55 protein-coding genes and 3 pseudogenes (1 of these 58 running past the window's edge) are annotated in these 55,046 nt (G+C 57.9%); 27 read left to right on the top strand and 31 right to left on the bottom strand.

The genetic code is table 11. The features are described from left to right. On the bottom strand, positions 1 to 584 hold the 5' portion of the coding sequence (locus ACR0LF_RS18850) for an exodeoxyribonuclease III (protein ID WP_480582021.1). It extends 205 nt beyond the left edge of the window; only the first 584 of its 789 coding nucleotides appear in the window; it begins with the start codon at positions 582 to 584; its stop codon lies beyond the left edge, outside the window. 202 nt (positions 585 to 786) lie between these two features. On the opposite strand from ACR0LF_RS18850, the gene ACR0LF_RS18845 reads away from it, so the two are divergent. Continuing rightward, entirely contained in the window at positions 787 to 1,908 is a 1,122-nt protein-coding gene (locus ACR0LF_RS18845; protein WP_480582024.1) for a Hint domain-containing protein, read from the top strand. 141 nt (positions 1,909 to 2,049) lie between these two features. Here the strand turns inward: ACR0LF_RS18845 and ACR0LF_RS18840 are convergent, their stop codons facing one another. Then, positions 2,050 to 2,736 carry a response regulator transcription factor gene (locus tag ACR0LF_RS18840; RefSeq protein WP_117872957.1) on the bottom strand — a complete coding sequence of 229 codons (687 nt, stop codon included), beginning with the start codon at positions 2,734 to 2,736 and terminating at the stop codon, positions 2,050 to 2,052. A 162-nt stretch (positions 2,737 to 2,898) separates the two neighbouring features. On the opposite strand from ACR0LF_RS18840, the gene ribA reads away from it, so the two are divergent. Both ribA and ACR0LF_RS18830 read left to right on the top strand, forming a co-directional pair. Further along, a complete protein-coding gene (gene ribA / locus ACR0LF_RS18835; RefSeq protein WP_480582027.1) occupies positions 2,899 to 3,990 on the top strand; it encodes a GTP cyclohydrolase II in 1,092 nt (363 codons plus the stop codon). After that, entirely contained in the window at positions 3,987 to 4,487 is a 501-nt protein-coding gene (locus ACR0LF_RS18830) for a L,D-transpeptidase family protein (RefSeq protein WP_480582030.1), read from the top strand. The genes ribA and ACR0LF_RS18830 overlap by 4 nt, the downstream gene beginning before the upstream one ends. Here the strand turns inward: ACR0LF_RS18830 and ACR0LF_RS18825 are convergent. Together ACR0LF_RS18825 and ACR0LF_RS18820 are read right to left on the bottom strand one after the other, a co-directional pair. Beyond that, positions 4,471 to 5,130 carry a YggS family pyridoxal phosphate-dependent enzyme gene (locus ACR0LF_RS18825; protein ID WP_480582033.1) on the bottom strand — a complete coding sequence of 220 codons (660 nt, stop codon included), beginning with the start codon at positions 5,128 to 5,130 and terminating at the stop codon, positions 4,471 to 4,473. The genes ACR0LF_RS18830 and ACR0LF_RS18825 overlap by 17 nt on opposite strands. Positions 5,131 to 5,231: 101 nt before the next feature. Beyond that, a complete protein-coding gene (locus tag ACR0LF_RS18820) occupies positions 5,232 to 6,311 on the bottom strand; it encodes a porin (protein WP_480582036.1) in 1,080 nt (359 codons plus the stop codon). Between the two features lie 305 nt (positions 6,312 to 6,616). Between ACR0LF_RS18820 and ACR0LF_RS18815 the strand changes: the two genes are divergently transcribed. The 4 genes from ACR0LF_RS18815 (at position 6,617) to holA (ending at position 11,206) form a co-directional block, all read left to right on the top strand. Next, positions 6,617 to 7,078, top strand: a complete 462-nt coding sequence (locus tag ACR0LF_RS18815; RefSeq protein ID WP_480856452.1) for a DUF3576 domain-containing protein — start codon at positions 6,617 to 6,619, stop codon at positions 7,076 to 7,078. 72 nt (positions 7,079 to 7,150) lie between these two features. Beyond that, positions 7,151 to 9,703, top strand: coding sequence for a leucine--tRNA ligase (gene leuS / locus ACR0LF_RS18810; protein ID WP_480582039.1), 2,553 nt, complete (start codon positions 7,151 to 7,153; stop codon positions 9,701 to 9,703). Next, positions 9,690 to 10,181, top strand: coding sequence for an LPS assembly lipoprotein LptE (gene lptE / locus ACR0LF_RS18805; RefSeq protein WP_480582042.1), 492 nt, complete (start codon positions 9,690 to 9,692; stop codon positions 10,179 to 10,181). The genes leuS and lptE overlap by 14 nt, the downstream gene beginning before the upstream one ends. Further along, positions 10,178 to 11,206, top strand: coding sequence for a DNA polymerase III subunit delta (holA, locus tag ACR0LF_RS18800; RefSeq protein WP_480582045.1), 1,029 nt, complete (start codon positions 10,178 to 10,180; stop codon positions 11,204 to 11,206). Before lptE ends, holA begins: the two co-directional genes overlap by 4 nt. Position 11,207: 1 nt before the next feature. On the opposite strand, the gene ACR0LF_RS18795 is transcribed toward holA, so the two are convergent. Continuing rightward, a complete protein-coding gene (locus ACR0LF_RS18795; RefSeq protein ID WP_480582047.1) occupies positions 11,208 to 12,392 on the bottom strand; it encodes a TIGR03862 family flavoprotein in 1,185 nt (394 codons plus the stop codon). A gap of 48 nt (positions 12,393 to 12,440) precedes the next feature. Here ACR0LF_RS18795 and ACR0LF_RS18790 point away from each other — a divergent pair, with 48 nt between their 5' ends. Then, a complete protein-coding gene (locus ACR0LF_RS18790; protein ID WP_480582050.1) occupies positions 12,441 to 12,737 on the top strand; it encodes an HNH endonuclease in 297 nt (98 codons plus the stop codon). Here ACR0LF_RS18790 and ACR0LF_RS18785 read toward each other — a convergent pair whose 3' ends face one another. Genes ACR0LF_RS18785 through ACR0LF_RS18775 form a run of 3 tightly spaced genes read right to left on the bottom strand, consistent with a single transcriptional unit; the run spans position 12,738 to position 14,820 of the window. Further along, positions 12,738 to 13,475, bottom strand: a complete 738-nt coding sequence (locus tag ACR0LF_RS18785) for a VOC family protein (protein ID WP_480582052.1) — start codon at positions 13,473 to 13,475, stop codon at positions 12,738 to 12,740. Continuing rightward, complete coding sequence (locus ACR0LF_RS18780) at positions 13,472 to 14,080, bottom strand: enoyl-CoA hydratase/isomerase family protein (RefSeq protein WP_480582055.1); 609 nt, start codon at positions 14,078 to 14,080, stop codon at positions 13,472 to 13,474. The genes ACR0LF_RS18785 and ACR0LF_RS18780 overlap by 4 nt, the downstream gene beginning before the upstream one ends. Next, entirely contained in the window at positions 14,077 to 14,820 is a 744-nt protein-coding gene (locus ACR0LF_RS18775) for an SDR family oxidoreductase (RefSeq protein WP_480582058.1), read from the bottom strand. The genes ACR0LF_RS18780 and ACR0LF_RS18775 overlap by 4 nt, the downstream gene beginning before the upstream one ends. 140 nt (positions 14,821 to 14,960) lie before the next feature. On the opposite strand from ACR0LF_RS18775, the gene ACR0LF_RS18770 reads away from it, so the two are divergent. The 5 genes from ACR0LF_RS18770 to lpxK all read left to right on the top strand — a co-directional run bounded on the left by ACR0LF_RS18770 (position 14,961) and on the right by lpxK (position 21,001). Continuing rightward, the gene (locus ACR0LF_RS18770) at positions 14,961 to 16,475 is read left to right on the top strand and encodes a DUF2125 domain-containing protein (RefSeq protein ID WP_480627549.1); all 1,515 of its coding nucleotides are present in this window, start codon (positions 14,961 to 14,963) and stop codon (positions 16,473 to 16,475) included. A gap of 172 nt (positions 16,476 to 16,647) precedes the next feature. Beyond that, positions 16,648 to 17,994, top strand: coding sequence for a TldD/PmbA family protein (locus tag ACR0LF_RS18765; RefSeq protein ID WP_480582064.1), 1,347 nt, complete (start codon positions 16,648 to 16,650; stop codon positions 17,992 to 17,994). Then, positions 17,981 to 18,781 carry an inositol monophosphatase family protein gene (locus ACR0LF_RS18760; protein ID WP_480582067.1) on the top strand — a complete coding sequence of 267 codons (801 nt, stop codon included), beginning with the start codon at positions 17,981 to 17,983 and terminating at the stop codon, positions 18,779 to 18,781. The genes ACR0LF_RS18765 and ACR0LF_RS18760 overlap by 14 nt, the downstream gene beginning before the upstream one ends. Next, positions 18,778 to 20,016, top strand: a complete 1,239-nt coding sequence (locus tag ACR0LF_RS18755; RefSeq protein WP_480582070.1) for a 3-deoxy-D-manno-octulosonic acid transferase — start codon at positions 18,778 to 18,780, stop codon at positions 20,014 to 20,016. Before ACR0LF_RS18760 ends, ACR0LF_RS18755 begins: the two co-directional genes overlap by 4 nt. Beyond that, positions 20,003 to 21,001 (top strand): tetraacyldisaccharide 4'-kinase, encoded by a 999-nt coding sequence (gene lpxK / locus ACR0LF_RS18750; protein WP_480582072.1) that lies wholly within the window; start codon positions 20,003 to 20,005, stop codon positions 20,999 to 21,001. The genes ACR0LF_RS18755 and lpxK overlap by 14 nt, the downstream gene beginning before the upstream one ends. 42 nt (positions 21,002 to 21,043) lie before the next feature. Here lpxK and ACR0LF_RS18745 read toward each other — a convergent pair whose 3' ends face one another. Together ACR0LF_RS18745 and ACR0LF_RS18740 are read right to left on the bottom strand one after the other, a co-directional pair. Beyond that, complete coding sequence (locus tag ACR0LF_RS18745; protein ID WP_480582075.1) at positions 21,044 to 21,706, bottom strand: DsbA family protein; 663 nt, start codon at positions 21,704 to 21,706, stop codon at positions 21,044 to 21,046. 13 nt (positions 21,707 to 21,719) lie between these two features. Next, positions 21,720 to 22,226, bottom strand: coding sequence for a DUF721 domain-containing protein (locus ACR0LF_RS18740; RefSeq protein ID WP_480582077.1), 507 nt, complete (start codon positions 22,224 to 22,226; stop codon positions 21,720 to 21,722). An 81-nt stretch (positions 22,227 to 22,307) separates the two neighbouring features. Between ACR0LF_RS18740 and mutY the strand changes: the two genes are divergently transcribed. Together mutY and ACR0LF_RS18730 are read left to right on the top strand one after the other, a co-directional pair. Beyond that, on the top strand, positions 22,308 to 23,363 hold the full coding sequence (gene mutY, locus ACR0LF_RS18735; RefSeq protein WP_480582080.1) for an A/G-specific adenine glycosylase: 1,056 nt from the start codon (positions 22,308 to 22,310) through the stop codon (positions 23,361 to 23,363). Positions 23,364 to 23,423: 60 nt separating this feature from the next. Further along, entirely contained in the window at positions 23,424 to 24,560 is a 1,137-nt protein-coding gene (locus tag ACR0LF_RS18730) for an alkane 1-monooxygenase (protein WP_480582082.1), read from the top strand. Positions 24,561 to 24,639: 79 nt separating this feature from the next. Here the strand turns inward: ACR0LF_RS18730 and ACR0LF_RS18725 are convergent, their stop codons facing one another. The 4 genes from ACR0LF_RS18725 to ACR0LF_RS18710 form a co-directional block, all read right to left on the bottom strand. After that, complete coding sequence (locus ACR0LF_RS18725) at positions 24,640 to 26,022, bottom strand: adenylate/guanylate cyclase domain-containing protein (RefSeq protein ID WP_480582085.1); 1,383 nt, start codon at positions 26,020 to 26,022, stop codon at positions 24,640 to 24,642. 140 nt (positions 26,023 to 26,162) lie between these two features. Then, positions 26,163 to 27,266, bottom strand: a complete 1,104-nt coding sequence (locus ACR0LF_RS18720; protein ID WP_480582088.1) for a DNA methyltransferase — start codon at positions 27,264 to 27,266, stop codon at positions 26,163 to 26,165. A 107-nt stretch (positions 27,267 to 27,373) separates the two neighbouring features. Continuing rightward, positions 27,374 to 27,991, bottom strand: coding sequence for a ribonuclease HII (locus tag ACR0LF_RS18715; protein ID WP_480582090.1), 618 nt, complete (start codon positions 27,989 to 27,991; stop codon positions 27,374 to 27,376). Between the two features lie 109 nt (positions 27,992 to 28,100). Next, positions 28,101 to 28,559 (bottom strand): hypothetical protein, encoded by a 459-nt coding sequence (locus tag ACR0LF_RS18710; RefSeq protein WP_480582093.1) that lies wholly within the window; start codon positions 28,557 to 28,559, stop codon positions 28,101 to 28,103. Between the two features lie 176 nt (positions 28,560 to 28,735). Here ACR0LF_RS18710 and ACR0LF_RS18705 point away from each other — a divergent pair, with 176 nt between their 5' ends. The 3 genes from ACR0LF_RS18705 to ACR0LF_RS18695 all read left to right on the top strand — a co-directional run bounded on the left by ACR0LF_RS18705 (position 28,736) and on the right by ACR0LF_RS18695 (position 31,375). Continuing rightward, a complete protein-coding gene (locus ACR0LF_RS18705) occupies positions 28,736 to 29,023 on the top strand; it encodes a hypothetical protein (protein WP_224858813.1) in 288 nt (95 codons plus the stop codon). Further along, positions 28,995 to 29,696, top strand: coding sequence for a winged helix-turn-helix domain-containing protein (locus ACR0LF_RS18700; protein ID WP_480582097.1), 702 nt, complete (start codon positions 28,995 to 28,997; stop codon positions 29,694 to 29,696). The genes ACR0LF_RS18705 and ACR0LF_RS18700 overlap by 29 nt, the downstream gene beginning before the upstream one ends. A 104-nt stretch (positions 29,697 to 29,800) precedes the next feature. Continuing rightward, positions 29,801 to 31,375, top strand: coding sequence for a DUF427 domain-containing protein (locus tag ACR0LF_RS18695; protein WP_480582100.1), 1,575 nt, complete (start codon positions 29,801 to 29,803; stop codon positions 31,373 to 31,375). 89 nt (positions 31,376 to 31,464) lie between these two features. Here the strand turns inward: ACR0LF_RS18695 and ACR0LF_RS18690 are convergent, their stop codons facing one another. The 6 genes from ACR0LF_RS18690 to ACR0LF_RS18665 form a co-directional block, all read right to left on the bottom strand. Further along, the gene (locus ACR0LF_RS18690; RefSeq protein WP_480582103.1) at positions 31,465 to 32,259 is read right to left on the bottom strand and encodes a DUF1217 domain-containing protein; all 795 of its coding nucleotides are present in this window, start codon (positions 32,257 to 32,259) and stop codon (positions 31,465 to 31,467) included. Further along, positions 32,256 to 32,657: a flagellar biosynthesis repressor FlbT gene (gene flbT, locus ACR0LF_RS18685; RefSeq protein WP_480582105.1), complete on the bottom strand. Its 402-nt coding sequence runs from the start codon at positions 32,655 to 32,657 to the stop codon at positions 32,256 to 32,258. The genes ACR0LF_RS18690 and flbT overlap by 4 nt, the downstream gene beginning before the upstream one ends. Beyond that, positions 32,657 to 33,031: a flagellar biosynthesis regulator FlaF gene (gene flaF / locus ACR0LF_RS18680; protein WP_480582106.1), complete on the bottom strand. Its 375-nt coding sequence runs from the start codon at positions 33,029 to 33,031 to the stop codon at positions 32,657 to 32,659. Before flaF ends, flbT begins: the two co-directional genes overlap by 1 nt. Positions 33,032 to 33,108: 77 nt before the next feature. Next, a complete protein-coding gene (locus tag ACR0LF_RS18675) occupies positions 33,109 to 34,320 on the bottom strand; it encodes a flagellin N-terminal helical domain-containing protein (protein ID WP_480582108.1) in 1,212 nt (403 codons plus the stop codon). Between the two features lie 210 nt (positions 34,321 to 34,530). Then, positions 34,531 to 34,890 carry a flagellar biosynthesis protein FlgN gene (locus ACR0LF_RS18670; RefSeq protein WP_480582110.1) on the bottom strand — a complete coding sequence of 120 codons (360 nt, stop codon included), beginning with the start codon at positions 34,888 to 34,890 and terminating at the stop codon, positions 34,531 to 34,533. Beyond that, a complete protein-coding gene (locus ACR0LF_RS18665; protein ID WP_480582112.1) occupies positions 34,880 to 35,155 on the bottom strand; it encodes a rod-binding protein in 276 nt (91 codons plus the stop codon). The genes ACR0LF_RS18670 and ACR0LF_RS18665 overlap by 11 nt, the downstream gene beginning before the upstream one ends. A 111-nt stretch (positions 35,156 to 35,266) precedes the next feature. Here ACR0LF_RS18665 and ACR0LF_RS18660 point away from each other — a divergent pair, with 111 nt between their 5' ends. From ACR0LF_RS18660 to ACR0LF_RS18650, 3 genes are read left to right on the top strand one after another with little or no spacing between them, the layout of a single operon-like run. After that, entirely contained in the window at positions 35,267 to 36,523 is a 1,257-nt protein-coding gene (locus ACR0LF_RS18660) for a flagellar hook-length control protein FliK (RefSeq protein ID WP_480582113.1), read from the top strand. A 3-nt stretch (positions 36,524 to 36,526) separates the two neighbouring features. Continuing rightward, a complete protein-coding gene (locus ACR0LF_RS18655; RefSeq protein WP_480582115.1) occupies positions 36,527 to 37,189 on the top strand; it encodes a flagellar hook capping FlgD N-terminal domain-containing protein in 663 nt (220 codons plus the stop codon). Positions 37,190 to 37,214: 25 nt separating this feature from the next. Beyond that, positions 37,215 to 38,108 (top strand): phosphotransferase, encoded by an 894-nt coding sequence (locus ACR0LF_RS18650; RefSeq protein ID WP_480582117.1) that lies wholly within the window; start codon positions 37,215 to 37,217, stop codon positions 38,106 to 38,108. Between the two features lie 9 nt (positions 38,109 to 38,117). On the opposite strand, the pseudogene ACR0LF_RS18645 reads toward ACR0LF_RS18650, so the two are convergent. The 5 genes and pseudogenes from ACR0LF_RS18645 to ACR0LF_RS18625 all read right to left on the bottom strand — a co-directional run bounded on the left by ACR0LF_RS18645 (position 38,118) and on the right by ACR0LF_RS18625 (position 43,138). Beyond that, a pseudogene (locus ACR0LF_RS18645) lies at positions 38,118 to 39,149 on the bottom strand (NAD(P)/FAD-dependent oxidoreductase). Further along, positions 39,146 to 39,962, bottom strand: a pseudogene (locus ACR0LF_RS18640) (ABC transporter permease). Before ACR0LF_RS18640 ends, ACR0LF_RS18645 begins: the two co-directional pseudogenes overlap by 4 nt. Further along, positions 39,959 to 40,809: pseudogene (locus tag ACR0LF_RS18635) on the bottom strand (ABC transporter permease subunit). Before ACR0LF_RS18635 ends, ACR0LF_RS18640 begins: the two co-directional pseudogenes overlap by 4 nt. A gap of 38 nt (positions 40,810 to 40,847) precedes the next feature. Next, positions 40,848 to 41,975 (bottom strand): ABC transporter ATP-binding protein, encoded by a 1,128-nt coding sequence (locus ACR0LF_RS18630; RefSeq protein ID WP_480582118.1) that lies wholly within the window; start codon positions 41,973 to 41,975, stop codon positions 40,848 to 40,850. Between the two features lie 77 nt (positions 41,976 to 42,052). Then, positions 42,053 to 43,138, bottom strand: coding sequence for a polyamine ABC transporter substrate-binding protein (locus ACR0LF_RS18625; protein WP_480582120.1), 1,086 nt, complete (start codon positions 43,136 to 43,138; stop codon positions 42,053 to 42,055). 173 nt (positions 43,139 to 43,311) lie between these two features. Between ACR0LF_RS18625 and ACR0LF_RS18620 the strand changes: the two genes are divergently transcribed. Beyond that, a complete protein-coding gene (locus ACR0LF_RS18620) occupies positions 43,312 to 43,995 on the top strand; it encodes a GntR family transcriptional regulator (protein WP_480582122.1) in 684 nt (227 codons plus the stop codon). A 75-nt stretch (positions 43,996 to 44,070) separates the two neighbouring features. Then, positions 44,071 to 45,468, top strand: coding sequence for an aspartate aminotransferase family protein (locus tag ACR0LF_RS18615; protein ID WP_480582125.1), 1,398 nt, complete (start codon positions 44,071 to 44,073; stop codon positions 45,466 to 45,468). Between the two features lie 48 nt (positions 45,469 to 45,516). Here ACR0LF_RS18615 and ACR0LF_RS18610 read toward each other — a convergent pair whose 3' ends face one another. Together ACR0LF_RS18610 and ACR0LF_RS18605 are read right to left on the bottom strand one after the other, a co-directional pair. Beyond that, complete coding sequence (locus ACR0LF_RS18610; protein WP_480627547.1) at positions 45,517 to 46,809, bottom strand: lytic murein transglycosylase; 1,293 nt, start codon at positions 46,807 to 46,809, stop codon at positions 45,517 to 45,519. 87 nt (positions 46,810 to 46,896) lie between these two features. After that, positions 46,897 to 47,610, bottom strand: coding sequence for a helix-turn-helix transcriptional regulator (locus ACR0LF_RS18605; RefSeq protein ID WP_480582128.1), 714 nt, complete (start codon positions 47,608 to 47,610; stop codon positions 46,897 to 46,899). 85 nt (positions 47,611 to 47,695) lie between these two features. Here ACR0LF_RS18605 and ACR0LF_RS18600 point away from each other — a divergent pair, with 85 nt between their 5' ends. Together ACR0LF_RS18600 and ACR0LF_RS18595 are read left to right on the top strand one after the other, a co-directional pair. Then, positions 47,696 to 48,394 (top strand): glutathione S-transferase family protein, encoded by a 699-nt coding sequence (locus ACR0LF_RS18600; protein WP_480582130.1) that lies wholly within the window; start codon positions 47,696 to 47,698, stop codon positions 48,392 to 48,394. Beyond that, positions 48,391 to 48,777: a DUF1801 domain-containing protein gene (locus ACR0LF_RS18595; RefSeq protein WP_480582131.1), complete on the top strand. Its 387-nt coding sequence runs from the start codon at positions 48,391 to 48,393 to the stop codon at positions 48,775 to 48,777. The genes ACR0LF_RS18600 and ACR0LF_RS18595 overlap by 4 nt, the downstream gene beginning before the upstream one ends. Here ACR0LF_RS18595 and rnr read toward each other — a convergent pair. From rnr to dapE, 3 genes are read right to left on the bottom strand one after another with little or no spacing between them, the layout of a single operon-like run. Further along, a complete protein-coding gene (rnr, locus tag ACR0LF_RS18590; RefSeq protein WP_480582133.1) occupies positions 48,768 to 51,026 on the bottom strand; it encodes a ribonuclease R in 2,259 nt (752 codons plus the stop codon). The two genes, ACR0LF_RS18595 and rnr, sit on opposite strands and share 10 nt — an antisense overlap. A gap of 47 nt (positions 51,027 to 51,073) precedes the next feature. Beyond that, on the bottom strand, positions 51,074 to 51,649 hold the full coding sequence (locus tag ACR0LF_RS18585; protein ID WP_480582135.1) for a TIGR04282 family arsenosugar biosynthesis glycosyltransferase: 576 nt from the start codon (positions 51,647 to 51,649) through the stop codon (positions 51,074 to 51,076). Between the two features lie 3 nt (positions 51,650 to 51,652). Beyond that, entirely contained in the window at positions 51,653 to 52,792 is a 1,140-nt protein-coding gene (dapE, locus tag ACR0LF_RS18580) for a succinyl-diaminopimelate desuccinylase (protein ID WP_480582137.1), read from the bottom strand. Positions 52,793 to 53,002: 210 nt separating this feature from the next. Here dapE and ACR0LF_RS18575 point away from each other — a divergent pair, with 210 nt between their 5' ends. Then, entirely contained in the window at positions 53,003 to 54,061 is a 1,059-nt protein-coding gene (locus ACR0LF_RS18575; RefSeq protein ID WP_480582139.1) for a transporter substrate-binding domain-containing protein, read from the top strand. Here ACR0LF_RS18575 and ACR0LF_RS18570 read toward each other — a convergent pair. After that, positions 54,058 to 54,402: a hypothetical protein gene (locus ACR0LF_RS18570; protein WP_480582141.1), complete on the bottom strand. Its 345-nt coding sequence runs from the start codon at positions 54,400 to 54,402 to the stop codon at positions 54,058 to 54,060. The two genes, ACR0LF_RS18575 and ACR0LF_RS18570, sit on opposite strands and share 4 nt — an antisense overlap. A gap of 350 nt (positions 54,403 to 54,752) precedes the next feature. Here ACR0LF_RS18570 and ACR0LF_RS18565 point away from each other — a divergent pair. Next, the coding region (locus ACR0LF_RS18565) for a hypothetical protein (protein WP_480856451.1) at positions 54,753 to 55,046 on the top strand (294 nt) is incomplete at its 3' end.

The raw sequence follows: 55,046 nt of genomic DNA, 5'->3' as shown, positions 1-55,046 counted from the left end.
TGCCGGGTGATATCGACCCAACCGCCTGCATCCTGTGTTTCGGCCAGATGCTCGACTTCGATCGGGGTGTGGGAAACAACCTTGAGCAGTTGCTTGTGCGACCACACATCATCCTCGCGCGGGGCGATGTTCAGGTCGCCGACAAGGATGGATTTCTCGGGTTTTTCCGCGTGGAACCAATCGCGCATATCTGTCAGGTAATCGAGCTTCTGCCCGAATTTCTCGTTCTTTTCACGATCCGGCACGTCACCACCCGCCGGAACATAGAAGTTGTGGATGGTGACACCATTCTCCAACCGCCCGGCGATGTGGCGGGCATGGCCGAGACCGGCGAAATCCTTGTCGCCCACCTCTTCTATCGGCAGGCGCGACAGGATGGCGACGCCGTTGTACCCTTTCTGACCGCGCGCAATCATGTGGGTATAGCCCAGTTCGGCAAACCCTTCGGTCGGAATCTTTTCGACCGGCGACTTGCATTCCTGCAGGCACAGAACATCCGGCGCTTCTTCCTGCAGCAATTTCAGCACGATGGGCTCGCGCAGGCGGACCGAGTTGATGTTCCAGGTGGCAAGGGTAAAGGGCATGGGTGTGGCCTTCCAGAGTAGTGTTGTTCGCACCCTAGCCCGCCGTCCGTTTCAGCGCCATCAGAAAGAGAACGACCGACAACCGACATGGTTCCGGCATTTTACAGTCTACAAATTTCCCCGTTTCCCCATTACTTCGCTGCAATACAGAGGCTAGCATTAGACAATTGTTTAATCACGCTACATTTAATGAGGTCAGGATATGGCAGTCTGGTACGGCTATCAAAACACGATTTTAGGCACCCAAAGCACTGTTGGGGGGGCCTCGCATGATTACGCCTTCGCTCCGGCAAATGGCAGCACCTGGAGTTGGACTGGCTCGACCACAAATTTCGCGGTTCGAGAGAATGACGGAGCAGTCAATTTCAACGGCGACCCAACCAACGAACAAGTTTCTGCACAAGAACAGATTGGAGGAACTTGGGAACAGGTTACGGACGTAGGGGGTACGTTCCGACAAGTTATCTGGGATTACACGTTTGAAATAACTGCGCCAGATGGGACCATTTATCGGGTGGCTGTTATCGATGTCGATCTCAACAACGACGACGATTTGAACGATTCGGTAGGCGGTCAGGATGAAGATGGATTTTATCTCGTCTTCCCGGACGGCGTTCCTCCGTCGGGTGTCAATTATACCGTCGGCAATATCGTAAAGAACGACAATGGCACACTCCACGCCGATCTGGGTGCCCAGGTTGTGTGTTTTACTTCCGGCACACTAATACGCACACCCGGCGGCAACCGCCCGATTGAAGACCTGCGGCCTGGCGATCTGGTAGAGACCGCCGATCATGGACCCAAACCCATCTTGTGGGCAGGCGCCTCAGAAAAAATGGCGCTCGGCAATCTGGCGCCGATTGTCATTAAGGCCCATACATTGGGAAATACACGGGACCTGATCGTATCTCAGCAGCATCGAGTTCTTTTGGAAGACTGGCGCCTGCAGCTTTACTTCGACACTGATACGGCTCTGGTCAGAGCGGTAGACCTTGTCGACGACGTGCAAATCTACCGGAGAAGCGGCGGGTCAGTAACCTACCATCATTTCCTGCTTGATCGTCATGAAATTATATTTGCCGAAGACATTCCGAGCGAAAGCTTGATGCCGGGCAGCTGCGCGATTGAGGCACTTGAACCTGAAGCACAAGCCGAAATTACCAAAGCCCTTGCTGAAACTGGACGCTCGACCGAGGAATACGGGCCGCCAGCACGTCGCATTCTTCGCAGCTTCGAAGCGGCGTTGCTACTTGACTTGAACGCGCCAACAAACCGTAGCGACCTTATCCGCGCAACAGTTGCCAGTCAGCAAGGCAATTCGTAAGCCACTTTTCAAAAAAAGCCGGGCCATTCGGCCCGGCAGTCCAACAGGGAGGTACATGTCATGACCCGGACATGCACGGGTTGGGAGTAACCTAATTATGACTACAGAGTATCACTTTGATCCAAGTCAATCCACACCCAGTTAAGACACAAGCCTATATCCACCAGATTCTGTGACCAAAAGGCGCGCATTTGACGGATCGGGCTCAATTTTTTGACGCAAACGGTAGATATGGGTTTCCAGTGTGTGTGTCGTGACACCGGCGTTATATCCCCAAACTTCATGCAACAGCACATCCCGAGCCACGACGCCATCGGTCGAGCGGTACAGGAATTTGAGGATGTTGGTTTCCTTCTCGGTCAGGCGGATTTTGCGATCCTCTTCGGTGATCAACATCTTCATCGCCGGTTTGAAGGTGTAAGGCCCAAGCACAAATACGGCATCTTCGGACTGTTCATGCTGACGCAGCTGCGCCCGGATACGAGCCAGAAGAACCGGGAATTTGAAGGGTTTCGAGACATAATCATTCGCGCCGGCATCCAGGCCCAGGATCGTGTCGGCATCGCTGTCATGACCGGTCAGCATCAGGATCGGGCTTTTGACGCCCTGTTTGCGCATCAGGCGACACAGCTCGCGCCCATCGGTATCCGGCAGGCCCACATCAAGAATAACCAGGTCATAGATCGCTTCTCTCGCGCGCTCCATGGCGGACTGACCGTCTGATGCTTCGAACACGTCAAAGTCTTCGGTCATGACAAGCTGCTCGCTGAGCGCCTCGCGCAGATCCTCGTCATCGTCCACCAACAGGATTTTCTTGAGTTGAGCCATTTCCCGGTCCTCCAAAGGCTTTTCCATCACTTGCGCGCGGATCATGCATTCAACAAGATATGCTGCAATGGTTTCACGCCATCGTGTCAGAGTTGCTAGAATTGTTTCACATTTCCTTTCGAAAGAGCTAGGAGAAAGTCTGAACGTTGTAGGGTCACCTGGATGAGTCTCACCCCCGATATTACCGAATTGCTGGCCCGGGCCCGGGCTGATCTGCGTATGGGCGTGCCCGTTGCGCTGACCGACGACAGCGGCTTTAGCGTTCTCGCCGTTTCAGCGGAGACGCTCAGCGCGCAGCGCCTGGCTGATCTGAAGAAACTCGGCGCTCCGGTGGTGGCCATCACAGGGCGGCGGGCCGAAACCCTCAAGGCGCGGGCCTATGACGGAGATCTGGCACGGGTTTCGATTCCAGCGGATGCAGATATCAACTGGGTTCAGGCGGTTGCCGATCCGTCTGACGATCTGAATGCGCCGATGAAAGGCCCGCTGATGACCGAACGGCACGGCAATGCCAACCTGCACCGCATCGCAATTGCTTTGGCGAAATCCGCGCGCATCCTCCCTGCCGCAATCGTCGTGCCCATAGAAGACGGAGTTGAATTTGCCGCCTCGCACGGCCTGACATGCATCGACCACACACGCGCCGCCCCCCATCTGGCCGACCGGAGTGCGTTGCATGAGGTTGTCGCCGCCCGTCTGCCAATGGAAGTGTCCGAAGCCGGCCGTCTGCATGTTTTCCGCCCGGAAGACGGCGGAGAAGAACATTACGCGGTCGAAATTGGCCGTCCGGATCGGGACAAACCGGTTCTGGCCCGCTTGCATTCCGCCTGTTTCACAGGTGATCTGATGGGCAGTCTGAAATGCGATTGCGGCCCGCAATTGCGCGGCGCTCTGGCACAGATGGGAACCGAAGGGGCCGGTGTTCTTCTGTATCTGAATCAAGAAGGGCGTGGCATCGGCCTGGCCAACAAGATGCGGGCCTATTTCTTGCAGGATCAGGGCTTTGACACGGTCGAGGCGAACCACAGGCTGGGGTTTGAGGATGACGAACGCGATTTCCGGCTTGGGTCGGATATCCTGAAATCTTTGGGCTTTAACTCTGTCCGTCTGCTGACCAACAACCCAGCCAAGATCGCGATGATGGAACGGACAGGGATTGCCGTGACCGAACGCGTGCCCTTGAAAGTCGGCGAAACCGCACATAACCGCGGATATCTGGCCACAAAAGCCGCAAAATCAGGTCACTTGCTGTGACCCCAAGTGACCTTGTACTGACCCCGCGCGGCGTTCGGTTTCTGGGCAGGACCTTCCCTTGCTCCATAGGCAAAGGCGGCTTGAGCAGCGCGAAGCGCGAAGGCGATGGGGCAACACCCATTGGATGTCATCGAATCGTTGGGATGCTCTTCCGGCCTGATCGGCTGGCTGCACCCACCTCCTGGGCCATTCCGATTGGGCCGCAGGACTTGTGGTCGGATGACGTATCAGACAGCCACTACAATCACATGGTTCCTGCCCCCTATGCGTTCAGCCACGAAAAACTGCGTCGGGCTGATCCGCTTTACGATCTGGTCCTGTTGACCGACTGGAACTGGCCGAATGCCGTTCCCGGCAAGGGATCAGCGATCTTCCTGCACCAATGGCGCAGGCCCGGCTATCCGACCGAAGGCTGCGTTGCCTTTCGCCGAGATCATTTGCACCGGATCGCGGGGCGCATTGCCCTTGGAACGCGCCTGATTATTCCTGAGGCTTGACCCGTTCGCCAAAAATGGCCGAGCCCACACGGACATGGGTCGCCCCTAAGGCAATGGCCTGCTCGAAATCGCTGCTCATCCCCATCGACAATCCCTCCAGCCCGTTTCGCGCCGCGATCTTGGCCAATAGTGCGAAATGCAGCGTGGGTTCTTCATCGAAGGGCGGGATACACATCAATCCGCGCACCGGTAGGTCCAGAGCCCTGCACTCAGCAATGAAACTGTCTGCATCGGCGGGACGTATCCCCGCCTTTTGCTCTTCTTCTCCCGTATTGACCTGAATGAACAGATCCGGGCAGGCTCCCATCTCTTGCGCCAACCGAGCGAGTGTTTTGGCCAGTTTGGGGCGATCCACCGAATGGATCGCATTGCACAACTCCATCGCCTGCCGGGCCTTGTTGGTTTGCAACGGGCCAATGAGGTGCAGATCGATCCCCTCGAACTGCTCTTTGAAGGTTGGCCATTTCCCGGCGGCCTCCTGAACCCGATTCTCGCCAAAACATCTGTGGCCCTGCTCAAGTACCGCCTGAACACGCTCGTTCGGCTGCACCTTGGACACGGCGATCAGTTTGACGGAACCTGCGGTGCGGTCCGATTTAGTTTCAGCCTTGGCGATACGTGCGGTGATGTCTTGCAACGACATGGGGCCCTCAATCTGTCTTTGGCGCAGAAAAACACCATGTCGCCCCAAAAGAAAAGGGCGAGTCCGAAGACCCGCCCTTAAACCTTACGGTTCAGATCAACTTAGAAGTTGAACTGAGCACCGAAGTCAGCAACGATGGTGTCGCTTGCGCAGGTGTCGCAGTCGTTGCGACCGATACCGCCGCGCAGCGATGCACCGCCACCCAGGTCGTAGATCGCACCAACAGCAACCTGCTGAAGGTCAGCAGAAGCGTTACCGTCACCGTAGGTGAACAGCAGGGTGGTCGCGGCGCCCAGGTTGTAGGATGCCGACAGACCCCATGCGGTACCGTCGGTCGAAGCAACCTGAGTTGCGTCGTCTGCGACAAACAGTGTACCGCCGAAGTCACCCCATTCACCACCCAGGGTCAGAACGGTCAGGCTCGGGTCGCTGCCTGTGCCTGCGTCGGTCTGACCGTATGCGATTGCTGCGGTGATGTTGTTGAAGGTGTAGGTCGCGCTGATATCCCAACGGTCAGCGTCACGTGTGGTCACAGTACCGACGGAAGGAAGCGCTGGCAATGCGGTACCGCCTGGGTTGGTTACCGACGTTACTTCAGCTTGGTCGTACGACGCACCGAAGGAGAAGTCACCAACCGAATACTGGAAGAACACAGCGTTTGCGCCCGCACCGGTCGACGAGTACGCCAGGAAGCTGTAGTTGACGCCCGAGTACTGACCTGCGAACAGTTCCAGACCTACTTCGTTGCCGTAGTAGTTTGCCAGGTTGTCGAACGAACCTGCGACGTTGCCCGCGTCAACACGCAGACCGCCGAAGATGACCGAGAAGCGTGCGCCGTTCAGGCCAGCTGCGTTGGCTTCACCGTTGCCGCTGTCTTCGTCAGCCTGCAGACGAACACGACCTTCAAAGCGAACGCCGCCGTCGGTTTCGACGATGCCGTCGATGTTCAGGCGGAAGCGCGAAACCAGAATGGCGTCATCACGCTGGGTGGTTGCAACGCCGCGAACGTCATCAGCAGTGCCGTTCAGGCCATCTGCACCCGGACCGCGTTGTGTAAGAACTTCGGCACGGTCTTCTTTGTAGCCGATACCAAAACGGCCATAACCGCTGAAGTTTACTTCAGCTGCTGCAACGCCTGCGGTCGCGATCAGCGCCGTGGTTGCAAAGAGAACTTTTTTCATCTTGTTTCCCTCGGTTTCAAAAATGTTATCTACTCGACACATGCCTCGGCATATGTCTCAGCACGGACACCGTTTCGCTCTTTTTGCCCCCATTACGCAAGCTTGGCATAAACCCGGTCCTGTCATTGGGGTCAAATTGGTGCAAGGATGCCACAGTTCGTTTTCGCCCTGATCCGGGTGATACACTTGGAATTCAGAAGAATAGGCTTGTTGCAGCGTGGGTCCTTGGCTAGGAGTATGCCCTGAATACTGTTCAACTAGTGAAACGGGACCTGCTGACAATGCGTCTGCCGACGATTTTGGGAATGATCATACTGACCACCACTATTGCGGCATGTGGGCAGAATCGAAGCACTTCGACCACTTACAGCCCTAACCTTGCCAGCGGAAACACCGAAGAGCGAGAGTTGAACGATCCCGAACGCACAACGATCTGGGATATCTTCGATCGCAGTACGGCTGAACAGACCACGAATGTAAACCGATACCTGTGGGCTGCGTCTTTGGATGTGCTGAATTTCCTGCCCGTGCAGGAGGTTGATCCCTTTACCGGTGTAATCGTAACGGGTTACGGCACTCCCCCGGGCGGGGGACGGTCATACAGAGCCACCGTGCATATCAGCGATCCGGCGCTGGCAGCACGGTCTTTGTCCGTCGCCCTGCAATCCAGCGGTGGTTCTCCGGTGAGCGCGGCGACAACCCGCGCAGTCGAGGATGCGATTCTGTCACGTGCCCGTCAGCTGCGCATCGCGGACAACAAGTTCTAGCAACTCGCCGAAAATCACACTAATACCACGCCGGGTTCCTACCCGGCGTTTTCATTCACGAAGGACCGCACAATGTCGCGCTATTCGGCCAACGAAATCGAAGCAAAATGGCAAGAGGCCTGGGATAAGGCCGGAATCTTCACCGCCAACCATAAGGCGGACAAGCCGAAATACTATGTGCTTGAGATGTTCCCCTACCCGTCGGGCCGAATCCATATGGGTCATGTGCGCAACTATACGATGGGCGACGTGATCGCGCGGCACAAGCTGGCGACCGGCCATAACGTATTGCATCCGATGGGCTGGGACGCGTTCGGAATGCCTGCGGAAAACGCCGCGATGGCCATTGGTGGTCACCCCAAGGACTGGACCTACGGCAATATCGCCGACATGCGCGGACAGATGAAGCCTCTGGGCCTTTCGATCGACTGGTCGCGTGAATTCGCCACCTGTGATCCGGAATATTACGGCCAGCAGCAAGCGCTGTTCCTGGATATGCTTGAGGCCGGGCTGGTGTACCGCAAGAACGCCGTGGTGAATTGGGATCCGGTCGACATGACCGTCTTGGCCAACGAACAGGTGGAAAACGGGCGCGGCTGGCGCTCGGGTGCGCTGGTGGAACGCCGTGAACTAACGCAGTGGTTCTTCAAAATCTCGGATTATTCCGAGGAACTGCTGGAGGCACTTGATACGTTGGATAGCTGGCCCGCCAAGGTGCGTCTGATGCAGGAGAACTGGATCGGCAAGTCGCGCGGGTTGCAATTCGGCTTCGAGCGTACTGACGCAGGCGAGCCGATCACCGTTTACACGACTCGCCCTGACACGCTGCTGGGCGCGTCCTTTGTCGGAATCTCGCCCGATCACCCGATCGCCAAACAGCTTGAGGCCGAAAACCCGGAAGTCGCTGAATTTGTTGCCGAATGCCGTAAGGGTGGTACGACCGAAGAGGCTATCGAGACCGCCGAGAAACTGGGCTATGACACCGGTATTCGCGTCAAACACCCGCTGGACCCGAACTGGGAACTGCCGGTCTGGATCGCGAACTTCATCCTGATGGATTATGGCACCGGCGCGATCTTTGCCTGCCCGGCGCATGACCAGCGTGACCTCGATTTCTGCCGCAAATACGGTCTTCCGGTTGTCGACACCTTTTTTGCGTTGGATGACGAAACGCCAGTGGACAAGATCGCCTTTGTACCGCCGAAGACCGAGAAGGTCCGCTGGGTGAACCATTTCACCGGTTTGACCGAGGCGACAGGGGATGAAGCGATCAACGCCACTGTCGATTTTGCGGAGAAGGCCGGTTGGGGCGAAGGCGTCACCAAGTACCGCCTACGCGATTGGGGTCTGAGCCGCCAACGCTATTGGGGCTGCCCGATTCCCGTTGTTCACTGCGAAAAATGCGGAACAGTGCCCGAGAAGAAAGAGAACCTGCCGATTGAGCTGCCTTATGATGATGGCAACGGCAAACCCATCGACTTCTCAATCCCCGGCAACCCGCTGGACCGTCACCCGAATTGGCGTGACACGCCCTGCCCCTCCTGCGGCGCACATGCAAAGCGTGAAACCGACACGATGGACACGTTCGTCGATTCGTCGTGGTATTTCGCCCGGTTCACTGCCCCGCGCGCCGAAACGCCTACCGATCTGGCCGAGGCCGAATACTGGATGAATGTCGACCAGTATATCGGCGGGATCGAGCACGCGATTCTGCATCTGCTCTATTCCCGTTTCTTCGCGCGGGCGATGAACATTACTGGCCACCTGCCGAAAAAAGCCATCGAACCCTTTGATGCGTTGTTCACCCAAGGCATGGTGACACATGAGATCTACCAGACCCGCGACGCCAATGGCCGTCCGGTCTATCACCTGCCCGAGGACGTGACCGACGGAAAACTGGCTGACGGCACCGAGGTCGAGATCATCCCCTCGGCCAAAATGTCCAAGTCCAAAAAGAACGTGGTCGACCCGGTCAGCATTATCTCGGCCTTTGGTGCGGATACCGCACGCTGGTTCGTCCTTTCCGATTCGCCACCCGAGCGCGATGTGGAATGGACAGCCGCTGGGGCCGAGGCGGCATTCAAGCACCTGAGCCGCGTGCATCGGATCGCCTCGGAAATCGCCGAATCGGACAATCCGGCCAACGCCGAGGATGAAACCCTGCTGCGCGAGATGCACAAGGCCATCCATGACGTAACAGGAGGTGTCGAATCCTTTGGTTTCAACGCCTCGATCGCCAAGCTCTACGCGTTCACCAACACTCTGGCGAAATCCAAAGCGGGCACCGCAGCAAAACGCGAGGCGGCCAAAACGTTGGCACAGCTGATGTCGCCCATGACCCCGCATCTTTCCGAAGAACTGTGGCAGTTGTTGGGTGGCGAAGGGCTGGTGGCCACCGCGCCATGGCCGGTTGCCGATCCGGCGATGATGGTTGACGATACGGTCATCCTGCCGATCCAGATCAACGGCAAGCGCCGCGCGGAAATCAGCGTGGCCAAGGATTTGGCCAAGGACGAGGTTGAAAAAATCGCACTCAGCACCGAAGCTGTGCAAAAGGCGCTGGATGGCAACACGCCGAAGAAAGTGATCGTAGTTCCGGGTCGGATCGTGAATGTCGTTGTTTGATCGCAGAACCTTTTTGCTTATGCCGCTGGCGCTGGCCGCCTGCGGCTTTGAACCTGTCTACGCCCCCGGCGGTTCGGGTTCGGCCTTGTACGGCCGGGTTGAAGTGTCCGACCCCAACACCGTGGACAGCTTCCTGCTGGTTCAGAATCTGGAACAACAGCTGGGCCGAAGCGCAGCGTCGGTCAACGACTACAAACTGGAAGTTCAGGTCTCGACCGTGACCCGTGGCGCCGCCATCACCACGACAAACGAAACGCAACGGTACACGATTGACGGACAGGCTCAGTATGCCTTGCGGTCCAACGAAACCGGTCAGATCGTGGCCTCGGGCAATGTGACAGATTTTGTGTCGTACTCTGCCTCGGGCTCGACCGTTTCCACGCTGGCAGATGAGCGTGACGCCAAGGAGCGGCTGATGGTGATTCTGTCCAGTCAGATCGTGAACCGTCTTTACACAACACGGGGCCTGACCGCATGAAGCTGAGCCCGCGCGAGGCTGATGGGTATTTCGCCAAGCCGGACGCGAACAAGACCGGGCTGCTGATCTACGGCGCGGATGCCATGCGGGTCGCTTTGAAGCGACAACAGATTCTGGCTGCTTTGCTTGGTCCCGGCGCTGAAGAGGAAATGCGCCTGACCCGTCTGCCGGGTGGCGATCTGCGCGGCGACCCTGCTCTGCTGTTGGATGCGGTCAAGGCGGTTGGCTTTTTCCCCGGCCCACGCGCCGTGTTCGTGGAAGACGCCACCGAAACCGCCGCCCCTGCGATTCTGGCCGCGCTTGAGGATTGGGCGCCCGGAGACGCCCAGGTCATTGTGACAGCGGGGCAACTAAAACCCAGCTCGAAGATTCGCAAAGCGTTTGAGGGGCACCCGGCGGCCTACGCCGTTGGCATATACGACGATCCGCCATCCCGCGCCGAAGTGGAACGGGTTCTGACTGAATCCGGCCTGAAAAACATACCCCGCGATGTCATGTCTGCTATCAGCGAACTGGCGGTCAGCCTTAGCCCCGGTGATTTTGCCCAAACCGTTGAAAAACTGTCGCTTTACAAACGCGGAGACAGTTCCGAGCTGACCATCGAAGATATCGAAGCCTGCGCGCCACGCTCGACCGAGGCGGCACTGGACGACGTGCTCAACGTCGTTGCCGAAGGCCGCGCGGGTGAAATCGGGCCACTGATCCGAAGGCTTCAGGCGCAAGGCACCAATGGCGTGACGCTGTGTATCGGGGCGACCCGGCATTTTCGGACGCTCTATGCCTGCGCTTCGGATCCCGGGGGTGCTGCTCAGGGTATCGGCAAGCTGCGTCCGCCGGTTTACGGCAAACGGCGTGATCGTATCCTGCGACAGGCACAGGGTTGGGGTGCGCCCAAGCTGCAAACTGCGCTGACGGTTCTGACGGATACGGATTTGTCACTGCGCTCTGCCGGTCAAACCGCCCCGGCCATGGCCTTGGTCGAACGCGCGATGATCCGATTGGCAATGCTGGCGCGATCGCGCTGACTCACGCGGTCTGATCCAACCAGCCTGCGGCAGCCTGCCCGGCCCAACGTCCGGTGGCAAGACAAGCTGTGAGCAAGTAACCCCCGGTTGGCGCCTCCCAATCCAGCATTTCACCAGCACAAAACACCCCGGGCAAAGCTGTCATCATCAACCCGTCATCCAATGCTGAACGTTTCACGCCGCCTGCGGTGGATATGGCTTCGTCCATTGGGCGTAAACCGGCGTGCAGAATCGGCAGTTTCTTTAAAACGTTCACGTCTGAGGACTGAGACGTGCCACTGCGCTTGGCCATTTCATGAAACAACGCGATTTTCTGAGGGGACAGATTCAGCGACTTTTTCAGCCATTGGGACAGCGTGGTTTTCGACCGCTTCGCCGAAAACCGCGCCTGCAGGGCCTGCTGATCCAGGTTAGGTATCAAATCTACAAACAGCGACTGCCCGGCACGCAAGGCCGGGGTGAGCGAATAGAGCCCGCCGCCCTCCAGCCCCCTTGCAGAAATCGCAGCTTCTCCACGGCTTTCCAAATTACCTGCTATCCAGCGAACCGATTTCAACGCTGCCCCAAAATGGGGCTGCATGTGAGGGCTCCAATCAACGGATAGGGCCGAATTTGCAGGCTCAAAAGGAGCGAGATCCACGCCTTTGCCGACGAGAGCGTGTGCCCATTGCCCATCCGAGCCAAGGCGCGCCCAGCTTGCCCCGCCCAGCGCCAGCACGGTGACATCAGTCGAAATGCTATGCGGTCCGTCCGGAGTGTCAAACATCAGCGTTGCACCGTCCCAGCCTGACCATCGCCAGCGGGTTTTGACCTCAACCCCGGCATCCCCCAGCCGTGCCAACCAGGCCCGCAATAAGGGTGAGGCCTTCATGACGTCAGGAAACACACGCCCGGTCGAACCGGTGAACAGCGTCTGACCCAGCCCGCGTGCCCAGTGCTGTACAGCCTCAGCATCAAAGTCGGAAATCATTGGGCGCAGCCAGTTGGCATCCTCGCCATAGGCGCGGATCAGGGTTTCAAATGGCTCATCCTTTGTCAGGTTCAGCCCGGACTTTCCTGCCATCAGAAACTTGCGCGCGACCGAAGGTTTGGCCTCGGCCACCAGCACGGAATGCCCGGCTGCGGCCAGTTGCTCGGCGGCCATCAACCCGGCGGGGCCTGCTCCGATCACCATTGCCTGCGCCATTTACACCCTCTTGCCTTCGCCCTTCATCGGCGCAAGTTTTAAATCACTATGACGAACAGCGATCCGATCTGCCCGCTTTGCGACCGCCCGATCCCTGACGGGGGTGGCAGCCTGCATCATCTGATCCCAAAACTCAAAGGAGGCAAGGGCGGACCCACCGTTCTTCTGCATCAGATCTGCCACAAAGAAGTTCACGCCACCTTGACCGAGGCCGAATTGGCACGCAGTTACAACACGGTCGAGACCCTGCGTACGCATCCGAGGCTTGAGAAATTCCTGAACTGGGTGCGCAAACGCCCACCCGGATTTCGTTCGAAGGTACCGGGTAAGCGGCGGGGGCGATAGTCAGCGCGGCAGGATCGAATCGCCAAAAATGTCCGTGATGGGTTCCGATACCCCCTCGATTTCAAGGCCCTGATAATCCGGGACGCGCGTGAATTGCGCGCCTGCGATATGCTGGAATTCCAACGTCGTGTAGGGCCGTTTCCACAGCCATTCGCGGTTTTCAACGGCCCACAGATCGGGATTCGGCGGGGATTCTTCGGCGAAGGCAAAAAAATGCAGGTCAAAACCGTAAGGCGCGACTTCCTGCATTGACAACAATGACATGCCCTGCGCGCGCCAGAACGCATCTTCAGAGGCGATATCGCCGGTTCGAAGGGTAATCTGACCGATTCTTGCCTGCGCGAAGGGTGCATCCGGATCAGCCGCCTGCGGCGGGCGATTGCCTTTGAAATCATGTTGCAGCAGCTCGATGACAAACCCTTCGGGGTCAGCCAGATGGCACATGTACCCGATATCCAGGAACTGGTTCGGCGTGCTCACCGGAACACCGCAACCGCGCAGATGGGCGACCGCAAGATCGACATCCGGAACGGTGATCCCGATCTTCCAATATCGCTGCCCTCGGTCATGGGTATATCCGCCGCCGCCCGGCATTAGCAGAAGGTCAGCGTCTTCGCCTTCATAGCCCACGCGGCGGTTAGGGCCTTCAATGCGTACTGACATGCCCAGAACATCGCGATAAAACGCGGCCAACCGGCCGGGGTCGGCGACGCGCAGCCGCAGGGCCGACATCCTCATGAACACAACCTTGCTATGCCTGCAGCAATCTTGGGATCAGCGTTCACGCTGTCTGCCACCAGATCACGAGCGGTTTGCAGCAAGTAATCTGGCTCGACAATCCGATCCACGAGGCCAAACGCATACGCCTCTTGCGCAGTGATTTTCTGACCTGCCATCAGAATCAGTTTTGTGCGCGCCGGTCCGACCAAGGCCGCAAGCCGTTTGGGGTCGGACGGTTGCGGCAGAAAGCCGAGTTTCATCACCGGATAGAAGAACTTGGCCGACGGTACCGCAATACGCAGATCGCAGGCCAGTGCCATACCGTTGGCACCGCCCGCCAGCGTCCCGTTCAACGCCGCAACGGTCAGGCACGGCAGTGCCGCGATGGCACCGGACAGCCGTTCCCAAACGTCCGACGTGGCCAGACCGGCACGCGCTTCGTCCAGATCGGCGCCAGCACTGAACACCTTGCCGGTTCCTGTCAGGATCAAGGCCTTCGCATTTGTCGCGGCTTCGGCAATCTCTGCCAGCTCTGTCAGCATTGCACCTGTCAGAGCGTTTGCCTTGTCAGGATTGTTGATGGTGACAGTCCACAGACCATCCTCTTGCGTCAGGTCGATCATATCAGCCCAACCCGTTTGCGGATGTCTTCCAACCGCAGCGAGATTTCGGTTCCCAGGAATTCATCGGCATCATCGGAACACATCCACAACAAAGCGCGTGCGGGCCAGTCTGCGGGAATGTGGACATCCCAATCCAACTGACTGACCGGGTTGATGCCGCTGGCCTTGATTGACCGCTGCATATCGGTGGCCACCGTCCCCGGTGACAGGCCCATGGCGCGAATGCCGTTATGAGCCTCTTCCAGATGCAGGCATTCCGTCAGCATTTTGGCCCCGGCCTTTGAGGCGCAGTAATGGCTCCAGGCTTCGACCGGGTTCGAAGCCGCACCGGATGAGATAGTGAAAATGCTCCCTCCGCCAGCGGCCCGCATCACCGGCAGGGCCGCGCGCATGCCGTAGAAGATACCTTTGAGGTTGATATCGATGGCCTTGCTCCACGCCTCTGTATCGGCGTTCGAGAGATGAAAGATCGGATCAATCACGCCCGCATTACCGATCAGAACGTCCAACCCACCGAACCGGTCAACACATGTGGCCACGGCTTGTTCCACCTGCGCGAAATCGCTGACGTCACAGGCCAGGGCGATGGCCTGATCGCCCAACGCGGCCGCCAGAGCGTCAATCTGATCGCGGCTGCGGGCCACCAATGCGACATTCGCCCCGGCTGCGGCAAATACGCGCCCTGCCTCAGCTCCAATTCCACGGCTGGCCCCGGTTATGAGAACCGTTTTTCCCTGCATTTGCCCCTCCTCACGCGCTGCAATTGCTGTCGGCTACAGCCGTAACGCGGAAACGGGGAAAGGGTCCAGCCCTTGCCCCCTTGACGATACCGGCTGCAAACCCGACCATGCGCCACAAATTGATCAAGAAGGGTTACCTTATGTCCGTTTTCCTTCGCCGCACCTGCGGCGCTGCCCTGGCTTATGCCGTTGCCACCCAAGGGGCGTTTGCCGACCTGACGGCAGATGATGTCTGGTCCGACTGGCAGAGCTATTTCACCTCGATGGGTTACACCGTCACAGGGGACGAAAGTACCGCAGGCGACGTCACCACAATCTCAAACATGACGCTTTCCTTGGCCTTCCCCGAGGAAGAGGGGCAGTTTCAGATGGTCATGCCGGAAATGACGCTGACCGAAAATGGTGACGGAACAGTTACCGTTGGATTGCCCGAGAGCTTTCCCATGGATGTCAAGGGTACGTCTGAGGATGAAGAATTCGCAGCCACCGTCACATATTCCCATAGCCAGCTGAACATGGTCGTCTCGGGCAGCCCCGAAGACATGACCTATGACTATACGGCTGACAAGTTGGGCGTGACACTGGATTCGATTGAGGTCGATGGTGAGGCTCTGCCGAATGAAGTCTTTGGCATTGCTGCTGAAGCAAGTGATCTCTCCGGCAGCTCTCGGATGCAGGTCGGCGAAAAACGTGACATCAGTCAAACCTTCAATGCGGCCGCACTGACCTATAATCTGAACTTTCAAGATCCTGAAAGTGGCGAAAACGGTCTGATAAACGGTCAACTGGACCAATTGGCATTTGAGGGCGACAACGTGGTCCCGCTGGATTTTGACCTTTCGGATCCAAAAGCGTTTTACGAAGCGGGCTTCGCGTTTGACGGCACCTTCACCTACGCCTCGGGCAGCACGGATCTGAGCGGGACCAGCGAAGGTCAGGCGTTCTCGATGAACAGCACCTCCGAGGGCGGGCGCTTTGCCGCCAGCATCGACGCCGAGAAGGTTGCCTATGATATCGACCAGAACAGCACGAAACTTGCCGTCACAACGGCAGGGCTGCCCTTCCCGATTGAGCTGTCGATGGCCAAAGCGGGCCTGAATTTCGAGTTTCCGATTCAGCAATCGGACGAGGTTCAGCCGTTTGGATTCGGGCTCAACCTGACTGATTTCACCATGTCGGACGTGCTGTGGGGCATTTTCGACCCGGCGGGCGCGCTGCCGCGTGATCCGGCAACGATTGCTCTGGACGCAACAGGGACGGCAAAGGTTCTGATGAACATCTTCGACCCTGAGATCGATATCGAGTCCGAAGAGGCCCCGGGGGAACTGCATTCTCTGAAGATCAACGAGCTGCTGATCTCACTGGTCGGGGCCAAACTGACAGGTGACGGTGATTTCGCGTTCGACAACACGAATACCGAGGCGTTTGATGGCCTGCCCAGCCCGAGCGGTGTGGCGAACCTGCAGCTTGTTGGTGCCAACCAGTTGATCGACACTCTGATCGGCATGGGGATCATCTCGGACAATGACGCGCTCGGTGCCCGGATGATGATGGGCCTGATGGCTGTTCCGGGCGAAGAGCCCGACACTTTGAATTCGAAAATCGAGTTCACCGAAGACGGTCAGATCCTGGCGAATGGTCAGCGTATCAAGTGAGTATCATCGGATCGGGCCGCGCACCTTGCGGCCCTTTCTCTTGCCGGATGATCCCTGCCCAAACCTCTGAATCGGCGCGGGTTCACCGCAATCCTCACCGCACAATCTGGTCACAGGTCTTGCGGGGCGGGCGGTCCAAGGCTAGGTCCTTGGCAATCAACCCGGAGGCCTCATGACCCGCACACCAGAAGAAATCAGCCAGCAGTTGCTTGATGTGGCCCGCCAGGCAGGCGCAGAGGCGGCGGATGCCATCGTTCTCGACGGCTCCTCGGTCGCGGTCGAAGTACGGGGCGGCGCGCTGGAACATGCGGAGCGTTCTGAAGGCACCGATCTGGGATTGCGGGTGTTTCTGGGCAAACAGTCCGCCATCGTGTCCAGTTCCGACAGCCGTCCGGAAACCCTTCGGGCGATGGCTGAGCGCGCGGTGGCAATGGCCAAAGAAGCTCCGGAAGATCCGTTTTCCGGGCTGGCCGACGGGAATCAATTGGTCACGGACTGGGACGGGCAAGCGCTAGAGCTGCTGGACCCTGCCCCGGCCCCTTCGGCTGAGGCTCTGATGCAGGATGCTTTGGCGGCCGAGGCCGCGGCACTGGCAGTCACTGGCGTCACCCAAGTGTCGGATGCGGCTGCAAGCTATGGAACCCACCGGGTCCATCTGGCCGCCACAAACGGATTCTCTGGCGGGTATGAACGCAGCAGCCGGTCGATATCCTGCGTTGCAATCTCGGGCGAAGGCACGGGGATGGAGCGGGATTATGACGGCGACAGCCGGACATTCCGGTCCGACCTGCGCAGCGCGGACGAAATCGGGCGCACCGCAGGCGAACGCGCTGTGCAACAGGTTGGCGCGCGCAAACCCGAGACAGGAAGTTACCCGGTTTTGTTTGACGAACGCATCTCGTCTTCGCTGATCGGCCACCTTCTGGCGGCCAGCAATGGCGCGGCGATTGCGCGGGGCGCCTCTTGGCTCAAAGATTGTCTGGGACAGGAGGTTCTGCCAGCCCATCTGTCACTGATCGAAGACCCGCACCGCCCGCGCATCTCGGGCTCGCGCCCCTTTGATGCCGAAGGGCTGCCGACACAACGCCGGGCAATTGTGGAAAACGGGGTTCTGACGGGGTGGACGCTGGACCTGTCCAGCGCGCGCAAATTGGATATGGCGTCCACGGGCAATGCCGCGCGTGGCGTCTCGGGCCCGCCGTCGCCCAGCAACTGGAACCTGAGCCTGACACAAGGCGACCAAAGCCGCGCGGATCTGCTGCGCGATATGGGCACCGGATTGCTGGTGACGTCGATGATCGGGTCGACGATCAACCCCAACACCGGTGACTATTCAAGGGGCGCATCGGGATTTTGGGTCGAGAATGGCGAGATCACGCATCCGGTCAATGAATGCACCATCGCGGGCAATCTGCGTGACATGCTGCGCCGGATCATTCCGGCGAACGATGCACGTCCCTATCTGTCGCGCGTGGTGCCATCGCTACTGATCGAAGGAATGACACTTGCCGGCAACTGACCTGCCCCTGCTGATCGAAGCGGCACTGGAGGCCGGCAAGATCGCCACGCGCTATTCCGGGACGCAGGCGCAGCGCTGGGACAAACCCGACGGTGCCGGACCTGTGACCGAGGCGGATCTGGCCGTGAACGAGATGCTGGAACAGCGGTTGTGTTCGGCGAGACCGGGGTATGGCTGGCTCAGCGAGGAATCCGAAGACTCGGCCGACCGGCTGAGCCGCAGCAACACGTTTGTCATCGATCCGATTGACGGGACCCGCAGCTTCGCAGAAGGCGCGCGCACCTGGGCGCATTCCATAGCTGTCGCCGACAATGGCGAGGTGACCGCAGCCGTCATCTATCTGCCAATGCGCGATTTGTTGTATGCGGCAGCGCGCGGTCAGGGTGCGACGCTGAATGGCGAGGCGATCTCGGCCTCCGACACCACAAAGCTTGCGCAATCGGAAGTTCTGGCTGCCAAGCCGAACCTTGACGCGAAACATTGGCGTAACGGGCTGGCCCCGGATTTCGAACGCACGTACCGCCCGTCGCTGGCCTATCGCATGGCATTGGTTGCGCAGGGGCGGTTCGACGCGATGCTGACCCTTCGCCCCAGTTGGGAATGGGACATTGCCGCAGGTGACCTGATCATTCGCGAAGCTGGCGGCATCTGTTCGGATCGCATGGGGCAGAAACTCGTGTTCAACAACGCCCATCCTCGGTTGAATGGCGTCATCGCAGCCAACGCTTCACTGCACCAGCAGCTTTCAGCACAACTGGATCCGGTCGGACCCGGGATCGGAACATGAGCAAGCCGCGCTCACTTAGCCTTGCCGCCTACAGGGTGCTGTCATGGGGAATGCGCAACGGATCCAAGCCGCAATCCGACTTGCCGCGCCCCAAGGGCGAGTTGGTTTGGATACATGTGGCAACACCGGATCGTCTGCGGGCCGTGAATGATTTCTGCCGTCGGCTGCTGCAGGTTCGGGCTGAACTGAACTTCCTGCTGACCGCACCACCGGATGCGGATTTGATCACCTGGCCGGATTGCAGTTTCCCTTTGATCAACCTGCCACAAGAACAGAACGGGGCGGCACGCACCTTTCTTGAATACTGGTATCCGAGTATGGGGCTGTGGGTTGGCGGCGATTTGATGCCCAACATTATCACCCGCGCCGATGAACATGCGATTCCACTGGTTCTGTTCGACGCTCAGTTCACGGTATCGCTGTCCCGAAGCGCGCGCTGGTTACCAGACATCACACGCGTGACCTTTGACTGTTTTCGCAAGATCCTGACACCTTCTTCGGAAACCGCACGGCAAATCCGGCGTCTTGGCGTACCGTCCGCAAAGGTCGCGGAATCACCCCCTTTGCGGATCAGCCCCAACCCCCGGCCCTGGCCCGAAGATGAGTTGATCGAGACCAACCACACGCTTGCCGGACGCCCGGTTTGGCTGGCGGCATGGGTTCAGGACAAGGAATTTATCTCGGTTCTGACAGCCCATCGTCAGGCGTTGCGCATGCTGCACCGGCTGGTTCTGGTGCTGCATGTTGCAAACGAGCAGGAAGCGGCCCCTTTAAAACGGCGACTGGAATCAATGGATTTGCGCTGCGTCAATTGGGATGAGGGTGACTTGATCGAAGACACCACGCAGGTTGTTCTGACCTCGGACCCTGAAAACCTGGGTCTATGGCATCGCGTGTCGGCAGTGACCTTCATGGGCAGTTCGCTGGAACGCGGCGCAGGCGGTCAGGACCCTTCGGAAGCGGTCGCGCTGGGATCGGCCATTACGTTCGGCCCCTTTGTGCAGCGCCATCAGGAACTCTATTCCAGCCTGCGCTACGTTGGAGCCGCAAAAGAGGTCAAAACGGCCACCGAACTGGGCGACGCTGTTGTGCAGCTACTGGCCCCGGATCGTGCCGCTGGCATGGCTTTGGCGGGATGGCGGATGTTAACCGAAGGCGCACCACAGGCTGACGCCCTCGTCGATATGGTGCAGGATATTCTGGATCAGCGGAGTGCAGATCATGCGGGCACCTGATTTCTGGAACACGACCCCGGACAAACCGGATTTGAGGGCGCGTCTGCTGGCACCGCTGGGACGTCTTTATGCGGCGGCAACCGCGCGCAGAGTCGCCTCGACAACCGGTGAACGGCCCGGGGTGCCGGTGATTTGCATCGGCAATCTTAACGCGGGAGGAACCGGGAAGACGCCAACGGCGATCTGGACCGTCGAAAAGCTGAGAGATGCGTGGCACAAACCACATGTTGTCACACGCGGTCACGGGGGGGCTTTGGAGGGGCCGGTTCAGGTCGATCCTTCCAAGCATACTGCTGCCGAAGTTGGGGATGAGCCGCTGCTTCTGGCAATGTTCGCCGAAGTTTGGGTGGCCAAAGACCGGGCGGCGGGGGCCCGTGCTGCTGTGGCGGCGGGGGCCTCGGTGATTGTTCTGGATGACGGTTTTCAGAACCCCTCGGTTGCCAAGGACTTCTCGATCATCGTTGTGGATGCTCAACGCGGATTCGGAAACGGATTGTGCCTGCCAGCCGGTCCACTGCGGGAGCCCGTCAATGTGGGGCTGAAACGGGCCGATCTGGTGCTGTCCATCGGCGATGAGGATGCGCAAAAGGCCTTCGCCGATCAGTGGAGCGGTAAGTTGACCGTTCCCCACGTCACGGGCGCAATCGAGCCCCTGAAAACAGGCATGGACTGGACCGGAACACGCGCCCTGGCGTTCGCCGGTATCGGCCACCCCGAGAAGTTCTTTAAGACGCTTAGACAGCAAGGCGTGGATCTGGTCCGCGCCGAAGCTTTGGACGATCATCAGCCCCTGACATCTGCCCTGATGGCCCGTCTGGAAAACGAGGCCCGTCAACTGGGGGCTCAGATGATCACAACCGAAAAAGATGCCGTTCGCCTGCCATCAGCATTTCGAAGCAAAGTGATCACTCTGCCCGTCCGTCTGCAAGTCGGCGAATCTGACAAGGTCAGGGACATGTTGCTGAAGGCAGCACCCGCCCCGTAATAGACCCGGTCGGCCCCATCAAAAGGGCCGACCGGAAAAGGGTTAGCTACCGAGTTCGTCTTCGATCAGCTTTTTGAAGTCTGCATAAGACTGGTTGTCGACTTTCTTGCCGTTCACGATAAAGGACGGGGTCGCCTGAATGCCATCACGTTCGGCATTTTCCTGATACCATGCGGCCAATGTCCGCGCCTTGGTACCGTCCTGCAGACAAGCTTCAAGCTGATCGCCGTCGATACCGGCCAAACGACCGATCTTGCGCAGCTCGTCCACGATCTCGGCCGGGCCGCCGGCGCGTGTCCATTCCGACTGACCTTCGTAGATCAGGTCGGTGATACCAAAGAACTTCTCGGGACCGGCACAGCGCGCCACCATCGACGCCCACAGGCCATAGCGGTCGAAATAGACTTCGCGGTAGATAAACTTGACCTTGCCGGTGTCAATGAAGTCTTTCTTGAGCTGCTTGTACGCGCCCTGATGAAAGTTTGCACAATGCGGGCAGGTATAGGACGCATATTCGATGATTTCGACCGGCGCATCTTCGGCGCCCTGCACCATTTCGATGATAGTCGAGGTGTCAACCTCTGCCTCTTGCGCTTCGGCGGCACCGACGAGTGGAATGGTTGCGGTTGTGTTCGACTGTGTCAGCCAATAGCCGCCAGCAGCTACGGCGACAGCCGTACAGATTACGGTTGCAATACGGCTCATTTTCAGCCCTTTCTCAACGTTTCTGTTTGGATAAAACGTTACGCCCGAGACGTTCAAGGGCCGCGCGCAAATCTTCATCATTTACATCACGCGACACTTTGTCTGCTTCGGCGACAACGTCAGGTGCAATCTCTGGTTTGGCTTGCTTCGGCTTGTGGTCGAAACTGGCCTGCCCCTCGGCAAATCCGGTCGGTGCGGTCTGGGTGATCCGGATACGGCTGATGGCGTTATAGCCATAGACCGCGTTGACCTTGCCGCGCAGCTGTTCCTTCTGCATTTCCAGCATCGGTGCCTGCGGGCCGGTGGTCAGCACGGTCAGAGTCGCACCGAAACCGCCCTTGCCATAGCCCACATTGACCGGGCGCGCGATCGCAGCTGTATCCTGGCCCACGATCTCGGCCCAGTGGGTCAAAAGGCGCGAAACGGCAAAGCCCCGGCTTTCGCCGGCGCGCCTGATCTGGTCGTTCAGCAAAGATGCGGTGCGTTTGAACCCGCGGGTCGAAGAACGTCTGCGTTGCATCTGGTTTCCAACTCCTACGCCGCTATTGTAATGGGCAGAACACCGGGTGCCAGCGAAACCTGACAGGGAGATTGATAAAACTTGCGTGACACCACTGAATTTTCCGTCAGTGCCGCTTTGTTGGACTGGTACGACCGCCACGCCCGCGAAATGCCATGGCGCATCGGCCCGGCAGATCGGTCCAACGGGGTTCAACCCGATCCCTATCGGGTCTGGTTATCCGAAGTGATGTTGCAGCAGACCACCGTGGCGGCGGTACGTGACTATTTCCTGCGCTTCACCACCCGCTGGCCCTCGGTTCAGGCGCTGGCCGCCGCACAGGATGAGCAGGTCATGGGCGAATGGGCCGGGCTTGGCTATTACGCCCGCGCCCGAAACCTGTTGAAATGCGCGCGTGTTGTGGCGCAGGACTATGACGGCGAGTTTCCCGACACTTTTGAGGCCCTGTTGAAACTCCCCGGCATTGGCCCCTATACCGCCGCTGCGATTTCTGCCATCGCCTTCGATCAGCCCGAAACAGTGCTGGACGGAAACGTCGAAAGGGTCATGGCCCGGTTTTATGACATTCATGACCCGCTGCCCGGCTCCAAACCTCTGCTGAAGGAAAAAGCGTCGGCTCTGACACCCTCCACACGCCCCGGCGACTACGCGCAGGCCGTCATGGACTTGGGGGCGACCATCTGCACGCCAAAATCTCCGGTCTGTGGTATCTGTCCCCTGCGCGACCCATGCCAAAGCCGAATGGCAGGCACCCAAGCCGATCTTCCCCGAAAAACACCGAAAAAGCCCAAGCCGACCCGCTATGGCCACGTTTACATCGCTCGCAGAACAGACGGGGCCATGGTGCTGGAACGTCGACCTGACAAGGGGCTGTTGGGTGGAATGCTGGGCTGGCCCGGTTCCGAGTGGAACGACGACCCGACCGAACAAGCGCCGTTCCCCGCAGAGTGGACAATGTTGCCGGGTGAAGTGCGCCATACGTTTACACATTTCCACCTGATTCTTGGGATTTGGACTGCCGAGATCGAAGATCATAGTATTCCTGACAATCTGACGGCGGTGGACAAGCACAGTTTCAAACCCAGCAACCTGCCAACGGTGATGCGCAAAGCTTATGATCTGTGGAGAGGACAATAAGACCGCTGTGCAAGTCTTCGCGTCACAGCTAGGCTATGCCCAAAAAGTCGGAGCAAGAAGATGATCGCAACAGGCACATTGTCCCGCTGGCACTCGGCATCCCCCTTCTGGATGTCTCTGTTGTTGATACCGATAATCTGGTTCTCGGCCTTTAACGGAGGATGGTCAGTTCTGCTCGTACCACTTGCGACGTGGTGGGCCTTTGCCGTGCTGGACCGGATCACCGGGCTTGACACACAAAACGCCGATCCGAATGCCTCGGACGATGCGCTGCGGTGGTACATTCTTCTGACCAAACTCTGGGCGCCCATTCAGTTCCTCACCCTGTTCGGCCTGATCTGGTACGCAACCCACAGCACTCACCTGTCGACGCTTGAAAAAATCGGCCTTTTCTTCGGCATGGGCGTCATTTCAGGCACGATCGGCATCACCTACAGCCACGAGCTGATGCATCAGAAAAGCCGAGGCGAGCGCTGGTTGGGGGATATACTGCTTGCCATGGTGCTCTATTCCCATTTCCGGTCCGAGCATCTGCTGGTTCATCACCGTCATGTGGGAACTCCGCGCGATCCGGTCACGGCGCGCTATAACGAAGGGTTTCACCGCTTCTATCCCCGCGTTCTGTGGCAATGCCTGGTTTCGGCCTTCAAAGCCGAGCGCGACAAACTGGCCCGCAAAGATCGTCCATGGACAGATCGCTCCAATCCATTCTGGCGATATTGGGCATTGCAAGGCGCAATGCTTACTCTCGCGGCCCTGATCGGCGGTTGGTCTGGTCTTGCCTTGTTCCTGTTGCAGGCGGGCGTCGCGATTTGGCAGCTTGAGCTGGTCAATTACGTAGAACATTACGGCCTGACCCGAAAACATCTGGGGGATGGGCGCTATGAACATGTTCTGCCCCGCCATTCATGGAATGCCTCGCAGAAGGCTTCAAACTGGTTGCTGATCAACCTTCAGCGCCACTCTGACCACCACTACAAACCGAACCGTCGGTTCCCGTTACTGCAACACCACGCACCGGAAGCAGCTCCGCAATTGCCCTATGGCTATCCCGTCATGACAGTGGCCGCGATGATCCCACCGGTGTGGCGGCGGGTTATGAACCCGCGCGTCCGGGAATGGCGGCGCCACTATTACCCCGAGATCACCGACTGGCACCCCTACAACAAATCCCTGAACCCAAGCCCCAAGGCGTGACCGCAGCGCGCATCAGCGCGCTGCCTGGCCCAACCATCAGCACCGCATCTTTGATGCTGTTCTGATGGGCGGGAGGGCCTCAGTCTTTCATCACCCAGATATCCATCGGGTCCTCAACCCCCCGCACCGATTGGTCTCGATGTGCGACGAAATCGGCCAGGGCATCCGTCGCCGAGGGGTTTTCCTCGGCAACCCGCGCCCGTACGGCATCACTGACAACGATACGCGCGTTGAAATCGCGTGTCAGCGCCTCAAGCTTGGCCGCCACATTGACCGCATCACCGATGACAGCAAATTCCAGCCGGTTTGCACCAATATCCCCCAAAACGACCGAGCCGTAATGCACGCCGATTCCCACATGAATTTCGGGCTCTCCGGCCCCGCGGCGATCCAGATTCCAGCGATCGATCACGCCCACCATCGCACGTGCGCAGCCCAATGCATTGCTTGCATCCAAGGGCGTAGGCACCGGGGTGCCAAAGGTCGCCATCAAGCCGTCGCCCAGATACTTGTCCAATGTGCCATGGTGACGGAACACCTCGGTTTCCATACGCGCATGGAATCCGCGCAACACCTCGATCACCTCATAGGGGTCGCGCCCGGCGGCGTATTTGGTGAAGCCCACAATGTCGATGAACAGAACCGCCACATCTTCTTTACGAATCTGTTTCAGCGGCTCGTCATTCTGGCTTAGCTCATCCACCACGTTGGGTGAGAAATAGCGCGACAGATTGGCCCTTTCCCGCTCCAACCCCGCGTTGCTCATCAAAAGCTGATTGAGACGCCGCATCGAGATGCCCAGAGTCACCGCCACCATAATGAAAACGATCACCTGCTGGATGCGTTGAGGGGCCATGAAACTGTTGGGATCCAGCAGCTCGGCGACATCCGGATAGCCCTGCAAGGCCTGAGCAACCTTTTCGCTGATCCCCGGAATGGGCGTTGCCACCCACCAGGCGACGATCCACCCCACCGTCCACATCATCGCCGTCCAGGACCCGATGGCAATCACCGTCCGCCAGGAATAGGCCAATGTCCCGGCCGCCAGAATGACGAAGAAATACTGGAAGTTGTCGAACCGGTATTGCATGGCCAGCGGCCGGACATCATCGCTGAACGGGTTGGGCACGATCATCCCAAGCGTCATGATCAACAGATCGACAAAGATCAACAGAAGCTCGACCCGTGATTGTCCAACGCGACCCGCGCGGCGGATCAGCCATCCATTGGCGCAGATCAGCAGCAGGATGAAGTGATACCAAAGCACCTCCCAGTGCGGATTCAGGAATATGAGCAGAAACGCGGTCAAAGCCATCGCCACCCAGCGCGCGCGCACGGCCAGTTCCAACCCTTCACGCTTGTGCCGCTCTAACGCAGCCTCGGTGTATTTATTGTCCAGATCGAACGTATCCGGTTGCGTGAAAAACAGGCTGCGGCGGGGCTGCGCGGTCGTCTCGGTCATGGCCGTGATCTTTCTTGCAGTGTCAGGGTCAGCCTCATGCAATCACTGTTGATGCCAAAACAAAAGACCCCGCCGTTGGATCGGCGGGGCAAGGCGTAGTGCCTTGTGTCAGGCCACAGGCACCGGCGGTGTTGGTGAAATCAATTGTGCAACTCGGCCCGGATCTGCTGGCGCAGCACGTCGATCGGAACCGTCTTGCCGTCACGCTTGAAGCACCAGTATGTCCAGCCGTTGCAGGACGGGGCGTTTTCCAGATGCGCGCCCACCTGATGGATCGAACCCTTGACGTTGTCGCCCACCAGCGTGCCATCGGCGCGCACCTTGGCCTTGTGGCGCTGGTTCATGGAATAGAGTTCTTCTCCCGGACGCAGCATCCCGCGTTCGACGAGTTGGCCGAAGGGTACGCGCGGCTCGGCGCGTTTGCTGGCGCTGACCTCCAACGCCTCGCGGTCGAACTTGCGTACCTTGGCAATGCGCTTCTCGGCTACCTTGCGATAACTTTCCTCGCGCTCGATCCCGATGAATTCACGGCCCAGCATCTTGGCAACGGCCCCAGTGGTCCCGGTCCCAAAGAACGGGTCTAAAATCACATCGCCCGGATTGGTCGAACCGATCAACACGCGGTGCAGCAGCGATTCCGGCTTTTGCGTCGGATGCGCCTTGTCGCCGTTTTCATCCTTCAGACGCTCATGCCCCGTACAGATCGGCAGCACCCAATCGCTGCGCATCTGGACGCCTTCGTTCAGGGCTTTCAGCGCCTCATAGTTGAACGTGTATTTCGCGCCCTCACGCTTGGACGCCCAGATCATCGTCTCATGCGCGTTGGTAAAGCGCTTGCCCCGGAAATTCGGCATCGGATTCGACTTGCGCCACACCACGTCGTTCAGAATCCAATATCCCGCATCCTGCAACGCCGATCCAACGCGGAATATATTGTGGTACGAGCCAATCACCCAGATCGCGCCATTGGGCTTGAGCAGACGATGCGCCGCCTTCAGCCATTCGCGGGTAAACTGATCATAGGCCCCAAAGCTGGAGAACTGATCCCAGTGATCATCAACCGCATCCACCTGAGAGTTATCCGGGCGGTGCAACTGACCTTTCAACTGCAGATTATAGGGCGGATCAGCGAAAATCAGGTCAACCGACGCCTCGGGCAGACTGTTCATCACATCGATGCAGTCCCCGGATAGAATCGTGTTTATTGGGAGCGCTTTTGCGCCCTTTTTGGTGGTCGTTGTCATATCACTGCCTCAAGTGTCCACGGCGCTTTTGCGCTCATTTGGTTGAGACAAGGATGAGTCAAAGACGATTCGCCGTCAATTTCTTTTTTGAATCAGCGACTTACAATTTACTCTTGATACAAGATATTGTGGACCGGCTTGAACGAACGTCTATGGTGTGGGGTCACCCCGAGATTTTGCAGCGCTTCCCTGTGTTGTTTTGACGGATAACCGGCGTTTGTCTCCCATCCATAACCCGGATGCTGTTGCGCCAAATCCACCATCACCTGATCACGCCAGTTTTTCGCAAGGATCGAAGCGGCCGCAATCGACACCGACCGGGCATCCCCCTTCACTACGGCCTGCGATGGGAGTGTCAGCCCGTGCGGAATCAAGTTGCCGTCGATCAACAGGAAATCCGGTGCTGGCGACAGCGCCTCAACCGCGCGCTCCATCGCCAGATGCGATGCCCTCAGGATGTTGATCTCGTCAATCTCGGTAACCGAGGCTTCGGCCACCGCAAATGCGGCACTGCTCCGAATCTCTGCGTCCAGTGCCGCCCGACGTTTAGCCGTCAGCTTCTTTGAATCATTCAACCCTTCGGGGATGTTCTGCGGATTCAGGATCACGGCGGCGGCCACAACCGGCCCGGCCAACGGTCCGCGCCCGACCTCATCCACACCTGCGATACGGATATGGCCCCGGTCCAGCAGCGCCTGCTCTAGTTCAAAATCTGGCTTTGTCATGCCTTTGGAAAACCGTGTTTCGTACGGCACCGCAAGGAAAAAGAGAGGGTGGCCCAAACCACCCTCTCTCACACGGCGCTTCTTTGGCGCCGCTCCTGCTCAACCGATGTTACTGGTAAACGACACGGTATCCTTTCTGGCGCAGGCATGCGGGTTCGTATGCCCGTTTGACCTTTTGACCATTCCAGAATCCGACCTTGCACTCTTGCGGCAGGCTATTGGCATGTTTGTAGTGTTTCTTAAGGCATTTCGGTCCAAGCAGCGGATGATCCTGTGAATAGCCGTTGTATGTGCGCAGGCAGCGCTGCGGCAGGTCGTACCGCGCCACACGCGGCGGCAGAGGGCGCACTGGCTGTGGAGTGTAAGGTGCCGGGGTATAGGTCTGATGGCGTGCCGCCCGATCCTTTTTCTTTTCCTTGTTGTAATAGTGAACTCCGGCCCCGATGATCGCGATGGCGGCCAACCCGCCAAGAATGTCCTTTGCATCCGCAGCCCGTGCCTGAGAGGCCGAGACACCGGTAATGGCAACAGCGGTCGCAATGATCAAAGCGATGAATTTCTTATGCATGATGCGTGTCCTTCTGATTGATTGGGCGACCGTGTGACAGACCGCGTCGTGATTGCACTGACACTGGGGTCGACCTGTCCAGACAAGCAATAACGGCCCATTGCTATCGGATATCAGACGCCGCAAACCCCTTAGGTTATTGAATATCGCGGCAACTCATGCGCAGGATGCGGCCTATGAAACAGATCCTCTCTTCTCTGACCTTTGCGGCCCTGATATCGCTTGGCTCTGCTGCGTCTGCGGCGGATTGCTATGCGGATTACAAGGCCAAGAAAGACAACCCACTGCGTCTACACTACGGGGTTATTCAGGTCTCGAACTGCGATAAGGGCCAGGCCCAGGCAGAAATCGCCCAGCGCCTGAGCGCGTCGGGCTGGACCCTGCTTGAAGTTCAATCCGTTTTCGGACCAGAAGGGTTAGATCAGAGGAAAGGCAATGCCGGACAATTCTATCTCCGTTTCTGATGCGCGCCGGTCTGGTGTCCGTCTGGTGGCGCTGGGTATCGCTGCCATTGTCGTCATTCTGATCACCGCCGCCGTTTTTCTGTTCTGGACCCTGCCCGACGCCAACGCGTTCAACGCGCGGGTCGAACGGCTGTTTGTCGAGGCCGATTTGACCTCGCAAACCGAAATCCGGTTGCTTGAGATTCTGGCCCAGTCCGGCACTGCCTTTGCCGACACCCTGTCCAGTTACCGGATGGTCATCTATGTGTTGCTGGTTTTTGCCAGCGCGATGATGATTTCAGCACTGGTGTTTCTGGTGATGCTGGTTCTGATGAATCGGCGCATGGCACAGATCGAGCGTACGGGCATTCAGGTGACCTCGCTGTTGATCAGCCGCGAGGAAAACACCGTGTACCTCAACAACATGGATTTCAAACTGACGCCCGCCGCTATGGAAACCCTGTCTGTTCTGGCGGAATCCCGACTGGATGACGAGGTTTTATCCGGTGCCCAGATCGAAGGTATGATTTCCGGCCGCGATGCTGCGGATTGCGACGAAGCCGCTGGAGCCACCCGTATCAAGCGGTTGCGCGATGCGCTTGGGAACCAGATGGTCAGCGAACTACTGGTCAAGAATATCGCCAAGAAAGGCTATATGCTGTCCATCGAAAAAGATGTGATTCAGATGGTCTGACCTCTGCGGTGACCTCCCGCGACGGGATTTTTCCCGTCGCAGCCCCTTGGAATGTCAGGCGCAAAACCCCATTCTAGACAAACCCCGGGCAAGGGAGGTCGCATATGAACGTCCACGCCGCACCAAAGATCAATGGATATGGAATCTCGGTTGAACCGCTGGATGGTAGGATTGCCATTTATCGGAACGATATACTCTTGGCAGAAAGCACCAACGCCAAGGTCATGTATGAAACGCGCCTGCCCCCCACGATCTATGTTCCGCGCGCAGATGTCTGTGTTGATCTGAGCGTAGAAACAGACCTGCAAACATTCTGCCCTTTCAAAGGCACCGCCACCTACCACGACATCAATCTGGGTTCCGAAAACCTGGCCAATTCCGTCTGGGCCTATGAAGAAGCCCTGCCTGAAAGCGCGGCCATCCAAGGCTGCATCGGGTTTGTGCCCAGTGCCTATACAAAAATCGATCTGGGCGACAACCGCCTTCGCGAACCTGATGACGGCAATATCAGCGGGCCGCTGATCGATTGGCTGATGCGTGGTGCCTCGACCGCGACAACGCCCGAAAGCTTTACCAAAGCTCTGGCTGAAAAGATGTTGGAACATGGTATCGCGATCCAGCGCCTGAGCATTTTGGCCTGGTCTCTGCACCCACTGATCGCGGGTAAGCACTATATCTGGGAAAAAGATGAAGACGAGATTCTGACCCGGGCGCCGACCTATGAAATCTATGATCACCCGGCGTTCATCAACAGCCCGTTGCGGCATGTATCGAACGGCTTGGGCGGCGTGCGTCAAAGGCTGAACGATGAGAACCCGCATAACAGCTTTCCGATCATGGAGGATTTACGGGCCAAGGGTGCGACTGACTATGTTGCGATGCCGTTGCCGTTTTCCGATGGACGGACCAACGTTCTGACCCTGACCTGCGATCACCCGGATGGGTTCACCACGGAAAATCTGGGGCTGGTCTTTGAATGCTCGTCTGTCATTGCCCGTTTCTACGAAGTGTTCATGCAGCGTGAAAACGCGCAGGTCTTGCTGGAGACTTATGTAGGCAAACGCACCGGCGCGCGCGTTTTGGGCGGTGAGATCAGGCGCGGGGATGGGGATGAAATCGACGCGGCGATCATGTTCTGCGATCTCCGCAATTCGACGAGCCTGGAAGAGAAGCTGGGTCGGAACGCCTATATCAATCTCCTGAACGAGTTCTTTGAAACAGTTTCGGGCATCGTCCATGACAATGACGGAGAAGTTCTGAAATTTATTGGTGACGCGGTTCTGGCCGTTTTCCCGGCAGCTGACGACAACGCCAGCACCGCCCGCATCAATGCCCAGCGCTCGGCGATCAAAATTGTTGAGACTTTGGGAGATCTCCGCAAAGCAGGCACCGACGCGCATTGCGACTGTTCGATTGGCGTTTCCTACGGGCGTGTCACCTACGGCAATGTGGGCTCACGCGAGCGCCTTGATTTTACAGTTATAGGTCAAGCTGCCAACGTCGCGGCACGTCTGGGTGAATTCGGGAAAACCAAAGGTCATCGGATTGTCGTTTCTGAAGACATTGAACCGGCCTGTTTCAACGCAGTGTCGCTAGGTGAAGTCAAGCTGCACAACGTGTCCCAACCGGTCAAATCATACGCTTTGCGAACCGCAGCAGATGAGATTCTGAACAGTTGACGCCTACCCTTCGCGGTGTCGGAAATGAATTTGGCGCGGCCAAATTCCTGCGACTGTGAACGGGTAACTTCGATCCGAGAATTCAATACTCATACCGCCCCAAGCAATATCAATGCAGTTTGCGCAGGCGTGATCGTATTCTGAAGCTGAGAAATCTGGCTTCTGGCCAAATAAGTATCGGTCAGCTTTTTGATAGAGTCCTGATCCGCAAACTGGGCCAAATCATTCGATCCGGTCAGTTGGAACAATCTGTCTTTGAACTCGACCAGTTGCTTGTCGATATCCAGTTGCGCAAAAGACGACGGCAGGCCAAGCGCGGTTTCCATCATGCTGCGCAATGGTGGCAATCCCATGAGATCGAACCATTTCGTATCTGCCGATGACTTTTTTTGCGCCAGATCCGCCAGTTCTCGCCGGGCAAAGAGCGAAATACGCATCGTCTCGTCCGACTTTCCAACCGCAATTTCAAACCGTGCAGATACATTGGCCTGAGCGATCTCTTCCATATTGGCGCGTTCAGTCGTTTTGCGAACAGCTCCGGGACCGAATCCGAAAGCATCCGAGAGCTCTCGATACCGTTTGTCCGCCAAACGATTGGACAACGCATCCCTGGCCTGTGTGCCATCCTCAAGGATTTTCCGAATGAAAAACCGGTTGTCCAAATCTCCTTCCAGACCAAACGCACCCAACGCGACCTGTAACAATCTGCGATCCGATACCAGTTGTTCGGCAGTTTCCACTTTTCCGATGTTTTCCAGAAAGTACTTCGTTTCCCTCTCATTCACCGTCGAGGAGGAAAAACTCTGGATCTGCGCGTCATAGGTGCGCTGCAAAAAGCGCCAACCTACAATCCCGCCGGCTGGAACAACAGGCTGGAAGGTCATCGCTGATAGGCCATCAGCCGCTCTTCCCGCGGCAGTAGCGAGCGGAGCGATTTGAGGCATTTGTAGTAATGCTCAGCCACCAGCGCATCCGTGGCCTCAGACAACACCCGGCGGCTGTCAGCATCGGTAAATACCTGACTCAGTTCTTCGACACGGCGCAACAATTGCTGACGCGCTTGCCCGGGCTCCATATCCCCCGACAAAACAAGCTGCGCGGCGTAACACACGCGCCGTACTGGTGTGTTCACTTCGTCGGGGTGAATCGCATCTCTCAGCCGCAGGACATTTGCCTGGGGTGTCATGATCGAAAAACGGCCGCGCCGATCTCCGTTTTCTATCACGACACCGTTGATCAGAACCCTCTCTTTCGGGGCGAGCTTCAAGACCAGACCGCTCATCAAGTTGTCCCCATCTGACGCAATCCACGCAGAACGGCCGTGTTGATTTCCACCAAAGGTTCAACCGTTGCTCCATCGCCCAAAACGCGGCTGGAGTGTTGTTCCGTGAATTCCGCAAGGTAGAAGATTCTGGCCCTTAAATCGCTCGGCAAAGCGTTATCGGAATCTGCGACACCGGTTGCCAGCACACCCCATAGCCGCCGGTTTTCGTGCACGGCCTGAACAAACGCTGAGAAATCGGTTGCCTTTCGGGCTGTTGCCGCTTTGAGACGCCGTGTGATCCTTGAAATCGCCTCGTATTCGGTGTCACGGGGCGTTCGTGTCGGCGCAGCGGTTTGGGCATAGGTTTGATGGGCTAGGGTTTGCGGTGTCACTTGAAATCCTTCCAAAAGGCCAACTTCAGGCAGTCAGAGAAGGGGCACGAAATCCGTGCCCCCACCAGTTTTTTGGTTTAGCGGAACAGCGACAGGATCGATTGCGGCGCCTGATTGGCGATCGACAGCGACTGTGTTGCCAATTGTTGCTGTACTTGCAGGGCCTGCAATCGTGCCGAGGTCTCTTCCATGTCCGCATCGACCAGCGAGCCGATACCCGATTTGAACGAGTCCGACAGGTTCGAGATGAACTCTTTCTGGGTTTCGATACGCCCCTGGGCGGACCCGAAAGCAGCCGACGCATCAATCGATGTATCGATCAGCGACTCGACTGCAGCCAGAGCAGCGGTCGCACCCGCTCCGGTCGACACATCAATACCGGCCAGAGCACCCAGTCCACCGGAACCCGCATTCACGAACTGGGCCGAGAACGAAATGTCAGCGCCTGTACTATTGGTGACCGCCAAGGTCCCGGCGGTACCTGAATCATAGTTTACGGTCAAACCTGTGATGCCAAGCTCTTCAATCTTCGATTTCAAACCCACGGCGACCAGATCACCGGTTGTTGTCGCGGCGGCATCCGCAGCAGAAACGGTGTACGACACTACCTTATCATTGATAGCTACGACTACCTTATCTCCTGCGGCAAAGGTGCCGCTTGATTCATCGGTGACCAAAGCTGTTGCAGCAGTCGCACTATTGGCAATAGTTGCACCCACGCGATCATTGCCGGTCGACGCGCCGGTCGATCCGTCAAAGACCTGCTTGGTAACGTAGCCGCCGGTCGACAGGTTTTGCCCGGAAACGGTGATGGACGATGCGGTCACGGCCCCGGTGTTGTCACGATCCAGCGACGCCAGGATCGAGGCAGAACCAGAAGAACCGTTAACCAGGTTCAGACCGTTGAACTGAGCTGCGCTGACAACAGATCCAATCTGATTTTTCAGCGCAGTTACGTCGTCGTTGATTTTGCCGCGATCAACATTGTCTTCCTGCGCCGCAACAATCTTGCTTTTCATCTGCGTCAGCAGATTGGTGACGGTTTCCGCGGCGTTGCGGGCGACGGCAACGGTCGATTCACCAAGCGCCAGACTGTCTTTGATTGCGTTGAAGCCTTTGACATCCGACTCCATCACTTTGGAAATCGCCCAAACCGCCGAGTTGTCCTTGGCCGTTGCGACATCCTTGCCGGTCGAGATTGCGTTCTGGGTCATCGCCAGGTTTTTGTTGACCGACTTGAGAGTTTGCAGCGCAACCATCGCGCCATTGTTTGTCAGAATGCTGGACATAGCTTTCATCCTTTTCCATTCGGGCCATTTTTGCCCAAGTTCACCCCGCAGAATCTGCAGGCTTTGGTGTCTTTCTGACCTTTGCGACGCGCCGCATGGCCGTTCGCGCCACCTGTTGTTTTCAGGTGCAGCACCACTTTTGAACCTGATCCCCTAACGGAGTGCTAAAACGCCCGAACCAGAAATTTCGGATTTGAATCAAACCTATACCTAAGCCCGTTTTTCCAGCTTCGCTGTGCTGCGCACCGTAAACTCACTGCGCTGCCCGTCTGCTCCATAAGTGCTGAATTCCTGCCGAACACGCCGCAGCTCGGCCATTCGGCTGGCCACGGCGCGGATACCTTCGGCTGCGCTGTTCAGCAGGGCCTGATTGCGCTCGGCTTTCTGCTGAACGCGAATCAACGCGTCGCTCTCCAGGACCTGAAGATCGTTGATCGCGCCGATCAGCTTTTCTTTTTCGAGCACCATGTTCGACAAACGATCCAGATCCCCCTGCACAAGCGCAGCACGTTCCAAATCCAGAACTTCTTCCAGAGATTTGATCAGCGTTGTATCGGCCTCAGACGTCATCGGTTCTCTCCATCAGTGACTTAAGCAGGATTTCGGACAAGCCAACACCGCCTGACCGCGCCAGTTGCTGCGCTTGGTGCTGCACAAGAAGCGAAGAAAACTGGTCTTCACCTGCCCCACCGCCAAAAGATTGACGCGTTTTGCCCAGCCCTGCGGACTTCAACATTTCGCCTAAAAACGCTGCTTCCAATTCAACGGCGGCCTCTTTCAGTCGGGTCTGGGTTGATGGCGATTGAGACGCCTGAGCAAGTGCCGAAACTTTCATAGCATTCTCCGAAATTTGCTTCGAACTTTCTCGATCAAAGGCGAAAGCGGTTAAAATAAACGTAACTTCCTGCGGGCAGTGTTCTGATCAACCACACGGAGCCGGAGCAAAATGCCCAACCCATTAACAATGGCGATCTCAGCGCCGAACACGACCGAAAAACCCGCCGCACCTGCAAGGGGCCCGGTTCAGAAAACGGGTTCCGAGAGCTTTGAGGATATCCTTGGGCAAGAGGGTGCTAGCCCAAACGCACCCGACGTTGAGGTGACCGACATTATTACAGAAAGCATCAACGCGACTTCTGAAGTTGAGATTGAGGTTGAGATTGAGGTTGAGGTTGAGGTTATGCCGATCACAACTTCCGGGGCACCGGCAACAACAGAACCCGCCGCAGCTGCCCGACAGTTGGGTCATTCACAAAACTCCGCTGAAATCGCCGAACTGCCAAACATCGATCAGGAAATTCCGGCGCAATCTCAGCCTACAACAGAAAAGCTGGCGGCTTTCGCGACAATGGAACAGCTGGAAAGTCCAGCGCAGACAGGGCTGGTGCAACGAAGCGACTCAACCCTTCCCGGTTCACCGCACCCGTTGGACAAGCATGTGCCGGGCGTCGCCCCACAACCCGTGCAACTGGCTCAGGTATCCGAGAATGGCCGCGTTCTTGATCAACTTGTCGAACCGAAAAGTGTGGCTACCGGGCCTGATGCCATTCTGGCCCTAAACACTGAAAAGGTACCGCCGCAACAAGTGGTCGCCTCAACGCCAGAAACGCCAACGCCGGGTCTTGCGCCTTCGGTTGCGCAACTTCAACTGATGGCAAACGCCACCGAAACCGAACCTGCGGCACTCAATCAAGAGGTTGAAGTCGTTCATGCGTCCAAGGAAGAACCCTTGCCGCAAACTACACGAGAGCCTGTTTCTCAGCTGAGCGGCCCGTCAAGTGCCGCCCGAGCTGAAATTGCGCGCGCGATCGCGGGTCAACTGGCGGCAACGATTCAGACACGGCCCGGATCAGGGGCAATGGAAATCGCACTGAACCCTGAGGAGCTTGGGCGTGTCTCCATCGTGCTGAACGGTCGCGATGACGGCCTGCACATGAGCATCGCGACCGAGCGCCCGGAAACTCTGGACCTTATGCGTCGTCATTTGTCGGTTCTTGCGGAAGAGTTTCAGAAACTGGGCTATGGGGATCTGAGTCTTGATCTGGGAACCTCTTGGAATTCAGGCGCGCAGGAACAAGGTGCAGACGGCACCGAACCCCATGCAGCCCTGCATTCAGATCCAGTTCAGAGCGAACAGATCGCTCAACCCACCCCCAACTCACAGATGCTGGCCGCAGGCGCGGGCATCGACATGAGGATTTGACCAATGATCACTCCCGTCAACGCCAAGCAAACCGCGACACCTCAGCAACCCGCCGCAGCATCGAAGAGTTCTGCGATCACATCGGATTTCGAGACATTCCTGAAGATGCTAACTGCGCAAGCACAAAACCAGGACCCATTGGAGCCGATGGATGCGACCGATTATGCCTCTCAGTTGGCCCAGTTTTCGATGGTCGAACAACAGGTTAAGTCCAATGACCTGTTGACAGCCCTGACCAAAACACTGGGCGGCGTCAATCTGAACGAACTTGCAAGCTGGGTTGGAATGGACGTTCGTTCAACCTCGGCCTTTCACTTCAAAGGTCAGCCGGTGAAGTTGTTCGCTCAGGCCGATCCAAAGGCGGATGCCGCGAAACTGGTGATCCGCGATAGTAAAGGTACGGTCATCGACAAGGTCACAGTTCCCACCACAAGCAAAGAGTTCGTCTGGGCGGGTGTGGATTCCTCGGGCAATCCACGGGCATCGGGGAACTACACCGCAAAACTGGAAAGCTACAAAGACGGTAAGCTGCTTTCTGAGAAACCCGTCGCCACCTATAATCGCGTCGTCGAGGCGCAGGTTGGCGATGACACCGTGTTATTGACTTTGCAGGGGGGGCAAGAGATTCCAGCAACTCAGGTTACTGCGGTCCGAACTGGTTCTTGATCTGTCGGGCGCGACGGGCCAAAGCTTGGCGAACCGACTCGCCAGAAAAAGTGATAAACCTCTGTCCGACCTGCCTGCCCCTCCTCAAGATCTTGTTGACCAACTCCATCTGCAAGGGCTGGTCAGCGCACACCCACAGTTCGAGACCTTGTATGGCGGACGCACCAACAAGGTGTGGAAAGTTCTGGGCGGCGATGGTGACAAAGTGCTGAAACTCTACAGCACTGAATTGCGTAACCCCTTGTTTCGAAATGATGCCGAGTTGGAAGCTCAATGCCTCAAGACGCTTGGACCAACGGGCTTTGTACCAAGGCTACGCGCCGCAGGACAGTTTTGCGACGCCCATTGGGTCTTTTATGACCACGCACCGGGCGCGCCATGGCAGCAGGGACCTGATCGGGTTGGGAACTTGCTGCGCAGGCTTCATTCCCTTTCCGTGATCATTCAGGCACCTGCCGGATGCAATGGCAGCGCGGACCTGATGGCTCATGGGCACAGAATCCTGCAAGGCTGCACGTCAGATGCCCGCGACCGACTAGTAGATCTGCAACCTTCAATATCCGTCGCGCCAACCGAACAGGTTTGTCTGATCCACGGCGACCCGGTGGCTGGGAATATCCTGGTTGCGACGGACGGCCTGACTTTGATCGACTGGCAGTGCCCGGCCCTTGGCGATCCATGCGAAGACCTTGCGCTTTTCCTGTCTCCGGCGATGCAAGTGCTTTACCGCGGCTCACCGCTGACGGAATCTGAGGAAGAACTGTTTCTTTCGACTTACGGAAGACCTGAAGTTGTTGCGCGCTACCAACAACTCAAACCATGGTATGCGTGGCGGATGGCAACCTATTGCCTTTGGCGCGTCGAAAACGGTGCACCCGACTACGCAAAAGGGTTGAAACTGGAAACAGCCATTCTGTGACGAGATCCGTTACCGCAGATCGGCTAGCGCCATCATGGCGTAGGCCGGCAGCATAAGCGCACGACGCCAGCGGCCAAAGGGAAATCGACCCGGCGTTTGCGTCATCGGGGTCGGCAGGCCAGCGTCCTGTCCCAGAACCAACCGCGCCAAAGCTCGACCACTAAACGTGCCCATAGCAACCCCATTGCCGTGATACGCAAACCCGGCATACATCCCTGTCTGGTCTGGTACAGGGCCTACGAAGAGCATCAATGCACGTGACAGGCAAACCATTCCAGACCAGATATGAGTGGCCTCGATCATCTCCCATTCCGGGAACATCCGTTTGAAATCCTTTTGCGCCTTTTGCCGAATGGCAACCTCCGACCGGTGGATGATCGCAAACCACCCCTCATACCGAACAGAAACCGCCCGTCCGGCATCAAGCGGAAATAGTGCCAAAGATTGCGCGTGTCGTAACACTTCTGATCTGAGGTCCAGCCCTGCGCCGATTGCTCGGACTGATCAATGGGGCGCGTTACCATAACCGTCGATTGCGTCGGCATATATCGTCCAGAAATCCAGGCTGGAGTATCCTCGCTGGAATAGCCGTTGGTGCACACTAAGACGGCTCGCGCGTTGACCGGCCCGGTCTGCGTTTGCAAGACAAAGCCTGATGCCTTTTTCTCAATGTTCAGAACCGGGCTTTTCTGGAACAATTGCGCACCCTTGGCCTCAGCGGCTCTGGTGAGCCCGAGCAGGTATTTGCGGGGGTTCAACCCAAATCCAATCGGCAGCAGTGTAACCGCCAAGACAACAAAACCCGCCATTGCGACCCGACGCACCCCACCCCGGAGGGCCAGCTTCGAAGACCACAACCGAAGCGGTTTCAGCCAGATGAAAGGCAGCAGAAATCCCGGTAAAGCCGCCACCGACGATGGCGACATCGACCTTCAGGCCACCCTGAAGCTCTGATCAATCCGGGCTGGCAATTGTTTCGTCCCACCAACAGCCATCGCGAGGTGCATCGCTATAGGCGTAGTCCGGGAAAATCCTCCTCATTCAGCGCGCGCAGCGGCCAATTCGCCCTGCCGCTGACGCACCATCGCGCGCTTGGTCACAGGCGAGGCCGTGATTACCCGACCGTCACAACGGCAATCATGAGTGTGGACAACGCATTGATTTCCGGGCTGACGCCAAGGCGCACGGCCGAGAAGATCTTGATCGGCAGCGTCGTGGCCGACGGCCCCGAGGTAAATGATGCAATCACCAGATCATCCAGCGACAAGGTAAAGGCCAGCAACCAGCCAGAGATCACCGCCGGTGCGATGATCGACAGGGTGACAAGGCGGAACGCCTGCGCCGGTGTGCATCCAAGGTCCAGCGCCGCTTCGTCCAGCGAGCGATCAAAGGTGACGAGACGCGAGGATACGACAACCGAAACGAAACACATCGAAAAGGTCGTATGGGCCAGAACGATGGTCAGAATACCGCGATCCAGCCCGATGCCGATGAAAAGCAGCTGCAACGACAGGCCGGTAATCACTTCGGGCATCACCAAAGGCGCGTAGATCATGCCGGAAAGCAGTGTGCGGCCAAAAACCTCCCACCGCGGACCAACACATAGGCGGCAGCCGTTCCCAAAATAGTCGCCAGCGTAGAAAAAAAGACCGCGATCCGGATCGTAACCCATGCGGCATCCAGAAACGCCTCGTTTTGCAGCAGCTCTCCGTACCATTTGGTTGAGAACCCGGCCCAGACGGTGACCAGTTTGCTTTCGTTGAAACTGAAGATGATCAGGATGACCATCGGGATATACAGGAACGCAAAGCCCAGCGTCAGCGAAACCGTGTTAAACCAGCTAAATCTGTTCATCCCTCAGCCTCCGCCTGTTTCTGCTGGGTACGCTGGAACAGCACGATGGGGACCACGAGGAACAGCAGCAGCACGATGGCCACAGCACTTGCCACCGGCCAGTCACGGTTCGAGAAGAATTCTTCCCAAAGAACCTTGCCGATCATCAGCGTGCCGGAGCCACCCAGCAGCGACGGGATCACGAACTCACCGATCACGGGGATCATCACAAGGAAGCACCCCGCTATGATGCCGGGTTTGGACAATGGAATGGTCACCAGCCAGAACGCCTGCACACGGGAGCATCCCAAATCCTCAGCAGCCTCGATCAGCGATCCATCCAATCTTTCCAATGCTGAATAGATCGGCAGAATCATGAAAGGCAGATAAGTGTAAACGATGCCGATATAGACAACGGTCGAGGTGTTCAGGATCGTCAGCGGGTCGAGATGTTACCGGTCCACAACAAAATCTGGTTGAGATACCCTTCGTTCGACAGAATGCCCATCCACGCGTAAACCCGGATCAGGAATGAGGTCCAGAAGAGCAGGATCACCAACATCATCAATTTTGGTCGCCATTCCTGGGGCGCCCGGGCCATGCCATAAGCAATGGGATAGCCCACAAGCAGTGTCAGAAAGGTCGAAATCAACGCGATCTTGACGCTGGACAGGTAGGCTTTCCAATACAGGTCGTCCTCGGTCAGCCAGACATAGTTCTCAAGATCAAGCTGGCTGAAGAACTCTTTGATTCCCGCCCATCCGGAAGAAAGATCCAAAGTCGGTGTATAGGGCGGGATTGCAAGCGCGGTATCCGACAGCGAGATTTTCAGAACGATTAAAAACGGCACCAGAAACAGCGCCAGCAGCCAGACCTAAGGGATGGCGATCAGAACAGCGCGGCGCATCAGTTGGCCAGCAGAACCGCAGCCGTAGCCGTCCAGGACAGCCAGACCGGGTCTTCCCAGGAAAACGAACGGCGCGAGATGCGGCGGGTGTTCGCCGTCTGTGCCTCGATGATTGTGCCGTTTGCCAATTCGACATGATAGGTGGACAGATTGCCCAGATAGGCAATGTCATGAACCTTGCCCTGAACCGCATTGACCGCGTCGGCTGGCCGCTCGGCAGAGATTGTCACTTTCTCGGGGCGGATCGCCAGATGGCAGGGCTGCCCGTTTGAGAAACCGGCGGACGATGATGCCGTCAGCGGGGCCTGACCCTCGGCCCAATCGATCTGATAGGTGTCTTCTCCGGCTGACGCGGCACGACCTTCGATGATGTTCACATCTCCAATGAAATCGGCAACATAAACAGAGGCAGGGTTTTCATAAATTCGGTCCGGGGTGGCAACCTGCATCAACCGCCCTTGGTCCATCACCGCCACACGGCTGGCGACGGTCATGGCTTCTTCCTGATCGTGGGTGACGATGACAAAGGTGGTGCCGGTCTTCTCCTGAATATCCATCAGTTCAAACTGCGTATCCTGACGCAGTTTTTTGTCCAGCGCGCCCAGCGGTTCATCCAGCAACAGCAGCCTGGGTGCCTTGGCCAGCGAACGTGCCAGTGCTACCCGCTGCCGCTGACCACCGGAAATCTGGTGCGGTTTGCGGCGGGCGAACTGTTCCAGTCGGGTCAGGCGCAGCATCTCTTCCACCCGATCCTCCAGATCATGCTTGGGCATGTTGTCCCGGCACAGACCGAAAGCGATGTTCTCCCAGACGCTGAGATGCGGGAACAGAGCATAGGACTGGAACATCATGTTCACGGCCCGCTTGTTCGGCGGAATCGGATCGATGTCCTGCCCACCCAGCAGGATATGGCCTTCGGTCGGTGTCTCGAACCCGGCAAGCATCCGCATCATCGTTGTCTTACCGCACCCTGATGGACCAAGCAGAGCAAAGAACTCTCGTTCGAATACATCCAGCGACAGGTTGTCGATCGCCGTGAACTCACCAAAGCGCTTAGTCACGTTCTGGAACTGGATCAAGGGTTTCGCCTGTGGGTCATCCCACGGCGCAAAAACGTCAGAAGTCAAAACGGCCCCCGCGTGGTCAGCAAGGACAATGTTTCACGCGGGGCAGTCGTTCGACCGCCTCGCGCTGTGACATCGGATCAGGTGCCTGACTTGATCTTGGTCCAAAGACGGGTCACGACCCGTTGCGTTTTCGCGGGATAAGGCGTCGTGATGTACAGGTTTTGCATCGTGGCATCATCCGGATAGATTGCCGGGTCGCCGATTACGTCTTCTACCAAAAACTCCTGAGACGCTTTATTGCCGTTGGCATAGTATACGTAGTTCGATGCAGCGGCCATGTTGTTGGCATCCAGAATGAAATTCAGGAACTTATGCGCACCCTCCGGGTTCGGAGCATCCGCGGGGATCGCCATCTGGTCGAACCACATAAGCGAGCCTTCCGCGAACGGATGGTATTCGATGTTTACACCGTTTTCAGCTTCGGCTGCGCGGTCTCGCGCCTGAAGGATGTCACCCGACCAACCCACTGCCACACAAATATCGCCGTTCGCCAGGGCATTGATGTATTCTGAACTGTGGAACTTCAGGATATGAGGACGAACGCCTGTCAGGATTTCTTCGGTCTTCTTGATCACATCCGGATCGTGGCTGTCGGGGTCTTCACCAATATACTGCAAAGCCATCGGTATCATTTCGGCTGGCGCATCAAGAAAATGAACACCGCATGACGCCAGCTTTTCCATGTTCTCTGGTTTCAGAACCAGGTCCATGCTGTTCAGGGCCACGTCATCACCCAAAGCTTCTTTGACCTTGTCGACGTTCACACCGATGCCCGTTGTGCCCCACATGTAGTTAATCGAATAGGCGTTGTTCGGGTCATACCCTGCGGTCCGCTCTTGGATAACGTCCCAAAGGTTGCCCGAATTGGACAGTTTGGATGCATCCAGTTCCTGAAACGCACCCGCCTGAATCTGACGCTGAAGGAATGTGCCCGATGGCACCACTACGTCATATCCCGATCCACCGGCCAGCATTTTGGTTTCCAGAACCTCATTGCTGTCGAATACATCATAGATCAGGGTCAGACCGGTTTCGTTCTCGAACTTTTCCAAAAGCTCTTCGTCGATGTAGTCGGACCAGTTGTAGACACGAACCTCCTCGGCGAAGGCCGCCGAAGTCCCCAATGCGATGACTGCTGTCATGGTCAGCGTTTTGATTGTCATTTTCTTCTCCCTGCAAATGCACAGGTATTTTTCCTTCTTCTCCCTGCAAATGCACGGGTATTTTTCCGTTTTTCTAGATTTGATCAAGTTTTGCCTTCTAGCGAGATCCAGAGTATGGTTTCACGAGGTCAGTCACCTGACAAGTCAGGGTTAGTCGAAACAGGAAGAACCAATTGGATTTGATCAAAAATAAGGCATCCGCGCCCCGAAGCGATGGTGGAAAACAACCCGCGCATGAGCAGGTGTACCAAACGCTCAGATCGCAGATCCTTTTTGGAGAACTGATCCCAGGGCAGCCTGTCACGATCCAGGGTCTGACTGATTCGCTGAGCGTAGGAATGACTCCGGTGCGTGAGGCGATCCGCCGGTTGATCTCGGACGGGGCGCTAGTGTTTCAGGGCAACCGCCGCGTCAGTGTGCCTTTGCTGTCCCCTGAAGATGTCGAAGAGATGATTTTCGCCAGAATTTCAATAGAATCAGAGCTTTCACGACGTGCAACGGCCAACCTTCAGTCCAAGGACATTGATCATCTGGAACGTATCGACATGCATCTTGACCGCATGATCACCGATGGGGATGTAGGTGGATATCTGCGTTTGAACCAAGCGTTTCATGAAACGCTTTATTCCTATGCAAACGCCCCGATTCTAAGTGATCTGACCGAGAGGCTGTGGCTCAGGTTCGGCCCATCCCTGCGTGTTGTCTGCGGCCGTTTCGGAACACAAAGCCTTCCGGACCGACACAAGGATATCATCGCCGCATTGCGCAAAGGTGATGCTGAAAAGGTCGCCAAAGCAACGGCTCAGGACATTGAACAGGGCATGGAGTTGATGGCGGGTGCCCTTACATCTGCCTGATTCAGCCCGATTCGATTGACAGCGTTAAATTTGATCATATTGTAATCACCAACTGCTCTTGTGGGAGATTCTCCGATGTCCACCATCACCAACCATATGCCAACCGCCGAATTGCAGGCGCTGGATGCAGCGCATCACATTCACCCTTTCTCGGCCAATGGAGCGCTGGGGCAGGAAGGCGCGCGCGTTATTACACGTGCCAACGGGGTTTACCTGACCGACAGCGAAGGTAAGGAAATTCTGGACGCTATGGCGGGTCTGTGGTGCGTCAATATCGGCTACGGTCGTGACGAACTGGCCGATGTCGCCGCGCGCCAGATGCGCGAGCTGCCCTACTACAACACCTTCTTCAAAACGACCCATGTTCCAGCCATCGCACTGGCCGCCAAAATTGCCGAACTGGCCCCGGGCGATCTGAACCATGTCTTTTTTGCCGCTGGCGGGTCAGAGGCGAATGACACCAACATCCGTCTCGTGCGCACCTACTGGGCCGAGAAAGGCCAGCCCGACAAGAACATCATCATCAGCCGGCATAATGCGTATCACGGCTCGTCCGTGGGCTCGGCGTCGCTGGGCGGCATGGCCGGGATGCACGCACAAGGCGGCATCCCGATTCCGAACATTCACCACATCAACCAACCCAACTGGTGGGCCGAAGGGGGCGACATGTCTCCCGAAGACTTCGGGCTGGCGCGTGCGCGCGAGTTGGAAGAAGCGATTCAGGAACTGGGCGAAGACCGCGTCGCGGCCTTTATCGCCGAACCCGTGCAGGGCGCGGGCGGCGTGATCGTGGCGCCGGACACCTACTGGCCGGAAATCCAGCGTATCTGCGACAAATACGATATCCTGTTGATTGCCGACGAGGTTATCTGTGGCTTTGGCCGTACCGGTAATTGGTTCGGGTCCGAAACCGTTGGCATCAAGCCGCATATCATGACCATCGCCAAGGGGCTCAGCTCGGGATATGCGCCCATCGGCGGGTCAATCGTGAATGACGAGATCGCCGAAGTGATCGGGGGCACCGAATTTAACCACGGTTACACCTATTCCGGCCACCCGGTCGCAGCCGCTGTGGCGCTGGAGAACCTGCGCATCCTCGAAGAAGAGAAGATCGTCGAGCATGTGCGCGACGTGGCCGCCCCGTACCTGAAAGAGAAGTGGGAGGCTCTGACAGATCACCCGCTGGTGGGTGAAGCAAAGATCGTTGGCATGATGGCTTCCATCGCTCTGACTCCGGACAAAGCCAGCCGCGCCAAGTTCGCATCCGAGCCCGGCACGGTCGGCTATATCTGCCGCGACCGGTGCTTTGCCAACAATCTGATCATGCGCCATGTGGGGGACCGGATGATCATCTCACCCCCGTTGATCCTGACCCCCGCGGATATCGACGAGATGTTCGTGCGGATTCATAAGTCACTGGACGAAGCCCAGGCCGAGATCATCGCACAGGGGCTGATGAAAGCCGCTTCCTAAAATCAGCAATTTACGCAAACCCGAGGCGACCCGTTTAGGTCGCCTTTTTTACCGCAGCCGCTCTAACAGTGTCGCAGTCGGGTATCCGTCCGGCACCAGGCCCTGCGACAGTTGATAGGCGCGCACCGCGTTGATCGTGTTCGGCCCTGTGCGCCCATCGATACCCTTTGTATCGAACCCCGCTTCGGTCAGACGGGTTTGCAGCTCTTTTTTCTCGGTGAAGCTCAGCGCCCGTTCCCCACGCGGCCAGCCGGACAGAAACGAGTCACCACCCGCAAGCCGGTCGGACAGGTGTCCGATGCCGATCACATAAGCGTCCGCCCCGTTATAGGCTTCGATCACTCTGAAATTGTCAAAAATCATCAGCGCCACGCCCTGCCCCCCTGCCGGAAGCAGGATCGAAGCCTCTCCGTGATCCGGTACGGCCTGACCGTTCCGGGCCACCACACCCCGCGCGGCCCACGCGGACGGCATCAACGCAAAATCCCGGCGGGCTGCCGCGTAATCGAAATCGGCAGGCAAGCGCACCTCCACACCCCAGGGCTGCCCCTTTTTCCAACCGTGCCGCGCCAGATAAGACGCCGCTGAGGCCAGAGCATCGGTCGGATCATCCGACCAGATGTCACGCCGACCATCCCCATCGAAATCAACCGCGTGATCCAGAAATGACGTCGGCATGAACTGCGTATGCCCCATCGCGCCTGCCCAGCTTCCCAGCATGTTTCCGGCGCTGACATCGCCTGCCTGCACGATCCGAAGGGCCGCGATCAACTGCGTTTCAAAGAACTGCGCGCGCCGCGCATCGAAAGCCAGTGTCGCCAACGACCTGAGCGTCCGATTGCTGCCTCGATACGATCCGAACGAGGTTTCCAGACCCCAGATTGCCGTGATCACTTCCTTTTCAACGCCGTATTCGGCCTCGATCCGGTTCAGAACCTGCCGATGCCGCTGCATGGCGCCACGCCCGTTCGACAGGCGCGTGTCCGAGACGGCGGAATCCAGATATTCCCAGATCGGTTTCGAGAATTCGGCCTGATTTCGATCTCGCTTTATGACGTCCTCGTCAAAGGTCAGATCCGAGAACGCCCTGTTCAGCGTTCTTTGCGATATGCCCTGCTGCCGCGCGCGTTCCTGAAACGCGCCGAGCCAGGTCTGAAATCGTGCCGTCGCTGCGGCAGACACCCTCAAGGCCTCAACAGCAGGACGTCGGACCGGACGGATCGATACCGTCACATCCGCCGATGCCAGCTGTATCGTTTGGTGCGATGCTCCGCTGTCTGGCCATTTCGTGTTTTCTGTTGTGTCCGCCTGCACTATGGATGCCCACAATGCGACGGTCATGACGCCGCCTACGCATTTTTGCATTCCGAATTTTCCTGATTACTGCTCAATCCCAAGGTAGCGCAAAATCGGAAAATCGCAAAGCGCTCAGACGTCCGCCTCGCGCTCTTGTGCATCGCGCTCTGCGCGGATTTGCGCCAAAACCTCACGCAGCATGGGCACGCGATTTGGCCTAAAGCTTTGATCCGTCACCGACATGTCCTGCATTCGATCCAACCGGAAGACGCGAAAATCCTGCCTCAGATGGCACCAGCTTAGCAATACATTCGAGCGGTCGAGATAGACGATACTCAGCGGATTGACGCGCCGTTGCGTGGCGTCGCCTTTTGCGTCCGTGTACGAAAACTCAACCGCGCGTTCATCCCATGTCGCCTGTCGCAACGTGGCTACATCAATCGTTGGCGCAGGTGGACGGTTAAACCGTGTCGCGGCCAGTACTGCGTGGCTAAGCCGATGGGACTGGCGCTGCGGCAACCGTCCCTGCAGTTTCCGAAGCGCCGCACTGGCGGCATCTGACAAAGCCGGATCGCCTATTACCTGAACTTCGCGCAACCCCAGAACCAACGCTTCAAGCTCGTCATCAGTGAAGCCCAACGGGGGCAGTGTCGCGTCCTCGATCAAGGTAAATCCGAACCCTGCCTCACCGTCGATGACCGCCCCCAACCCGCGCAACGCATCAACATCCCTGTGAATCGTCCGAGCGGAAACGCCAAGGTCCTGCGCCAACTGCTCAGACGTCCTGGGCGACGGGCCGGAACGCAGGGCTTGCATCAGTTGGAACAATCGGGCGGTGCGAGACATGGTGCATCCTAGCTTAAACCTGATGACAGAAACTGTCATTAGCTCAGGTTAGTCATCTGGCATCCCGAAACCACGGAGCCACATGATGCTGACCCTTCTGACCTTTCCCTCTGCCTTCGGCCTATTCAGCGCCAGCCCGTTCTGCGTCAAGACGGCCTTGATGCTTCAACACTCCGGGCATACGTGGCAGCGCTCGGACATGCTGGACCCCCGAAAGATGCCGCATCAGAAACTGCCCGTTTTGCGCACACCCGAACGTCTGGTCCCGGACAGTGATCTGATCCGCGATTGGCTGGAACAGCAGGGCGCTGATTTCGATCAGGGGCTGACGGATGTAGAAAAGGCGCAGTCCCGTGCCCTTGTGCGCATGGCCGAAGAACACCTGTATTTCCACATCGTTCTGGATCGTTGGGGCAATAACGAGGTCTGGCCGATCCTGCGCGAGACGTTTTTCACAGGCATTCCGGCCCTGATCCGCAAGCCAGTGTCCAACTCGATCCGAAAATCTGTTCTGAAAGGGATCACGTCGCAAGGGATCGGACGGTTTTCGCTGTCCGAACGGCTGGACCGGATCGAACGCGATCTCGAGGCGATCTCAGCCTATCTGTGGCAGTCCTCGTTCCTGCTGGGGGATCGGCCGACATCTGCGGATATGAGTGTTGGGCCAATGCTCGCCGCGATGCGCGCAACCCCGGCAGATACCCCGCTGACCCGACGCATCAAACAGGATAACCTGCTGAGCAGCTACGTGGACCGGATGGAACAGGCGATACCGATTGCATGAAACCCTTTGATGACCCCTCGATCGCCTCAGCCTTTGAGGCCCTGCCCCCGCAGACACGCGCGGGGGCCTTGGCGCTGCGTGATCTGATCTTTGAGACGGCAGCCTTTCTGCCCGCGGCCAACCCGCTGCGAGAGGAGTTGCGCTGGGGCCAGCCCGCCTACCTTGCGCCCAAAGGGTCAACGATCCGGCTCGGGGCGCATAAGTCCGCAAGTTTCGCTCTTTTTGTGCATTGTCAGAGCCGATTGATGGGGGATTTCACGTCCGCCTTTCCGGGCGAAGACCGAATTGACGGAAACCGGGCCATCTTGTTCGACGACCCAAGCCAGATCGACGAAACCCGCCACGGTTGGCTGATTGCACGGGCGCTGACTTATCACCTCTGACGGCGCTTGCGTTCAACCTTGCGCTTGATCTTGTCTTTCTTGCGTTTGGTGCTGACGGCCTTTCGGCGGGTCGCCCGTTTGGCAGGCCCGCGACCGCGCGGCAGCGCCTGATCGTCAATCGACAACAACTCCAATTCCAGCCCGCCGGTGACTGGCGTCGCCTCGGTCAGGCGCACGGTTACGCGCTGGCCGATGGCGATGATCAGGCCGGTGTCCGAACCCATCAACGTCCCTGCCTCGCGGTCGAAGTGAAAGAACTCGCGCCCAAGCGACCGCACCGGCACCAACCCGTCCGCGCCGGTTTCGTCCATCTTCACGAAGGCCCCGAACCGGGCGATACCGCTGATCCGGCCAGAAAACTCATTGCCCACGCGTTCACTGAGGTAAGCGGCAAGATAGCGATCGGTCGTATCGCGTTCAGCCATCATCGAGCGGCGCTCGGTGTCCGAGATATGGGTGGCCGTCTCGTCCAGCCGCATGATTTCATCCTCGGTCAGCCCATCCTTGCCCCAGCCGTGGGCCGAGATCAGTGCCCGGTGCACGATCAGGTCGGCATAACGCCGGATGGGCGAAGTGAAATGCGCATAGTTTCGCAGCGCCAGCCCGAAATGGCCGAAGTTCTCGGGGTTGTAATAGGCCTGCGCCATCGACCGCAGGGTGGTCAGGTTGATCAGTTCTGCATCCTCGGTCCCGGCGGCGGCATTCAGCAGCGCGTTCAGGTGGCGGGTTTGCAGCACCTGCCCCTTGGCCAGATTGAGGCCCGCCGCCTGCGCCGTTTCCCGCAGGCTTTCCAGCTTTTCGGGTGCAGGTTCCTCGTGTACACGGAACAGCAGCGGGCGGCGCTTGGCAATCAGGGTCTCGGCAGCGGCCACGTTGGCGAGGATCATGAACTCTTCGATCAGCTTGTGCGCGTCCAGACGGTCACGGAACGCGACACTCTCGACCTCACCTTTGTCACTGAGAACGATCTTGCGCTCGGGCAGGTCCAGCTCCAAAGGTTGCCGAACCGCGCGGGCCTTTTTCAGCGAGGCATACGCGGCGTAGAGCGGTTTCAGCACCGTCTCAAGCAACGGCCCAGTGCGGTCGTTCGGGGTGCCGTCGATGGCCTCCTGCACCTCGGCATAGTTCAACGAGGCGGCAGAGCGCATCAGACCGCGCACGAACCGGTGACCGATCTTGTTGCCATCGGCGTCGACCTGCATCCGAACCGTGATACAGGCGCGCGGCACGCCTTCATGCAGCGAACACAGATCGCCGGACAGTCGATCCGGCAGCATCGGCACAACCCGGTCAGGGAAATAGCTGGAATTGCCGCGCTTGCGCGCCTCACGATCCAGTGCCGTGCCGGGCTGCACATAGGCGGCCACATCGGCAATGGCGACCCAGATCACATGCCCGCCGGGGTTCTTGGGGTCGTCATCGGCATGGGCATAGCAGGCATCGTCATGGTCGCGCGCGTCCGAGGGATCGATGGTCAGCAAGGGCATGTCCCGCAGGTCTTCGCGCCCTTTCAGGCCGACGGGCTTGGCCGCGTCGGCCTCGGCGATCACCTTGTCGGGGAAATCATCGGGGATGCCGTGCTGGTGGATCGCAATCAGCGACACAGCCTTGGGGGCCGACGGGTCGCCCAGCCGCTCCACAATACGCGCACGCGGCAGGCCCATGCGGTTCTTTGGTCCGGCCTGTTCGGCCTCGACCAACTCACCGTCCTTTGCGCCCAAAACCGCGCCATCGGCCACCAGCCATTCAGTCTGGCCGGTCTTGTCGATGGGCACGATCCGTCCACCCTCGGCCCCTTTGCGGAAGATGCCGACAATCTTGCGCGGGTTGGTTCCGATGCGGCGGATCAGACGGGCCTCGTAATTGTGGTCTTCCTCGTGCACCACGGTCAGACGGGCCAGAATGCGGTCGCCCTCGCCCAGCGCCGGGTCGCTGGCGCGGGTAATGATCAGAACGATGGGCTCGACCCCCTCGCCATGCCACTCCAATGGCCGGGCGAACAGGTCTCCGTCGGCGTTGGGGGCCTTCACCTGCAACACGCTGACCGGTGGCAGACGATCCGGGTCGCGATAACTGCGCTTGCGCTTTTCCAGATGCCCCTCGGCCTCAAGTTCCTTGAGGATACGCTTCAGATCAATCCGATCCGCGCCCTTGATGCCAAAGGCTTTGGCGATATCACGTTTCGAGGTCAGGGTGGGGTTCGCCGAGATCCAGTCGAGGACCTCCTGCTTGGTGGGGATGCGAGTCATACATTCGGCCTAGCACGCGATTGCGACCGCGTCATGACCAAAAAACCTCAGGTATTCAGATCAGAGACTGTATCCACATCGTGCAGGTGATCCAGCAGCGACACACGGCAGTCCGGGATCGAGGTTAACGTATCCGCCAAAGCGTGTTCCGTCGACCAACGCACATTGCGAAACAGACCCGCAGGTAATGCCGCGTATCGTTGTGCGCCGACCAGCCAATAGCCGCCATCCGGCGCGGGGCCGAATACCATCTGCGACCGTCCCAGTTCATCAAAAGCGCAGGCGATATGAGCCCGCGATATCCCCGGAATATCAGCCCCGATCAGGCACACCGGACCTTTGGGCATCCCGCGCAGCATCCGCCCCATCCGGTCCCCCAGATCGCCGCGTCCTTGCGCTGCACGTTGCAAATCAGCGGGCCAGATACGGCTGGTCAGACCCTCGGCATCTGGAGACACAGCAAGTACGATCTGCCAACGCGGATCACGCAGCCGCCGGATCAACCTGCGGGTTTGATGCCGGAACCACCACGCTGCACCCACCATTCCGATATCGCGGCCCAAACGGGTTTTCACACGACCCGGATGCGGTTCCTTCACCATGATCACCAATGTGCGCTGCATGGATCAGGCAAAATAGTCCGTCAGGATGCGCGTGTAGATCGCCTTGAGCTGCTCGATCTGCGCCACCTCAACGCATTCATCCACCTGGTGCATCGTGCGCCCGACCAGCCCGAATTCGACCACCGGACAATGGCTCTTGACGAAACGCGCATCCGATGTACCGCCGGTTGTGGACAGCTCGGGCGTGACACCGGTTTCGGCTTCTACCGCTTTGACCACCAGATCCGACAATGGCCCCGGAGGGGTCAAAAAGCTTTCCCCCGAGATCTTGATTCTGACATCGACGTCAACGCCGTAGTGGGCAGCGACCTGATCCGCCTCTGACCGCAACCAGTCGCTCAGGCTGGCTCCGGAATGCAGGTCGTTGAAGCGAATATTGACCGCTCCGCTGCATTGGGCTGGGATCACGTTGGTGGCAGCGTTCCCTGTGTCGATGGTGACCACCGCCAACGTCGAGGCATCGAAATGATCGGAGCCCTGATCCAGTTCGTGACTGGCCAACCGATCCATTAGACGAGCAATCGCCGGCAACGGATTCTTGGCACGATGCGGATAGGCCGAATGCCCCTGAACGCCTGTGATCGTAAACCACGCGGTCATCGAGCCCCGACGGCCGATCTTGATCATCTCGCCCATCTTGTTCGGGCATGTGGGCTCTCCCACCAGACAAACCGACATCCGCTCCTCCGCGCTGTCCATATAGTCGAGAATCGCCGTGGTGCCATCCAGCGCATCGCCTTCCTCATCGCCGGTGATCGTCAGAACAATGGCCCCGTCCGGCGGCGTGTCGCGCACAAACTCCATCGCCGCAGCCGCAAACGCCGCCACTCCCGATTTCATGTCGGTGGTACCGCGCCCATACATCACGCCGTCCCGCACCTCGGCCCCGAAGGGCGGCATCGTCCATGCGGCCTCATCCCCGACTGGGACAACATCGGTGTGACCGTTGAATCCGAAACTGCGCGCATGACCTTTCTGGCCCCATCTTGCAAACAGGTTGCTGATGCCTCCACGGTCGACACGCGTACATTCGAACCCCGCATCCGACAGAACCGACTCGAGCAAAACAAGCGCGCCGCCCTCCTCGGGTGTGACCGATGGGCAACGGATCAGATCGGCTGTCAATTGAACGGGGTCGGTCATGCAATGGCCTCTGGAACAGTGTCTTTTGCGGGTTCGCGCACAGATTCAACGAATTGGCCGGTTTTCCAACCCCAATCCGCAAAAATATCATCCATCTGAATGACAAGATGTCAAAGCGATACCCCAATAAATCATGGCAGTTTACCCTGCGACCATCTTGCCGCCCGATGCACAATCGCGTTACAGGGCCGCGAAACAGGTGAATTGAATATGAAGCGTGCATTCTTCGCACTGATCTGCCTGACTTTCGCCGTCCTAGCACAGCAGAGCATGGCACAAACCCTCACGGTCACAACGGTGACCCGCCCGCCGTTTTCCTATGTTGAGGACGGCGCTGAAACCGGCTTTTCGATGGATCTGCTGGCCGCACTGGCCGAGTCACTGAACTGGGACTACACAGTCAATCGCGTTGACTCGTTTTCGGACATGCTTGTCGCGGTGCAAGATGGGTCCGCGGATCTTGCTGTTGCCAATATCTCGATCACCGCCATGCGGGAAACGCAGATGGATTTCACCCAGCCGATCTTTGAGGCGGGTTTGCAGATCATGGTCCCGTCCGAAGCCGCCCGACAGCCATCCCTCTTGCATGCGCTGTTGTCGACGGAATTGTTCATCGCCATTGGTCTGGCCTTTGCCATCCTGCTGGGCGGCGGCATGCTGATGTGGGGCTTTGAGCGCCGCGCCCAACCCTATTTCGACCGCAAACTGAACGAGGCCTGGTTTCCGTCCTTCTGGTGGGCGCTGAACCTTGTTGTGAATGGCGGGTTCGAAGAAAGAATGCCCCGTACCCCCTTTGGCCGGCTACTGGGCGTGGTTCTGGTTGTTTCATCGCTTTTCATCGTGTCGGTTTTCACGGCCCGTATCACGTCAGTCATGACCGTGGACGCGATAACCGGCAGCGTGAATTCGGTAAACGATCTCTACGGCAAGAATGTCGGCACCATCTCGGACTCGACGGCTGCCAGCTTTCTGAACCGACGTGAGATCGAGTTCACCGGCTATCCAGGGCTAGAACAGGTGCTGGACGCCTTTCAGGCCAAGGAACTTGACGCAGTGGTGTTCGATGCACCCATCCTGTCCTACTACGCTGCCCATGAAGGACGGCGGATCGCATCGATGACAGGCGGTGTTTTTCTGCGCGAGAACTACGGCATCGCGTTCCCGACCGGGTCGCCTCTGGTCGAGGATGTCAACCAGGCTCTGCTTTCCCTGCGCGAAAACGGGACCTATGACGAGATTTACCGCAAGTGGTTCGGTGTACGGAACTAGGCCTGAGCTTCGTCCCCGAAAAACGGCGTCATCTGAGCGACAATCACGGCATTTTCATCCAACGCCCGCTGCATCAGGGCGCGTTCGTCCGGTTCGATATCATGCCCCTGCGCCTCACGTTCGGCAAGAGTCCCGTATCCGGTGACATCCAGGGGCGCGGTATCAGCTTGTTTTAGAATAGCCACCGTCTCGCGCACTGCCTCGGCCTCATCCACGCCGCTGGCGTAACACATCAGCGCCGCACCGGTTGCGCCTTCGGGCAACCCGTCGCCATCCTTGCGGCCGATCTGGACCAGAAGGGTATAAACTTGCTGACGCGAGGGTTTCTTTTGCTTTTCCATGGGCCTTGCCTTACGCGTCGTGTTTTGGTCGGTCAACCGGTTCTGTAGATCCCGCCTCTGACTTTGGTTCTTCAGCCAAACAGACGGCTGCGTTGAAGCACGGCGTTCCTGAACCATGGCGAGAAAAGAAACGACTCAGTGAGAACCCGTTTCTGGATTTCGCCGTAAAATTGAGGGGCGTTATAGCACAACTCCTCAAGTTGATTCAGGCACATTTTTGACACATTTTAGACATATTTCCGGCCACTTCCTGCTGACTTGGGCAGGCTGGCAGCCTCTCATAACAGCGTTGCAAAGCCAGCTTTACGCTGATGCCACTGTCTAAGTCATTTTGATACGGGAGAATTAATATGAGTGTTCTGTCTAGATTAATGATGACCACTGCCAGCGTGATTGCGTTGTCCGGTGTACCTGCCGTCACTGTTGTTTCTTTTATGGCAGCGGATGCAGCGCACGCTCAGGAAAGTGGAGGTGAAACCGAAGGCGGTGGCGAAACCGAAGGTGGCGGCGAGACCGAAGGTGGTGGCGAAACCGAAGGCGGTGGCGAAACCGAAGGCGGTGGCGAAACCGAAGGCGGTGGCGAAACCGAAGGCGGTGGCGAAACCGAAGGCGGTGGCGAGACCGAAGGCGGTGGCGAATCCGAA

The organism is Ruegeria sp. E8 (genome assembly GCF_056533985.1).
Note: the sequence above shows the minus strand (reverse complement) of the source record. Positions and strands in the feature narration are given on the sequence as shown.

What these genes read in the sequence shown, in the direction of transcription:
- ACR0LF_RS18575 (WP_480582139.1), top strand. Translation starts at nt 53,003, where the DNA reads ATGAAGCGTGCATTCTTCGCACTGATCTGCCTGACTTTCGCCGTCCTA.
- ACR0LF_RS18605 (WP_480582128.1), bottom strand. Translation starts at nt 47,610, where the DNA reads ATGTCTCGCACCGCCCGATTGTTCCAACTGATGCAAGCCCTGCGTTCC.
- ACR0LF_RS18705 (WP_224858813.1), top strand. Translation starts at nt 28,736, where the DNA reads ATGAAACAGATCCTCTCTTCTCTGACCTTTGCGGCCCTGATATCGCTT.
- ACR0LF_RS18840 (WP_117872957.1), bottom strand. Translation starts at nt 2,736, where the DNA reads ATGGCTCAACTCAAGAAAATCCTGTTGGTGGACGATGACGAGGATCTG.
- ACR0LF_RS18745 (WP_480582075.1), bottom strand. Translation starts at nt 21,706, where the DNA reads ATGAGCCGTATTGCAACCGTAATCTGTACGGCTGTCGCCGTAGCTGCT.
- ACR0LF_RS18770 (WP_480627549.1), top strand. Translation starts at nt 14,961, where the DNA reads ATGTCCGTTTTCCTTCGCCGCACCTGCGGCGCTGCCCTGGCTTATGCC.
- ACR0LF_RS18570 (WP_480582141.1), bottom strand. Translation starts at nt 54,402, where the DNA reads ATGGAAAAGCAAAAGAAACCCTCGCGTCAGCAAGTTTATACCCTTCTG.
- ACR0LF_RS18815 (WP_480856452.1), top strand. Translation starts at nt 6,617, where the DNA reads ATGATCATACTGACCACCACTATTGCGGCATGTGGGCAGAATCGAAGC.
- ACR0LF_RS18615 (WP_480582125.1), top strand. Translation starts at nt 44,071, where the DNA reads ATGTCCACCATCACCAACCATATGCCAACCGCCGAATTGCAGGCGCTG.
- ACR0LF_RS18710 (WP_480582093.1), bottom strand. Translation starts at nt 28,559, where the DNA reads ATGCATAAGAAATTCATCGCTTTGATCATTGCGACCGCTGTTGCCATT.
- lptE (WP_480582042.1), top strand. Translation starts at nt 9,690, where the DNA reads ATGTCGTTGTTTGATCGCAGAACCTTTTTGCTTATGCCGCTGGCGCTG.
- ribA (WP_480582027.1), top strand. Translation starts at nt 2,899, where the DNA reads ATGAGTCTCACCCCCGATATTACCGAATTGCTGGCCCGGGCCCGGGCT.
- ACR0LF_RS18595 (WP_480582131.1), top strand. Translation starts at nt 48,391, where the DNA reads ATGAAACCCTTTGATGACCCCTCGATCGCCTCAGCCTTTGAGGCCCTG.
- ACR0LF_RS18790 (WP_480582050.1), top strand. Translation starts at nt 12,441, where the DNA reads ATGACGAACAGCGATCCGATCTGCCCGCTTTGCGACCGCCCGATCCCT.
- flbT (WP_480582105.1), bottom strand. Translation starts at nt 32,657, where the DNA reads ATGAGCGGTCTGGTCTTGAAGCTCGCCCCGAAAGAGAGGGTTCTGATC.
- ACR0LF_RS18730 (WP_480582082.1), top strand. Translation starts at nt 23,424, where the DNA reads ATGATCGCAACAGGCACATTGTCCCGCTGGCACTCGGCATCCCCCTTC.
- ACR0LF_RS18845 (WP_480582024.1), top strand. Translation starts at nt 787, where the DNA reads ATGGCAGTCTGGTACGGCTATCAAAACACGATTTTAGGCACCCAAAGC.
- ACR0LF_RS18600 (WP_480582130.1), top strand. Translation starts at nt 47,696, where the DNA reads ATGCTGACCCTTCTGACCTTTCCCTCTGCCTTCGGCCTATTCAGCGCC.
- ACR0LF_RS18715 (WP_480582090.1), bottom strand. Translation starts at nt 27,991, where the DNA reads ATGACAAAGCCAGATTTTGAACTAGAGCAGGCGCTGCTGGACCGGGGC.
- rnr (WP_480582133.1), bottom strand. Translation starts at nt 51,026, where the DNA reads ATGACTCGCATCCCCACCAAGCAGGAGGTCCTCGACTGGATCTCGGCG.
- ACR0LF_RS18755 (WP_480582070.1), top strand. Translation starts at nt 18,778, where the DNA reads ATGAGCAAGCCGCGCTCACTTAGCCTTGCCGCCTACAGGGTGCTGTCA.
- ACR0LF_RS18585 (WP_480582135.1), bottom strand. Translation starts at nt 51,649, where the DNA reads ATGCAGCGCACATTGGTGATCATGGTGAAGGAACCGCATCCGGGTCGT.
- holA (WP_480582045.1), top strand. Translation starts at nt 10,178, where the DNA reads ATGAAGCTGAGCCCGCGCGAGGCTGATGGGTATTTCGCCAAGCCGGAC.
- ACR0LF_RS18660 (WP_480582113.1), top strand. Translation starts at nt 35,267, where the DNA reads ATGCCCAACCCATTAACAATGGCGATCTCAGCGCCGAACACGACCGAA.
- lpxK (WP_480582072.1), top strand. Translation starts at nt 20,003, where the DNA reads ATGCGGGCACCTGATTTCTGGAACACGACCCCGGACAAACCGGATTTG.
- dapE (WP_480582137.1), bottom strand. Translation starts at nt 52,792, where the DNA reads ATGACCGACCCCGTTCAATTGACAGCCGATCTGATCCGTTGCCCATCG.
- ACR0LF_RS18795 (WP_480582047.1), bottom strand. Translation starts at nt 12,392, where the DNA reads ATGGCGCAGGCAATGGTGATCGGAGCAGGCCCCGCCGGGTTGATGGCC.
- ACR0LF_RS18665 (WP_480582112.1), bottom strand. Translation starts at nt 35,155, where the DNA reads ATGAAAGTTTCGGCACTTGCTCAGGCGTCTCAATCGCCATCAACCCAG.
- ACR0LF_RS18675 (WP_480582108.1), bottom strand. Translation starts at nt 34,320, where the DNA reads ATGTCCAGCATTCTGACAAACAATGGCGCGATGGTTGCGCTGCAAACT.
- ACR0LF_RS18825 (WP_480582033.1), bottom strand. Translation starts at nt 5,130, where the DNA reads ATGTCGTTGCAAGACATCACCGCACGTATCGCCAAGGCTGAAACTAAA.
- ACR0LF_RS18820 (WP_480582036.1), bottom strand. Translation starts at nt 6,311, where the DNA reads ATGAAAAAAGTTCTCTTTGCAACCACGGCGCTGATCGCGACCGCAGGC.
- ACR0LF_RS18740 (WP_480582077.1), bottom strand. Translation starts at nt 22,226, where the DNA reads ATGCAACGCAGACGTTCTTCGACCCGCGGGTTCAAACGCACCGCATCT.
- ACR0LF_RS18690 (WP_480582103.1), bottom strand. Translation starts at nt 32,259, where the DNA reads ATGACCTTCCAGCCTGTTGTTCCAGCCGGCGGGATTGTAGGTTGGCGC.
- ACR0LF_RS18695 (WP_480582100.1), top strand. Translation starts at nt 29,801, where the DNA reads ATGAACGTCCACGCCGCACCAAAGATCAATGGATATGGAATCTCGGTT.
- ACR0LF_RS18610 (WP_480627547.1), bottom strand. Translation starts at nt 46,809, where the DNA reads ATGACCGTCGCATTGTGGGCATCCATAGTGCAGGCGGACACAACAGAA.
- leuS (WP_480582039.1), top strand. Translation starts at nt 7,151, where the DNA reads ATGTCGCGCTATTCGGCCAACGAAATCGAAGCAAAATGGCAAGAGGCC.
- ACR0LF_RS18765 (WP_480582064.1), top strand. Translation starts at nt 16,648, where the DNA reads ATGACCCGCACACCAGAAGAAATCAGCCAGCAGTTGCTTGATGTGGCC.
- ACR0LF_RS18775 (WP_480582058.1), bottom strand. Translation starts at nt 14,820, where the DNA reads ATGCAGGGAAAAACGGTTCTCATAACCGGGGCCAGCCGTGGAATTGGA.
- ACR0LF_RS18780 (WP_480582055.1), bottom strand. Translation starts at nt 14,080, where the DNA reads ATGATCGACCTGACGCAAGAGGATGGTCTGTGGACTGTCACCATCAAC.
- ACR0LF_RS18785 (WP_480582052.1), bottom strand. Translation starts at nt 13,475, where the DNA reads ATGAGGATGTCGGCCCTGCGGCTGCGCGTCGCCGACCCCGGCCGGTTG.
- ACR0LF_RS18720 (WP_480582088.1), bottom strand. Translation starts at nt 27,266, where the DNA reads ATGACAACGACCACCAAAAAGGGCGCAAAAGCGCTCCCAATAAACACG.
- ACR0LF_RS18655 (WP_480582115.1), top strand. Translation starts at nt 36,527, where the DNA reads ATGATCACTCCCGTCAACGCCAAGCAAACCGCGACACCTCAGCAACCC.
- ACR0LF_RS18725 (WP_480582085.1), bottom strand. Translation starts at nt 26,022, where the DNA reads ATGACCGAGACGACCGCGCAGCCCCGCCGCAGCCTGTTTTTCACGCAA.
- ACR0LF_RS18700 (WP_480582097.1), top strand. Translation starts at nt 28,995, where the DNA reads ATGCCGGACAATTCTATCTCCGTTTCTGATGCGCGCCGGTCTGGTGTC.
- ACR0LF_RS18625 (WP_480582120.1), bottom strand. Translation starts at nt 43,138, where the DNA reads ATGACAATCAAAACGCTGACCATGACAGCAGTCATCGCATTGGGGACT.
- ACR0LF_RS18670 (WP_480582110.1), bottom strand. Translation starts at nt 34,890, where the DNA reads ATGACGTCTGAGGCCGATACAACGCTGATCAAATCTCTGGAAGAAGTT.